Below are 49847 nucleotides of genomic sequence, written 5' to 3'. Positions count from 1 at the left end.
ATAATTATTTAAGCAATATGAAAGCTTCAAATGAATTCTTGAAGAATCAAATAAATTCATTAAAATCAGGAAAATAGAATAAAGTTAATAAAAGGTATTAGATACAACAAGATTTATAGTATCTAATACCTTATTTATAATAATAGAATATTTTTTTTATTAAACACAAATCATATATAGTGATAATTTTTAAAATTAATTATTTTGAATATTTATACGCATCAATTGTTTTAATGCAAAAAAAGAGTTAGAAAATTAAGTGTATTGAATAATTATTCATCATTTTTTGATTTTAATATTTATTAAATCTTTAAAATATGCAAATATTTAAATTGTACAGAAAAAATTAGAGTGAGGGTAAAATTTAAGGTAGTTGTATTGATACACTAAAAAATCCGACTTTGCAAGTCTTGATTTTTGTCTAACTTTATGGTGAAATATAAGCAGTCAAATATAATAGTTTCTTAGTTTCAGATGGTCTGAAGCAAAGATTCCTATTTATGTAAACGATGCGATTAAAAGAAAGGATGATAATAATGACAAAGGGAGTATTAAAAAATTTGCAACCAGTTGAAGTATTTAGATATTTTGAAGAACTTTCAGAAATTCCAAGAGGATCAGGAAATGAAAAAGAGGTTAGCGATTACTTAGTAGCTTTTGCTAAAGAGCATAATTTAGAGGTAATTCAAGATAAAGCTTTAAATGTTATCATAAAGAAAAAAGCAACACCAGGATATGAAAATAGTCCTGCTATTGTTATACAAGGACATATGGATATGGTATGTGAAAAAAATGTTGCTACAAAACATGACTTCACAAAAGATCCACTACAATTAAGAATTGTTGATGATATGGTTTATGCAACTGGAACAACACTTGGAGCAGATAATGGAATAGCTATTGCTATGGGATTAGCTGTTTTAGCTTCAAATGAAATAGCTCACCCTGCTGTAGAATTAGTTTGCACAACTGAAGAAGAAACTGGAATGGGCGGAGCAACTGAGTTAGATTCTAAAAATATAGACGCAAGAATACTTATCAATATAGACTCAGAAGAAGAAGGAACATTCCTTGTAAGTTGTGCTGGTGGACTTACAGCAAAAACAATTATACCTGTAACATTAGAAGATGCAGATAAAAATCTTAGTACATATACAGTAAGAATCAGAGGATTAAAAGGTGGTCACTCTGGAATGGAAATTGATAAAGGAAGAGCAAACTCAAATAAATTAATGGGACGTATCCTTATGGAACTTAGCTCATTAGTTGATTTTAGAGTGGCTTCAATAAATGGAGGATCAAAACATAATGCTATTCCACGTGAAATGGATACTATTATATTAATAAAAGCTGAGGATAAAGCTAAAGTACAAGAAAAACTTGTTGAATTAGAGGGAACATTTAAAAATGAATTTAGAACACCAGATCCAGATGTAAAAATAGAATTTGAAGAAATGACTCCAGGAGTTGCTAGAGTATTCTCAGCACAAAGTCAAAACAACGTAATAAACTACCTATACCTTGTTCAAGATGGAATTAATTCTATGAGCATGGACATTAAAGGATTAGTAGAAAGCTCATTAAATTTAGGTGTAGTAACAACTAGAGAAAATGAAGTAGAGTTTATTAGTGCTGTTAGAAGCTCTGTAAGAAGTTTGAAAATGGAAGTGTTTAACAGAATAGCTGCGTTAGCTAAGCTTGTAGGTGGAGAAGTTTCTACAGAGTCAAATTATCCTGAATGGGCTTATAATCCAGATTCAAAAATTAGAACAATCTTTGAGGATACTTATAGAAAAATAAATGGAAAAGATGCGAAAATAGATGCAATCCATGCAGGACTTGAGTGTGGACTATTTGGAGAAAAGTTCAATGGAGAAATGGATATGATATCCTTTGGACCAAACTTATATGATGTACACACTCCAGATGAACATATGAGTATTTCATCTGTTCAGAGATCATGGGAATTTTTACTTGAAGCGTTAAAAGCTATAAAGTAGTATAATAAAGACCTGTTGTCAGATTCGGTTTGACAACAGGTCTTCTTTTTAAGCAGACATACAAAATCTTAAGCAGATATCCAAAATCTTAAGTAGATATCCCAAATCTTAAGTAGATATCCCAAATCTAGGATTTGGTGATAGTCACTTACACAGAGTGCTGATTTGGTGATAGTCACTTACACAGAGTGCTGATTTGAAGTGAATCGCTTACTCAGCGAGTACTCATTCGACGATAGGAGAAGGAGTTTCATATTTATTATTAAGCAACTTATATTTATTAATTTTGTGTTAATTGTTTAGGCACATTTCATGGGATGTGTTAAAATAGAAATAGTATATAAAACCTGAAGGTCATTCGTAGTAATATATATAAAATAGAATGAGGAATGATAACTATGGAAACATCAACAAACAAAAGAACAAAAAAGAGAGTAAAGAAACCTAAGAAAAAGAAACCAATTTCTAAGGCTTTATTAATTTTAATGTCAATAATTTTACTTATAACAGTTTTTAGCTTTGGAAGAATAAAAGATGTATTTTCCTTATATAGGGATGCAAGTACTAAAGTTAAATCAATTTCAGAAGCTACTTTTAACAGTAGAGGTACTGTGTATATCTATGACAATAAGAAAGAAGTTATTGACAAGCTTTATGATTCAAAAGATGTAGAGTATGTAAACTATGCACAGATTCCGCAATCAGTAATGCAATCTTTTATAGCTATAGAGGATAAGGATTTCTATAACCATCATGGGGTTAGTCTTAAGGCTATTACAAGAGCAACATACTCTATGGTTAAAAACAAGGGAGAAATTACCCAAGGCGGAAGCACTATAACTCAACAGCTAGCTAAAAATGTCTTTTTGACTCAACAACAATCTATGAATAGAAAAATTGAAGAGATGTTTATAGCGCTAAAGTTAGAGAGAATGTATACTAAAGAACAAATACTTGAGTTTTATGTGAATAATATTTATTTTGCAAATGGAGCATACGGTATACAAGCTGCATCTAAAAAATATTTTAGCAAGGAAGTTAAAGAATTAGATTTATCTCAAATAGCTTTTCTTGCAGCGATACCAAATAATCCAGAATATTATGATCCCCTAAAGAATGAAGGTAATACAATACAAAGAAGAAATTTGATATTATCTAAAATGAAGGAATGTAATTTTATAACTCAAGGTCAATATGATGAGGCTGTAAATGAAAAAATAGCCCTGAATCCAGAAAAAGCATATACAAAACAGAGTTATATTAGCTCATATGCAGTAGACTGCGCAGCAAAAGCATTAATGGAACAAAAGGGCTTTGATTTTAGAAATAGTTTTAAGAACGATAGTGATAGGGAAACTTATAATAAGAGTTACTCAGATTTATATACAGAATGTGTAAATGAAATATACAGAAATGGATATAAAATCTACACATCAATAGATATGGAGAAACAAAAACTGCTTCAACAATCTGTTGATAGTAAACTATCTGATTTTACAGAAAAGCAGGATGGCATCTATTCACTGCAAGGATCAGCTGTAACTATTGATAATAAAACGGGTACAGTAGTTGCCATAGTTGGAGGTAGAACCTCAGATAAAAAGGATTATTTAAATAGAGCGTTCCAATCCTTTAGGCAGCCAGGATCAACTTTAAAACCACTTGTTGTATATACTCCCGCTTTACAAAAAGGCTTTACACCTTCAAGTGTAATAGAGGACAAATATACTGAGGGAGGACCGCATAATAGTGGAGATGCTTACTATGGTAATGTGACTTTAAGTTATGCTGTACAGCTATCTTTAAATACAGTTGCAAATCAAATTTTTAAACAAATAACTCCTGAGTATGGTATTTCATTTTTAAAGTCAATGAATTTTAGTAAAATAGTGAAAAAAGATTATACTTTATCCACGGCATTAGGAGGATTAACGAATGGGGCTAGTGTTGTTGAAATGGCATCTGGTTACTCTACCCTTGCAAGATCAGGGCAATACATTAATCCTACTTGTATACAAGAAATAATTGATTCTTCAGGTAATAAAATATACAAAAATAGTTATAAAACAAAGGAAGTTTATACAAAGCAAGCAAGTACGTGGATGACAGATATATTAAAAGGAAGTTTTGATAATCCATTGGGAACAGCACACAAATTACAACTATCTAATATGACAGCAGCAGGAAAGACTGGAACAACAGACAATTCAAAAGATGGATGGTTTTGTGGATATACACCATATTATACTACTGCAGTATGGGTAGGATATGATAAACCAAGAGAGTTAGATAGATTGTACGGTGGCACATATCCTGGGGGAATATGGAAAGACTATATGAATAAAATACATCAAGGTTTAGATAATATAGACTTTGAAAGACCAAATGGTGTTCAAGAATATAATGACGATGCTTTAAATAATGTGCCTGCTAATAATGAAACTCAAAAAAATGAACAAGGTTCTGCACAAGATGCAGTAAAGAAGTATGAAAGTTGTAAGCTGGATACATTAGAAGATATTAAGTTGGCGGAGCAATTTGAAAACGAAGCAACTACTAGTGTTCAACAGCTAAAAGACTTAAATCTTAGAGATCAGCTTTTAAGAAAAATATTAAACAGAAAAGCGGCAGTAACGCAAAGAAAAATTGAATTGCAGCAGGGTAATAAAAACACTGATGATAATATCAATAATGGTACAACTCCTCCATCTAATGTGGATAAGCCTAATGGAGATACAAATAATAATGATGGCAATGCTAATGGTGGACAAAAAACAAATACCAATAATAATTCTACGCAAAATTAAATAAATTTTTATTAATTAAAAATAAAGAGCATTTCCAAACAGAAAAATTCTGAGGAGGATGCTCTTTATTTATTGTAATTAATGTAAAAATTTGTGATTTATAATTTATAATCAAGATACATAAAATAAGGAAAATCGGAGGTGGTATATATGAAAAAGAAGATTATAAAGGTTTCTTTGCTATTTTTTTGTGTTATTAGTATATTCAATAGTATGACATTCACAGTACATGCATACGACAACAAAAGTATATGTTATTTAAATGCTGAAGAGAGTAAAGAGAAATTATATGAAGATTTATTATCAGCATTACTATTTCAACATATAGACTATGCAATAGAAAACTATTATGGGAAGCCAAAACAATTTACAAATCCTAAAATTTTAGAAATAAAAAGATTAGAAAAAGATTCATATTATTTTGAAGCAACAATTCAAGTGGAAACTTTTGATGGATTAAAAAAATCAAATCCTTCTACTGATGTAATTACAATAAGAAATGATGACGGAGATATAGAAGTTACTAAATTTGAGCATAAAGATACAGTTATTAAAAGTTAATAACAAAGTTATAGTCAATAATCCCCCGATTAGTTAGTTGGGGGATTATATTTGTAGTACTTTACATTATTTTATAGTACTTAGGTTGCCTTACTATATTTTGGCCTGTCTTTATAAAATAGCCCCCTGTAATCAGTGCTATTAAAATTATCAATCCATTAATTATATATTTTCTATCGTCGGAAATATATATGTTTTGATTTTTGTTAACACTAATAATTAATAAAATAGTAAATATAAACCCAACTAGAATGAACATTTTACCAACTACACGTTTCCAAACTTTTAAGTTGTTTTTAGCTAGACTAGTCATACCAATGAAACTTATGATCGATAAAATCATATTTTTTATGAATAGATTTGATTTATTTAAGGAAAATGTGGTTAGTAGCAAAAATAAAACACCAGCAACAAAGAAAAGACACATAAATATAACTGCTAGAATAACTTGTGAACGCCTCAATAATATCACTCCTTTTATTAGACTAACATATTATTTTATTCTCTATATATAAAATATATTACTACATTTACAACAATTTGTTAATATATGGAAATAAAAATCTGTCCATATATGGATATTTAAATTATTGTAACGAGTTTTTATAATGTGAAAATTGTAAAAATTGTTATAATAGTGTATTATGATTATGAGTGTTTTAATATTAACAAATATAAAATTTACATGCTTTGGGAGGCATTAATATGATTTTTATTAAAAATGAAAATACAAATCCGTACATGAATCATGCAATTGAAGAATATATATTAAAAAATTTTGATGAGGATTGCTTTATGCTTTGGAGAAATGATCCATGTATACTAATTGGAAAGCATCAAAACACTCTTTCAGAAATAAACATTGACTATGTAAATAATCATAAACTTCCTGTAGTAAGAAGAGTTACTGGGGGAGGAACTATTTTTAATGATCTAGGCAATCTGAATTTTACCTTTATATCTAATAACAGTAACAATCGTTTTGCAGATTTTAAAAAATTTACATATCCTATAGTACAAGCCTTAAAAAAGCTATCTATAAATGCAGAGTTATCTGGCAGAAATGACTTAACTATTGATGGAAAAAAGTTTTCAGGAAATGCTCAATATAGTTATAAAAATAAAATACTTCATCATGGGAGCATTTTATTTTCAGCAGATATGACTAATTTAGTACAAGCCTTAAAAGTAAAAGATATAAAATTTCAAGATAAAGCAGTAAAATCAGTTGGAAGCAGAGTTACCAATATAAAAGAACATCTTAAGGAAGACATGAGTGTCATAGAGTTTAAAAATTTTATAATAGAATCTGTTATGAGTGACCAGGAAAATGCAAAGCTTTATGAATTTGCAGAAGAAGAATGGAATGAAATCCAAAAGATATCAGATGAAAAATATGCTACCTGGCAATGGAATTACGGAAATTCACCCCAATTTAATTATTTTAGTGAAAAAAAATTCAAAGGTGGAATTGTTCAAGTAAATATAAATGTACATAAAGGATTAATAAAAGATATAAAAATATATGGAGATTTTTTCAGTGAAAAGGATATAGATGGACTTGAAGAGCTTTTAAAAAATGTGAAATATTTAAAAGATGAAGTGATCAATGCTTTGGATACGGTTGATATAGAAAAGTATATGATCAACGTCTCTAAGGAAAATTTAATAGAAATTATATTTAGTTAAAGATAACTAAAGGATTTGAGGTGTATAGTATGTATGAGAGAAAGCCTGAATGGTTAAGGGTTAGGATTAGAGGAGGAGAAATGTCTGGAGATGTACATGAGGTATTAAAAAAATATTCTCTTAATACTGTTTGTACAGAAGCAAATTGTCCAAATAGAATGGAATGTTATAATAAAAGGACTGCTACATTTATGATTTTAGGGAAAAATTGTACACGTAATTGTACTTTTTGTAATGTTACAAAAAAAGAGCCAGAGGCAGTTGATGTAAATGAACCAGTTCACGTAGCTAAAGCTGTAGAAAAGTTAAATTTAAAGCACGCGGTAATAACATCTGTTACTAGAGATGATCTTGAAGATGGTGGATCAGCTCATTTTGCAGAAGTGATAAAAGAGATAAGAAAACTAAATAAGGGTGTAACTATAGAAGTTTTAATACCAGATTTTAATGGTGATGGACAGGCCTTGAAAAATGTAGTAGTTGCAAAGCCAGACGTTATAAATCATAATGTAGAGACAGCGCCGTCTTTATATAAAAAGGTTAGACCTATGGCTATTTATAAAAGATCCTTAGAATTATTAGCTAATGTAAAAAACATAGATAATTCCATTTTAACTAAATCAGGATTTATGTTAGGGTTAGGTGAAACAGAGGAAGACGTAATAGGTATATTGAAGGATTTAAGAGATGTTAAGTGTGATATTGTAACAATTGGGCAGTACTTAGCACCTTCATCAAAGCATCATCCTATTATAGAATATGTTCATCCAGATATATTTAAAAAATATGAAACTATAGGCTTGGAAATGGGTTTTAAACATGTAGCTTCAGCACCATTAGTTAGAAGCTCATATCACGCTGAAGAGGTTTTTAAATAGTTTCATAATGAAATAAAAAGATGAATTTTCTCAAAATGATACCGATTTTGTATCGTTTTGAGAAAATTTTCATTCTAAAGCACTGAAAGGCTCATTGATGCACTTGGTATAAAACTTGCTTTATATAGATAATAAAGAAAATTAGAAGAGGGTTTTAGGGGGTTTTTATTATGCACATTCCGGATAATTATTTGAGTCCATCAACTTGCGCAGTTATAGGAACAGTAATGCTGCCAGTATGGGCTAGAGCAGTGAAGAAAGTAAAGGCAGAAGTAAGTAAGAGAAAAATGCCTATATTAGGTGTTTGTGCAGCAGTATCTTTTTTAGCTATGATGTTTAATATTCCGGTACCAGGAGGAACTACTGCCCACGCAGTTGGTGCAGTTTTGATAGCTATATTAGTAGGACCTTATGCAGCCTGTATATCTGTTACGATAGCACTGCTAATCCAAGCCTTATTCTTTGGCGATGGAGGTATACTAGCACTTGGTGCTAACTGTTTTAACATGGCTTTTGTTATGCCATTCTTAGGATATTATATATATAATTTTATAAAAACTAGGGTAAAAAGTGATAAGGGCGATTATATAGCAGCCTTTGTTGCAGGTTATGTTGGAATATTGGCAGCAGCGTTTTTTACAGCTCTTGAATTTGGTATACAACCACTTTTATTCAAGGATGCAGCAGGTGCAGCTATTTACTGTCCTTATGGACTAAATATATCTATACCGGCTATGGTGCTGCCTCATTTACTTGTTGGAGTTTTAGAAGGAGCAGTTACTGCAGGTGTTTACTCATACGTTAAGAAGATGTCACCAGGAGTTATATATGAAGGCAAAGCTACAAATAAAAAACCTCTATATGGATTACTTGCTGCAATGATAATTCTCTCTCCTATAGGTTTATTAGCTACAGGAACTGCTTGGGGAGAATGGGGCGCAGATGAGATAAAAGGGCTAGTAGGGTATGTACCAAAGGCATTTGAAAATGGATTTAGTTTTAATGCTATAGCACCAGATTATGCTATAGGTGGCATAAATGAAGTTATAGGTTATATTATATCTGCAGCCGCTGGTGTTGCGATTCTTCTAATAATATTTAAGATATTAAGCTCAACTAAGAAAGAGCAGATTGCTAGCAACAATAAAGCAGAAAATATTTCATAGATTAAAATAAAAAATAGTATGATGCTATATAGTTATAGCACCATACTATTTTTTAATATTTGCTTTAATTAAGCCTTAAAGCCAGAGACCTTATCGTATAGTTGCTGAGCGAGTTCCGATAATTGTGATACACTAGCCGCAACCTGTTGTACAGAGGCTGTTTGTTCCTCTACTGCTGCTGCCATGCTTTGAGTATCTTCTGAATTCTTACCAGCTATATTAGAAATACTTGAGGCTGTTGCCTTTATATTATTAAATTCGTCAGTGATTTCCTTATTTATTTTGGTTACATTTTGAACACCTGAATAAGTATCATTGGCTTTTTGAACAATAGAGCTCAAGGAATCACTACATTTTTTCATAAGCTCTACTTCTTTTTGAACCTCATCAACACTACTTTTCATGTCATTTTTAGTTGTATAGGTTTCACTTTGTATATTTTTAATAATAGGTATTATCTGCTTTGTAGCATTAGCAGTTTGGTCTGCTAGTTTCCTCACCTCATCAGCAACAACAGCAAATCCTTTTCCAAGTTCACCAGCTCTTGCAGCTTCAATTGATGCATTGAGAGCCAATAAGTTTGTTTGATCTGATATGTCTGTAATGAGCTCTATTATTCTGCCTATTTCCTTGGAGCTCTCTTCTAAAGCGCTTAACCTTTCGGAAACTTCATTTGAGGTACTTGATATTATATTTAGTTGAACAACAGAAGCTTCTAAATCCTTGTTTCCAGATAAAGCTTCCTTTTCTGTTTGCAGGGAATGTTTAAGAACATCATCAATTATTAAGGCAATATTATCTATTTTGTCTGAGAGAATATTTACTTTATCAAGTAAATTGTTAACTTGATTTGTTTGGTGCATACTACCTTCTGAGACCTCTTGTGCAGATACCGCTATAGTCTCAGTAGCCTGGCTGTTCTGGTAACTAATGTCGGATATTTGTTCTGATGTATCCTTAACACTTCTTGATGCATCACTGACAGATATTATGATTTGATGTATATTTTCTACGAATATATTAAACCATTTTGCTAATTGACCAATTTCATCCGCTGAATTTATACTTATTCTTTTAGTTAAATCGCCGTTGTCACCAGCTATGTCCTTCATTCCGTCTGTTAAATTCTGCAGTGGATTTATTATAGTTTTTCTTACAGTAAAAATAGAGGATATAATAATAATTAATGCTATTACGAGAAATGCACTGCTTAATTCCTTTGATAACATAACTTTTTTGTTAGAATTATTATCTAACATAAAAACAACTTCATTAATGCTATTTACAATACTATTTATATTTTCATTTATATAGTTTAAAGAGCTTTGCTGTGAAGATAGGTTAGGGGAGTCAATTATGTTTGTATATTCCTTTTTAAAATTTTGCCAGTCGCTATTAATTTTTTTTGTTTTTTCTAGAATAGCATTATCATTACAGGCTGTAAGTTTAAGATCATTGTCCCCTTTTTCAAGTCCTACTAATATTTTCTCGAATTGCGCAATTTCCTTCTGCATATCTGATTTTATCTTATCTTTTTTAGTGATATCCTTCTCGCTTATAAATTGATTAGCCATATAAGCTAGTTTATAGCTTCTCATCCTTTCACTTCCAGAAAGGTTTATAGCTGAAGCATCACCTTTCAAATTATTAAAGGTAACAAAATTAGTGGTAACAATGGAAATTATAAGCAATGAAAGAAAAAATAATATTAAATTTAATTTCGTGTTTATTTTCAAATAATATACCTCCTAATATATCTTATTACTGTATAATCATTATTATAAAATTACTCTTACAGTATATAAATATTATATTATTAATTATTAAATATAAAAAGCATTTTGTAATAATAAAATATAAAATAATATTTTTATTAGAAAATGCAATAATGGATTATTAAGGTTTATGTTATTATATTAATTGTATACTAATATTAAGTTTATATAATCGTGAAGCTAAAGGAGGAAAAGATATGAACAACTATAAATCAGTTCTACAAGCAATAACGGCGGCCTTACTATTTGGAGCCAGTGCACCCATATCAAAACTGCTTTTAGGATCAATAGATCCTGTGCCTTTAGCTGCATTTTTATATATTGGCAGTGGAATAGGATTAATAATTTTTAAAATTATAAAGAGATGTATAAATAAGAGTGAGGATAGAGAAGCACCACTTAGTAAAAAGGATATACCTTGGTTGATAACAGCAGTATTTTTGGGAGGCGTGGTTGCACCAATAATTCTCATGAACAGTCTTAAGGTAACACCAGCATCTACAGCGTCATTACTTTTAAATTTTGAAGGTGTTGCTACTACACTAATAGCAACTTGTTTTTTTAAGGAAAGTGTAGGAAAAAGGATTTGGATTGCAATTATAATGATTACATCATCTACTGTAATATTGTCATGGGATTTTAGCAATCAGTGGGGATTTTCCTTAGGAGCAACAGGAGTAGTAATTGCGTGCCTTTGTTGGGGAATAGATAATAATTTTACAGGAAAGATATCCTTAAAGGATCCTTTTTCAATTGTTATCATAAAAGGCATTGGAGCAGGTTCTTTTTCGTTAATCTTATCATTATTGTTGAAAAGTAATTTTCCAAGTATAAAAATAATAGCATTAGCTATGATTCTAGGGTGTTTTAGCTATGGCTTTAGCATTGTACTTTTTGTATTAGCTTTGAGAGGATTAGGAAGTGCTAGAACTAGTGCTTTATTTGGAACAGCACCATTCATTGGTGCGATATTATCATTTATATTATTTAATGAAAGGATAAGTATAACTTTTATTGTAGCTTTACCTCTAATGATTATCGGTGCAATTTTGCTTCTGAGAGAAAATCATGAGCATGAGCATTTGCATAGAGCTGTTATGCATGAGCACAGACACTGTCATGGTGATGGACATCATGAGCATCTACATAAAGAAGAAATTGCCGATGACTTTTATCATTCTCACATACATACCCACGAATCGATAATGCATAACCATTCTCATACCCCAGATATTCATCATAAACATGATCATGATAATTGTAATTAAAAATACTTAAAATTGTAAACAACTTGTTATATAATTTAATTATAGTAATAAATTTATAAAGAGAAAGTTAACTATGAATAAGATTCATAATATAAATTAAGTGTAATAAAATTATTTGAATAATATTAATACCCAAAACAGATAGAAATAAACTTTATCCGATGACTACCCGCTCTAATACTCCCATCGCACTTTGTGAAAGCGATTCGCACCAAATCAAAGATTTGGGCTCTCTGCTTTTCTCCAAGCGGGAGTAAAGAGCGGCTACGTCCCTGGATAACGATTTCTAAGCATCAGGTGGAGGTTAAATGCCTAAATGGCATTTAACGGGCNNTGCCAAGAACTCTGTTTATATTAATGCTTATATTGAGAAATGGGGATATTATTATGAGATTTATACTTGTGAGAAATTTAAAGGGGAATGAAATATTAGCTCAGACATTATTTGATGGTTACGGTAAGATACTGCTTCCAGCAGGGACCAAACTGAATGTACCTTATGTAAATAGGATAAGACAAAGTGGTTTTTATTATATCTACATAAAGGATGAAGCATTGGATGATATTAAATATGATAGGACTATAGTAAATTTAAAACAGAGAACTGTGGAAAGGCTTCCGTCGCTTTTTAAAAATATACTTAACAAGGATCAAAAGAATATAAAAGAATCCCTATACATGGTAAATGAGCTTGTTAGTTATATAATTAAAGAAGGCGATATTAATACTAATTTGTATGAAATAAATAAGTATGATAACTATACCTATGTGCATTGTGTTGATACTGGAATAATGTCAATATTTTTAGGCCGTTTTTTAGGGTTAGGTGTAGATGATTTGAGCAATTTAGGTACAGCTGCTATATTACATGATATAGGGAAAATACAAGTTCCTGAGAAAATTATAAATAAGATTGGAGTCTTAGAGAAAAGCGAGTTTGATGAAATAAAAAGGCATACTATATATGGATATAATGCTTTAAAGAACGCAGGAATAATAGAAATCAATACTTTAGCTGGTGTACTTGAGCATCATGAAAAAGTTAATGGAACAGGTTATCCTTTAGGGTTAACTGGCGATAAAATAAATATTTTTGCTAAAATTATAAGTGTATGTGATGTATTTACTGCATTAAGCGCTAATCGATCTTATAGAGAACGATTTAATCCAAATGAAGCCTATGAATTTATATTGTCAAATATAAATGTTGCTTTTGATAAGGATGTAGTAGATAAGTTTAAACAGAATTTCTCTATTTATCCATTAGGAGTTTGTGTAAAACTTTCTAATGGTATAGAAGGATTTGTTATAAAACAAAATAAGTTTTTCCCAGATAGACCTATAATACGGATAAGCTATGATCATATTACAAAAAAGAAAATATGTCCATATGAATTAGATTTGTTAACAGCTCTGGATATAACGATCAACTCTATTGTGGGGTAATTCAACGATTTTTTAATAAAGCATATTGTAGAAGTAGACTAAGATATTTCTATATTTATGCTATTTTTATTATAAAGAACTTCTCAGTGCAATATTTTATAGTAATATTATGGAAAATACATAGTGAATTATGGTATTCTATAATTATGATTATAAATAATTTACAAAGAAGTAAGTTGTTTAACCATTCGAAATGGATAGAGGAGAGGAATATGTTGTGGTTTCTAGAAAAATATGATCAGCTAAAAAAGGACTATGAAAGCTATCAAAAAATGGCAGAAGAAATAATACAGAAGCAAAACTTTAAAATCATAGAATTAGATAAAAAACTGGACATGTTATCCTTAATAGTAGAAATTAGCGAATATATTAATAAATGCTTAGGAAGCGATGACATAATTTTCATGATTAATGACATAATGATAGGCATTCTAGGAGTAACTTATTCAAGTATATATCTAGCTGAAAATAATATATTAAGATTAAAATCCACAAACTTAAAAAGTACAGATCACCATTATAAAATACATGATTTTAATAGTAATAATTGTAGATTAAGTACATCTTTAATAAATTCACAGACTAATATATCAAAAAATGAAGCTACTGAAATTCATTCCTCTATATATATGCCTATATATTTAAAAGATAACCTATTAGGAGTAATTATTGTGGAACATAACATTTATGAATACTTAAATGACAACCACATAAAACTTTTAACTGCTCTTAGCAATCAGTTAGCAATATGTATAGAAAATAATAGACTCTATAATAAGATAAAAGAAAGCTCTCAAATAGATGATCTTACAGGATTGTATAATAGGAATCATTTCTTTTCAATTGTTGAAAGAAACAGTAGAAATACTGAAAAGCCTTATGCAATAATTATGATAGATTTAGACAATTTTAAAAGGTGCAATGATACTTATGGACATCAATGTGGAGATATTGTACTTAAGAAAATTAGCGATATAATAAAATGTAATCTTAGAAAAGAGGATATTGTGGCTAGGTATGGAGGAGAAGAAATAATAGTATGTATGTATGATGTTGATAAGCCTAGTTACGTTTATTACAGAATGGAGCATATAAGAAGAATAATTGAAAAGACAATAATTTATTATAAAAATAGTCAGCCTAGTATAACAGTTTCAATGGGCATAAGTATCTTAAAGAATAATTCTGAGAATATGGAACAAGTTATAAGAAGAGCAGATATTAATCTATATAAAGCAAAGAATTCAGGGAAAAATAAAATTATTTGTTAATATTATTTTAAATCATCCATATCTAGTAGTTTGATAAACTAAAATACTAGATATGGATGATTTTTATGTATAGAATTATGATAAAATAAAAGTGGGTGATATTATGAGTACAAAGTGGACAAAAGAACAAAAGGATGCTATTTTTACAAGAAACTGCAACTTGTTAGTAGCAGCAGGTGCTGGCGCTGGTAAAACTGCAGTTCTGGTAGAAAGAATAATAAAAAGAATAACTGATGAAAAAGAAGATATAGATATTGATAGACTATTAGTTGTTACATTTACTAATGCTGCAGCAGCTGAAATGAGAGAGAGAATTGGAGATGCTATAGCAAAGGAACTGGAAACAAATCCAGATTCTAAAAAGTTGCAAAAACAGCTTACGTTGTTAAATCAATCAAATATAATGACTATACATTCATTTTGTTTAAAAGTTATAAAAAATAATTTTCATCTCATAGATTTAGATCCGAGCTTTAGAGTTTGTGATAATACAGAGTCTATACTTTTAAAACAAGAAAGCTTAGAGGAATTGTTTGAAGAAAACTATGAAGATAGTAATAATGAAATTTTCCTAGAACTAGTAGATGCATATGGTGGGAAAAGTGATTTTCAAGTTCAAAATATGGTGATCAGTCTATATGAATTTGTTAAAAGTTCGCCCTGGCCCGAAAAGTGGCTAATGGAAATGGCCGAAAGATTTAATCTAGAAGATGAATACAACTTCGGGGAGTCAGACTGGGCAAGCATATTACTAGACTATTTAAAAGTAGAGGCCTATGGATGTAAAAGTAAAATGGAAAAGGCTATAGAAATAGTGGAAAAGGCTGAAGGAATAGATTATTATTTAGAACCATTTAAAAATGACCTGAATAATATCAATGAAATATGTAATTGCAGTTCATGGGATGAATTTAAAGAAAAGTTCTTGCTTTTGAGTTTTGAAAAACTTCCTATAAAAAAGAATAAGGATGCAGATAAGATAGCAAAAGAAAGAACAAAAAAGATTAGAGATGAAGTTAAAAAGAAACTCAATGATATTAAAGAAGATATTTTTGATAGTAATGATAACATTGAAAGAAATTTGAAAGAATTATACCCGATGATGAAATGTTTGGTAAGTTTAGTAATAAGTTTCGATAAAAAGTATGGTAACAAAAAAAGAGAAAGAGGTATGGTAGATTTTAATGATATTGAACATTTTTGCTTAAATATTCTTACTACAGAAGACGATAATGGTAATATAGTACCTTCAGAAACAGCTTTAGAGTATAAGCAGCAATTTGAGGAAATACTTATTGATGAATATCAAGATAGTAATGAAGTTCAAGAGGTAATAATGAACATGATAGGAAACAGGAACGATATTCCTAATATGTTTATGGTAGGTGACGTTAAGCAAAGTATTTATAGATTTAGACAGGCTAAACCTGAGTTGTTTTTAAGTAAATACAATACTTATTCAGAGAAAGCTGAAGATAGAAACAGAAAAATAAAATTATTTAAAAATTTTAGAAGTAGATCAGAGATAATATCTGGCGTTAACTACTTATTTAAACAAATAATGTCTGTAAATGTTGGAGAATTAGATTATGATGAAGAGGAAGCTCTTAAAAGTGGAGCAACTTATCCAGAAACAGAGCAGATTTGCGGAGGAGATATAGAACTACATCTTATAGATAAGAACAGTGATAGTTTAAGTGAAGAATATGAATCTGAAGCTATAGATATTAATAATGGTTCGGAAGAAGTGTTAGACAACATACAAATAGAAGCTAGGCTAGTAGCAAGAAGAATTAATGAACTTGTTAACTCTTCTGATAAGCAGAAGCTTCATGTATATGACAAAAACATTAATGGATATAGACCTGTAAGGTACCAAGATATAGTGATACTTATGCGTGCTACGGCTAATTGGGCACCAACATTTGTAGAAGAACTTACCAATATAGGTATACCTGTTTTTGCAGATACAGCTACAGGGTATTTTGAAACCATTGAAATTAGAACAATAATGTCGTTGCTGCAAATAATAGATAATCCAATGCAAGATATACCATTAATTGCAGTTCTACGTTCACCTTTAGAATCTTTTACTTCAGAAGATTTAATGGATATTAGAATGATAGATAAAAATATATCATTTCATGAAGCATTAAAATGCATATGCAAGTGTGATGAAGAATTTGAAAGTAATAATGAAGAGCTTGTTAATTTGAGTCATATAACAGAGGAACTCAGAAGGAAAGTATGTAATTTTGTAGAAAAAGTTAATATATGGAGAGATAAAGTAATTCATATGCCTATCGATGAATTCATATGGTATCTTTATAAATCAACTGGATACTATGGGTTTGTGGGAGCTATGCCAGGAGGAAAGCAAAGGCAGGCGAATTTGAGAATCCTATTTGAAAGAGCAAGACAATATGAAAGAACAAGCTACAAAGGACTTTTTAATTTTATAAATTTTATAAATAAACTTAGAAATAGCAGCGGAGATATGGGAAGTGCAAAGATTCTCGGTGAAAATGAAGATGTAGTAAGAATAATGAGCATACATAAAAGTAAGGGGTTAGAGTTTCCGGTAGTAATACTTGCAGGATGCGGTAAGAATTTTAATTTAATGGATATGAATAGAAATGTATTGTTTCATGGAGAATTGGGGCTTGGACCAGATTATGTTAATCTTAGCAGAAGGATATCTTATCCAACAATTGTAAAACAGGTATTAAAGAAAAAATTAAAGCTAGAAACATTATCTGAGGAGATGAGGATTCTTTATGTTGCTTTTACAAGAGCTAAAGAAAAGCTTATATTAACAGGCATGGTAAATGGTTTTGAAAAGGTTGCTGATAAGTGGTGTAGTGCATTAGATTTTAATAATATTAAAATACCTGAATATGCTGTTATGAATGCTAAAAGCTATTTAGATTGGATAGGACCTTCAGTAGCAAAGCATGCAGATGGAAGACTAATTAGAGAGTGTGCAGGCAGCAACTATAATTTGCAAAATCAAATAGATGATGAATCAAAGTGGAGTGTTAAGGTTTGGAGTAAAGAAGATTTTAAGGGCAATTCTAGTGAAGACTTAGAAGAAATAGATATGATAAAGGAAATAGAAAGTATTAACTCAAATAATGAAATAAGTGAGTATAATTCAGAAATAAATAGAAGACTTAACTGGGAATATAAATATAAGGAAGCATGTAGTATACCAGCAAAGTATTCTGTATCAGAATTAAAAAGAAAATTTTCTATGATAGAAGAAGGAGACAGCAGAGAATTAATAACTTCATCTACTCTAAAAAAACCGTCTTTCCTTCAGAAAAATAAATTTATATCTTCGGCAGAAAAGGGAACTTTAATACACCTTATTATGCAACACATAAATTTAGACAAGACATCTTGTATTGAAGATATAAAAGAGCAAATATGTGACTTAGTAATAAAAGAATTTATTACAGAAGCAGAAGCGAAAGTTATACCTATAGAAAAAATATTATTATTTTTTAAGTCTAGTATAGGGGGAAGAATGAAAAAGGCTTTGAAGGTCTATAGGGAGGTTCCATTTTTTATAGAGCTATCTTGCACTGATATATACAATGAACTGCAGAAGGATATATATGAAGATGAAAAAATAATACTTCAAGGAATAATAGATTGTTATTTTGAAGAAGATGAAGAATTAGTAATTTTAGACTATAAAACAGATTATATAAAGGATATAAACGAAACCAAGGATAAGTATAAGCTGCAGATACATTATTATACAAGAGCTCTGGAGATGATGACAGGTAAACCTGTTAAAAACAAATATCTATATTTGTTTTCTACAAATGAAATATTAGAACTGTAGTGATTAGGGGGGGTATTATGAAAAGTAAAATAATGGCTTTAACTACAATACTGTTTTTAGGAGTATTTTTAATAGCTGGTATAGGGATATCGTACATAGGTAAGATAATCCTTCAAAATGTTCTTGTGGAAACGTTAAATAAGCAGGATGAAATAAACAATATAGTATCAAGGTTTAATCAGCAGAACATTAAAGTAATATTAATAGTAGTACTTATCTGTGGAATACTATCCTTTATTGCATTTGCTGTATATTTTAATAGAGTATTTAAAGGGTTAGAGGATTTTAAAGGTGACCTTATAAAGATATCAGAAGGTCAATTAGCCGTAAGAGTTAAAAGCAATGGCTTTTTAGATGAGTTGGCTAAAAGTGCAAATACAATAGTTAATAATACTAAGAAAATTTTAAGTGAAATAGCGGAAGTATCACAAAAAAATAGAGATTTAACATTAGTATTGCAAAAAAATACAAAGCAGACAGAAGCAGCTGCTGGTGAGATAGCTAACTCTGTTCTAGCAATAGCAGAATCTGTATCGAAGCAGTCGCAGGACGCATCTTCTACAGGTGAAAGTACTAAATTAATGGCTGAAAATGCAGGAGAAATAGCAGAGCACGCAAGTGATACGCAAAGTATTGCTGAAGAAATGATAAAAGTAATTAAAGAGAATGGGGAAGTTTTTAATAATATAATATTAAAAATGAAAAGTACAGGAGATATCAGTAATAATTTAGCTAATAGTGTTAAGGAACTTCAGAATGAAGCAGACCAAATAAATAATATAGCAAAAGTTGTAACAGAGATAAGTGATAGAACCAATTTGTTAGCATTGAATGCGGCTATTGAAGCTGCTCGTGCTGGAGAACATGGCAAAGGTTTTTCAGTAGTAGCTGAAGAGGTTAGAAAATTAGCAGAGCAGTCATCTAGTTCGGCTGGAGAAATAAGAAAACTTATTGAAGATATAACTGATAAAATCACAAAAATAACACAAGAAGCTGACATGCAGGTTAAAGGGATAAATGAAGACATACTATTTGCTGATAAATCTAAAGATTCTTTTACTAAAATAACAGAGTCTACTCAGTCAACTTATAAAGCAGTAAATGCTATACAGCAGCTAGCAAAAGATACATATACTATGTCAGACAACGTTAATGATTTGGTAAATGATATGATTTCTAGTACTCAAGAGTCCTTAGCATTTACACAAGAGGTTTCAGCTTCAGCAGAAGAACAAACAGTTTCTATGCAGGAGCTTACTGGGTTAATTGATAAGATAAATGAATCTGCTGACGGTATTGATCTAAAGCTTAAAGAGTTCATTAACAATATAAATATAGGGGAAAAAGAAGAAAAAATTATCAAAGGAGGATTTGATAAATTAAAAGATATTCTAAAGGAATTAGATAGCAGGTCCTTGGGATTTGATAACTCCTCAAAATTTTTAAAAGAATTATTGGATGCCAATAAAGAATTTGAATATATAGGTATAATTGATAGCAAGGGAATAATGAGATCTGCGAGTCATCAAATATCGAAAGATAATAATGATTTTTCATTTCGTCCATATTTTAGAGAATCAATGAATGGTAATGAATATAGTACTGAATCATATATATCTAATGTAAGCTTTAATTATTGTATAGCTATATCAGTGCCTATGAAGGATTCAAAGGGAAATATCAATGGGGTGATTATGGCAGATATTTGTATTGAACAATAAATAAAACATATATAAACCGGAATTCTACTTTAAAAAACTAGAATTCTGGTTTTAATAATAAATAGTATAACAATAATTATACTAACAAATACTAACTATAATTGTTCAGTCTTAAAATTGATAGTTTTATATAATTTCGCAATACATATTAAAAAAATAGTAATAATCACACTATTGAATTATAAAATTGGTATTAATTTATTGTGTTAAATGATTTTATTCAATATTCTTAATAAGGATAATATCAGATTCACATTTAAAGGTAAATTGCCATTTGACATGAATAGTGATATAATTTTTAGGCGAGGATTATAAAAAGAATGAGCATAGGAGGCATAAATATGTCAAAAGTTGTAGAGAAATTTTTAAATTATGTTAAATTTGATACTAGATCAGATGAAGAATCTACTACTGTCCCAAGTACTTCAAAACAACTAGTTTTAGCAGAAGAATTAGTAAAAGAGCTAAAAGAAATGGGATTGAAGGATGTATCCTTAGATAGCAATGGATATATAATGGCTACTTTACCAGGAAATATAGATAAAAGCGTTCCTGTAATCGGTTTTATAGCTCATATGGATACAAGTCCAGAGATGCCAGGTCATGGTATAAAGACTAAAATTGTTGAAAATTATGATGGTAATGATATCGTTTTAAATGAAGAGCAAAAATTAATTCTTCGTGTAGAGGAATCACCAGAAATAAAAGAATATATAGGAAATACTATAATCACTACAGATGGAACAACTTTACTTGGAGCTGATGATAAAGCTGGTATAGCTGAGATAATGGCAGCAATGGAATACTTAACTCAACATCCAGAAATTAAACACGGAGATATTCGTGTTGGGTTTACTCCAGATGAAGAAGTTGGACGTGGAGCTGACCACTTTGATGTTGAAAAATTTAATGCAGATTTTGCGTATACTATGGATGGTGGAGCAATTGGTGAATTAGAGTATGAAAACTTCAATGCAGCATCAGCTAAAATAGTTATATCCGGAAGAAATGTTCACCCTGGATATGCTAAAAATAAAATGATAAATTCTATGCTTATAGCTAAAGAAGTTATGAGTATGATGCCTGAAAATGAAACTCCAGGTACAACAGAAGGATATGAAGGATTCTATCATCTTGTTTCAATGAATGGTGGAGTAGAAGAAACACAATTAAGTTACATAATAAGAGATTTTGATGCAGAGAAATTTGAATCAAGAAAGACTTTTGTGCAAGATGTAGTTAACAAAGTTAACGAAAAATATGGTTCAGGCACTGTAGCTGTAGAGATAAAAGAGCAATATAGAAATATGAAAGAAAAAGTAGAGCCTGTAAAATATATAGTTGATATTGCATTCGAGGCTATGGAATCAGTAGGTGTAAAACCATTAGTTAGACCTATAAGAGGTGGTACAGATGGGGCAAGACTTTCTTTCATGGGACTTCCTACACCAAACATATTTACTGGTGGACACAATTTCCACGGTAGATTTGAATATATTCCAGTTCAATCAATGGAGAAAGCAGTTGAAGTTATATTAAAGATAGCTGAACTGTCTTCAAAAATGGAAAAATAATAAGATTAAAAAAGACCGGAGGTTAACTTTCGGTCTTTTAATTCTATGTTTTACCAATTGGCTGAGGAATTATTAGTATTAACATTATTAGAGATAAATTGCCACTTATTGCGAATAATGATATAATTTTTAGGCGGGGATTATAAAAAGAATAAATAATAGGGGGAATTATTATGTCAAAAGTTGTCGAAAAATTTTTGGAGTATGTTAAATTTGATACTCAATCAGAGGATGGCGTTGATAAGTGTCCAAGTACTGAAAAACAATTAGTTTTAGCTAAAGTACTAGTAGAAGAACTAAAAGAAATAGGAATGCAGGATGTGTCCTTAGATGATAATGGATATATAATGGCTACTTTGCCAGGAAATGTAGATAGAGATGTTCCTGTAATCGGTTTTATAGCGCATATGGATACAAGCCCAGAAATTTCAGGAGAAAATGTAAATCCTAAAATTATTAAGAACTATGATGGTTCCGACATTGTTTTAAATGAAGAGAAAAATATAGTGCTTCGTGTATCAGAATCACCAGAGCTAAAAGACTACGTAGGTAAAGATATAATAGCTACAGATGGAACAACTTTACTTGGAGCTGATGATAAAGCGGGTATAGCTGCAATAATGGCAGCAATAGAACATTTAATACAACATCCAGAAATTAAGCATGGAGATATTCGTGTTGGATTTACTCCAGATGAAGAAATAGGCTGTGGAGCTGACCATTTTGATGTTGCAAAATTCAATGCAGATTTAGCTTACACTGTTGATGGTGGAGCAATTGGCGAATTAGAGTATGAAAACTTTAATGCTGCAAGTGCTAAAGTAACTGTAAGGGGAGTAAATTATCACCCAGGATATTCTAAAAATAAGATGATAAATTCAGCTCTTGTAGCAAATGAATTTATTTCTATGCTTCCAGCAAATGAAACTCCAAGTACTACAGAAGGATATGAAGGATTCTATCATTTATTATCTTTTAATGGTGGAGTGGAAGAAACTATTTTTAGCTATATAATAAGAGATTTTGATGCTCAAAAGTTTGAGAAAAGAAAAACATTAATGCAGGATATAACTAATAAGTTAAATGAAAAATATGGTGACGGCTGCGTAGTTACTGAGATAAAAGAACAGTATAGAAACATGAGAGAACAAATAGAGCCTGTAAAATATGTTGTAGACATAGCATTCCAAGCTATGGAAGAGGTAGGAGTAAAACCTATAGTTAGACCTATAAGAGGTGGTACAGATGGAGCTAGACTTTCATTTATGGGACTACCTACACCAAACTTATTTACTGGTGCTCACAACTGGCATGGAAGGTTTGAATATATGCCAATTCAATCAATGGAAAAATCAGTTGAAGTTATAGTTAAAATAGCGGAGCTATATGGTAAAAGAGAAAAATAATACGACGTATTATTTTTTAGAGGACAGTTGACAGAGGACAATTGACAGTGAAGGTGAGTTTTCTTCCTTGCGTCAGAAAACTAATTTATTTTTTTAAGGTCGAAAAATCCTCCTTCATTGTCCTCTGTTAATTGTCAATTGTCCTCTAATAAAAATTTTGCATCGCAAGATTTTTATAATGTGCTACTTAGCTAAGGAATTATTAATATCGACATTATTACATCTATAGATCCTAACGTAATCTTCAAAATTCCAGCTCTCATGAAATTTAGCAGCGCTTTTATAACCGGATTTAAAAAGCTTTAGGCTTCTTCTCTTTGAAAGCTGAAAGTCTGTAGATTCAACTTCGCCAGTAGGGATGAGTATAGTTCTTGCTAGGTTTTCATTTTTTAACCATTCTCTATTTTTCTCAGCAGAAAGTGTATTTGCAATATCAAATAAAAAAGATATTGGATCTGTTTTTCCTTGCTTTGTATTGCTTATTTCAGGACTATCAAATTTAAAACCAATAGTTGGCCATCTAGGACTTCCTTTAACATCAAATATGTTAAGTGGAAAGTTGCAGCAAACGGCACCATCTACAATATAGCTTATACCATCTGCATGGACAAATTGTACAGGCTTAAAATAAAAAGGAATACTAATGCTCATTCTAACAGCCTCTGCTATTGAAAATCTCATTGGATTTATTCCGTATTTAGGCAAGTGGTCTGGAAGTATTAATATTCTTCGTCTTGTTATATCAGAAGCTATTATCTTTAATCTACACTCTCCATTGAAGGTTACATCTTTAAATTTACGGACACCTTTTGCTTTTAAAAGTTTACTCATCCAATCTTCAAAGTATTCTCCAGAATAAATGCCCTTTTCAACAAGAAAACCAAAAGCTTTTCCTACTAAAGGAAGTCTCTGTAATCCGCTTTTATCTAAAAAATCACTAAAGTCCATTTCCATCAATATCTGCTTCATTTCCTTGGCTGTATAACCTGCGGCAATAAGAGCAGCTATTACTGCACCTGCGGAAGTTCCTGCAACACGCTGCCATTCATAGCCCTGAGCTTCAAGATAAGTTAAGGCTCCAACTATACCTACCCCTCTCATACCACCGCCTTCAAAGACAGCATCAGCTTTCATAGTATAATACACCTCTTTAAATTTTTTAATTTAATAGCACTATTTTTATAAATTACGAATATATATATATATTATTAAAACATATAGTGAAAGGTTATCCAAATATTTGAAAATATTAAATAAATTTTTTGAAATTGTAGTTTAAAAATAATAAAAATGTGATATTATATAGTTATATTTTTACATATATGTATTTATATTTAAAATATAACTATATATAAATATTAAATTTTAGACAAAATAAAGGAGGAAAGACTTGTGAAGGATAGTAATATTTTTAAAATACCAATGGATGTAATTGAGGAGTGCTTAAAGGAGTGTTTAGATGATCCTAATAATAAGGAAAATAAAAAAGAAAAAACAAGCTTTGTCAGCAATAAGTAACAAGAACTTGTTTTTCTAATAAGTTTAAAGATTGATTATTAATAATAAGAATATTTCTTTTCAAGTGTTCTAAACGTTATAACCAAAACTGAAGTGATTAATAAGTATATGGCAGCAGCTATCATAAATGGTGTTATGGTGAAGTCTCTGGTTACAATCTCTTTTGCAGCCCTTAGAAGGTCACCTATACCAATAGCTGCAACCAATGCCGTATCCTTAATAAGGTTTATACTTTCACTACAAATAGGAGGAATAACGTTTTTGATTGCCTGTGGAATTATAATATATACCATAGTTTGTCTATAATTCATACCTAGAGCTTTTGATGCTTCAAACTGACCTTTATCTACGGATTCAATACCGGCTCTGAATATTTCAGCTAAATATGCTCCATAGTTTATACTAAAAGCAATACTAGCAGCAGTTAATGGTTCTAATCTTATACCTATTACAGGAAGACCGAAGTAAGTAAAAAACAGTTGTAATAGCAAAGGAGTTCCTCTAAAGGCCCATGTATATAAACTTAATATAGTTTTTAAGGGTTTTATCTTTGAGATTTTTCCTATAGCAACTAGGATTCCTAAAGGCACTGAGAATATAGACACTATTATAAAAAGTTTTAAAGTTATTAAGCTTCCCTTTAGAATAAACCCTGTAATATCCGTAAGATTAGCCATTTAAATCACATCCTATCTTTCTATTTTGCAATAATATTTTTGCCAAACCACTTTTGAGATATTTTATCAGCAGTTCCATCAGCTTTCATAGAGTCTAAAGCTTTATCTAACTCTTCTTTAAAGCTTGAATCTGTCTTTCTGATACCTACACCATAATCCTCTTTTCCAAAATCGTCATTAAGAGTTTTGTATATTCCAGGCTTTTTAGATAAATAATATCTGCCAACAACTTCATCTACAACTACTGCATCTAAGCGTCCTTGTTTCAAGTCCATCAATGCTTCAGTATTATCTGAGTACTTTTTAACTTCTTTTAGAGATTTTGAAGTGTTTGTATCTGCGGATAAAGCAGCTTCACTACTACTTCCAAGTTGTAATCCAACTACCTTACCTGATAAGTCTTTTTTTGAACTTATTGGTGAATCATTTCTTACTACAATAATTTGCTTGTTTTGAAGATACACTTTTGAAAATGCTATCTGTTCTTTTCTTTTATCTGTAATAGTTAGTCCATTCCAAATTACATCTATGTCTTTATTATTTAGGCTAAGTATAATTCCATCCCATTGAACTGGTTTAAATACTACTTTAACGCCCATTCTTTTTGCTGCTTCTTTAGCTAAATCAATGTCAAAGCCAACAATTTCTCCTTTGTCATCTTTAAAGCCCATAGGAGGAAAGCTGTCGTCTAATCCAACCACGAATTCTCCTTTTTGTTTAATATCATTCCAAGAATTATCAACAGATTGTTTGGCTTGTCCACAACCTGATAAGAATATTCCTAATGTAAATATAACTATAGTCAGTAATACTAATCTTTTTTTCATTTTTATTAACCCCCAAACAATTTTAGATTTATTACAGTACTTATTATACTTTAACGTACTAAATTTGTAAAGTAATAAAATAAAAATAATATTAATATGTATATAAAAATATATACAAAAGCATAAAATTATTGTATGATTCAGAAAATAAACATTTTAGGGGGAATTAAAATGAGTAAGCTAGGCAAAAAATTTGGATTTATAGGTGGAGGCCAGATGGGTGAGGCCATAATTAAAGGGATAATTAATGCTGGGTTATGCAGTACTGAAGATATCTATGTAATGGATATCTTAAATTCAAGATTGGAATATCTAAAAGAAAATCTTTGTATAGTCAATTCCAGCAGTGATAGAAGCGCAGGATATGATTACTTAATAAATAATTGTGATATTATAATGTTAGCTGTAAAGCCTCAATCCCTAAAGGAAGTTTTAGAGAATATAAAGAATTGTAAATGGAATGAAAGACATATGATAATATCAATAGTAGGAGGCGCTAAGACTTCTACTATTGAAAAATACTTAGAACAGGTTCCAGTAGTGAGAGTTATTCCTAACACTCCGATGCTGGTTAATATAGGTGCATCAGGATTGGCTTTAGGAAAAAATGCAGTTCAGCAGCATGGAGAGATAGCCTTATACATATTTAAGGCATTAGGTGTTGCATACTTAGTTCCAGAAGCTTTAATTGATCCTATAACCTCCGTAAGTGGATGTGGACCTGCGTACATCTATATGCTAATTGAAGCTATGGCTGATGGTGGCGTAGAAATGGGACTTACACGTGATATGGCTCAAACTTTGGCAGCACAAACTGTTATGGGGGCTGCTAAAATGGTACTTGAAACTGGTGATCATCCAGGAAAATTGAAAGATAAGGTTTGTTCACCTGGAGGTTCTACCATTGCAGGAGTAAGAGCATTAGAGCAAGGAGGATTTAGAGGAATTGTAATGAATGCAATCGAGGCAGGTAAAGTACGTATGGAAGAAGTGGGAAAGAAAGCAGATTAACTAAATAGAAAAGACAAAGAATACTTTAAGTTATATGTATATGAAATTTTTAATTCTACACAATTTAAGGTAAACATACCTGATAAAATAGTTCAAGGGGGAGTTAAAATGAGCAAAATAAGAAGTACTGATGAGCCAGTGGGAAGAATGGCTAAACTCATGGCAGAACTTTATTATTTCATGGCTAAAGAGATGATTGATAGGTTAGGTGAGGAGAGGGGAAAAGAAGCTGTAAGGGCGTCGATAAGTAAATTTGCAGAAGCAAGGATAAATTCAATGTATGAAGAGGCTAGAGAAAAAGGATTGGGAATAAATCTTGAAACATATGTAAAAGTAAGAGACATGCCAGGCATTTCCTGGGAAAGAGATCCAAATAATCCTGAAGATATAACATATTGTCCAATGCATGATATGTGGAAAGAGCTAGGTGTGGAAGATATAGGAGCTATATATTGTGAAATAGACGATATATTGTATAAAGCTTTTAATGCAGAGTTTGAAAGACCTTTATGCAAAACCAGCGGAGACAACTGCTGCAGATTTATTGTTAAACCAAAAGATAAGTAATATAAGTTATAAATATTCAATAAGGATATTGACTTATTAGCGGTATTCATAGGGCTACCTCAGACTATGGAGCCGCAAACAAGAAAATTGACTTACACAAAGGGATATGTTTCCAAAGCTGAAGGCAGATTTTAACGTGATGAAGCTTGGAAACATATCCCGGGGTGTAAGACAATTTTCGGCCTTGCAACCCTATAGCTTTAATGCTTTAGCGGCAGCTTTAATATCCTTTTTATCAAGAATTGCTGATATTACAGAGATCCCATCAACACCTGTTGATAATACTTCTCTAAAGTTTGATTCGTTTATGCCACCTATAGCTACAGCAGGTATATTTATTTTACCGTAAATTTCTCTTAAGCCTTCAATTCCTATAGGAACGTCTATATCTTTTTTAGTTCCTGTAAAGAATATAGCACCTATGCCTAAGTAATCTGCTCCATTTTGTTGTGCTTCTAGAGCCTCTTCTAAATTACCTGCAGATATGCCAATGATTTTGTTTTTGCCAAGTATTTTTCTAGCAATAGATAAATGCATGTCATCTTGTCCTAAGTGAACACCATCTGCATCAATTGCTTGTGCAATATCTATTCTGTCATTAATTATTAGAGGAACTTTATAATAGTTAGTTATTTCTTTTGCTTCTAATGCTACTCTATAAAACTCTCTTGTAGATATATTTTTTTCTCTTACTTGAACAATAGAAGATCCTCCTAGAATTGCTTCTTCTACAACGGTTTTAAGGCTTCTTCCTTTTAAAAAATTTCTATCAGTAATAAGATATAAGCTATAGTCTATTGCCATATTATCCTACCTTCTTTCTTAATCTTTTCCTCAGATAAAGTATAGATACAGTCAATTAATTTAACTCTGAAGCTTCCAGGAAGTCTGCACATTTCATATGCTTCCTCACCAGCTAAATTCATTGAAAGAATTGCACATACAGTAGATATAAGCTTGTCTTCATACACTCCAGCTGTTGCAGCGCAAAGGGCACCAACCATGCAGCCAGCACCAGTTATTTTTGTAAGCATCTCTGTACCGTTCTGAATAATAGCACTGCGATTTCCATCTGTTATAAAATCATCTTTTCCTGTAGCTGCAACAACACAGTTATATTTTTGCGCTAATGCTATACAAGATTCTAGAGCTCCTTCACCACTATCAAGAGAATCTACTCCACGAACCTCACAGGCATCTCCTGCTAAGAATTTTATTTCTCCGATATTTCCTTTGATAACATCTACTCTGCCAAGTTCTAAAATTCTCTTAATTATTGAATTTTTTCTTGGAATAGCAGCACAAGCTACGGGGTCTAGTACTACAGGAGTATTGTTAACTTTAGCAGATATAGCTGCAAGTACAGCAGCTTCTTCTTGTTCTTTAGTAAGTGTTCCGACATTTATGTAAAGGGCTGATGAAATTTTTGTAAAATCAAAGACCTCATCATAGGCTTCACACATAGCAGGTGAAGCACCATAGGACAAAAGTATATTGGCACAATCATTTATAGTTACATAATTAGTTATACACTGTACTAGAGGAACCTTTTTTCTTAAATCATTTAAAACCTCGCAGACATTATTGCTATAACTTGAATTATCTGAATTAGTAATCATATTTAACTCCTCCTAAATATAAAAATATTTAATTCTATTTATAAGAAATATCAGCTTTTTTATAAACTTCTACAAAGTGCCCAACAGGTCCAACACCATGGCCAATAGAGAAAGAATTTTCTATTGCCTTTGTTATATAGTCTTTTGATAATTCAATAGACCTTTTTATATCATTGTTTTTTGCCAAATGAGATGCTATTGCAGAGGATAAGGTGCAGCCAGTTCCATGGGTATTTTGCGTATTTATTCTATGACCTTTTAAGGTTAAAAAATCAGACTCGCATAGTAGTATATCATTGGCATCATTACACCTATGTCCGCCTTTCATAAGTACATTTTTGGCACCTAATCTTTTAATTATTAATGCCGCTTCCTTCATAGCATCAGAATCTTCTATTTTCATGCCTGTTAAGACTTCAGCTTCAGGAATATTTGGAGTCACAACATCTGCTATAGATATTAAGTCTTTTATGGCTTCCTGTGCTTCAGGTTTAAGTAAAAAATATCCACTTTTTGAAACCATCACAGGATCTACAACTACATTTTTTGCATTATATTCTATTAGCAAATCCTTTATTGTTTTTATAATTTCTATATTGGAGACCATTCCTATTTTCACAGCATCTACTTCTATGTCATCAAATATTGATCTTATTTGGGCTTCTATAAGTTCTTTAGACACCTCCATCACATTTTGGACGCCTATGGTATTTTGAGCTGTTATTGCTGTAATTACACTCATTCCATAAACACCAAGGGCACTCATAGTTTTTAAATCTGCCTGTATACCTGCACCACCGCAGCTATCAGAACCTGCAATTGTTAATACCTTTTTCATATAAACACCTCTGTTCAAAAATAGTACTTAAGTACAATATAATTTTATTATGGGTAAAATAAGACTTTTAAAGCGTAGTTTTGTAATATAAAATTGTGATCTAAATCCATGTAATAATTTATTAGATTAATAAATTAAAAAAAGTGTATTGCAGAAAAGCAATACACCAGGTTTGTCTAATTATATTATTATAGCTGCTTCCCTACGCCAGTTTTAGCTGGATCAGGTTCAAAGGGTTAGAGTAAAACTCCTCTCAGCCTATTTTTAGGCACCCCCACAAAAATATTTAGTTGTATACTAAATATTTTACTACAATAAATAAAATTATCAATAGGAAACTCCATATGTAGAAAACCACTTACATCATAAAAAATATAATGAGTGGTACTTTCATTATTTCCTCAAATGTATAGAATATAATTAAGAAGAGCAAAAATAATTGATGGAGGAATAAGAAATGAAGATAGGAGTTATTATGGGAGGCATATCTTCTGAGAGAGAAGTGTCTTTGAATTCAGGAAGGGAAATAGTAAACTATTTTGATAAGAATAAATATGAGGTTGTTCCTATTGTTATAGATAAAAAAGATGACATAATAGATAAAGCTAAAGATATAGATGTTGCATTTATTGCCCTTCATGGTAAGTTTGGAGAAGATGGTATAATTCAAGCTGTACTTGAAACAATGGATGTTCCATACACAGGTTGTGGACCTTTGACCAGTGGCGTATGTATGAATAAGGATATAACTAAAAAGGTATTAAGATCAACAGGAATTAATACTGCAGATTGGTTATGCGTTAGAAGAGTAGAAGAAATAGACTATGATTATATAGAAAAAATTGGATATCCTGTGTTTGTTAAGCCAAACAGTGGTGGTTCTAGCGTAGCTACAAACTTAATTAAGAAAAAAGAAGATGTAGAAAACGCAGTAAGACTAGCGTTAGACTATGATAACGAAGTTATGATAGAAAAGTATATAAAAGGTGATGAAATAACTTGCTGTATACTAGATGGAAAAATGATGCCTATAATTGCTATAAAGCCAAAGGCAGAGTTCTTTGATTACACAGCAAAGTATGCTGATGGTGGTTCAGATGAAATTATAGTTCAGTTTGAAGAAGGACTTCAAAAGAAAATAGAAGAGATGGCATTAGATTGCTGGAAGGTTTTAAAGTGTAGTGTATATGTAAGAGTTGATATGATAATAAAAGATGGAGTACCTTATATTCTTGAACTTAATACACTTCCAGGAATGACTAAAAATAGTCTTTTCCCTAAGAGTGCTAAGGCTGTAAACATGTCATTTACTGAATTATTAGATCAAATAACAGAAATTTCATTAAAAGAAGTAAGATAATTAAAACTTAACCTAAATAGATAGTGATGATTACAATATAAAAGACTCTCCTCAGAATATGGGGAGATTTTTTTATATTAAAATGTTTAGCACTCTTAGGGCTTAATAGTAAATATTTAAGGAATATTTAATAATTAATTTAGGTAAAGTTTATATTTTATCTTTATAATAGAACTATAGCATTTAGATTAAAAACAGCAGTTAATCATAGGAGAGGTAAAGGTTGTCATTGATAACTATATAACGAAAAAAATTGGTTTTTTATATATTTAATGTATTAATTTAGTAAAGATTCATTTTTATATTACGATAAGTAAAAGTGGTATTATAAATAATTATAATAATTATAATTATTATATATAGAAGGGGATAATTCTATGAACAAAATTTTAAAAAAATTCAAAATATCTACAATAATAATGTCAATGTCGATTTTAGCTATTGTTTTTTCTTTAACGATAGGTTGTTTAGGTTATTTTGATATAAAAGAAGTCAACGATAACTCAAGTGATATGTATCACAATATGACTATGCCAATATCCCATATAGGGTCACTAAGAGCAGACTTTTTTGCTGTTAGAGTTAGTGTTAATAAATTAGGCACTAACTACAGTAATGATTATGACTTAAAGATTAATGAATATGATGCAAAGATTCAAACCACATTAAAAAGCTATTTAGCCACTGAATTAGATACTACTGATAAGGAAGGTCTTGATAAATTTCAAAAAGAATATTCTGATTATATGAATTTGTGGAAAAAGGTTGAGCCTTCATTAGCTAAAGGTGAAAAACTTTCAGCTGAGGATACTAAAAAACTTGAGAGCATAGGTGAATCAATTGAAACTACTCTTAAAGGATTAAGAGATTATAATGTTGATTTGGCAGCAAAAACTGATACAAATAATGATAAAGTTTATGATAGGAGTGTAAGAAGTTTTATTATTATGAACATAGTTGTCATAATAACATTTGTACTAATTTCAATTTTAGTAATTTCATTTATCAAAGTTTACTCAAAAGAAATAATTGATTATATGGCACGAGTTTCCACTGGAGACTTTACTGAGAAGATAGAAGGGGACTCAAAAAGCGAATTTGGAATTATGAAGGCTTCTTTATCTAAAACAATTGAAAGTATTTCATTACTAATAAAAAGTATTCATGAAAAATCTCAAATTATCGAAGAGAGATCTATTTCGTTATCGACAGTATCGGAAGAAATGGCCAGTTCATCAGAAAATGTTTCTGCTGCGATACAACAGACTTCTGTTGGAGTAGCATCTCAAGCTAATGATTTATTAGAGATTACAAGTGTATTGAATAAATTTAGTTCAGAGCTTGAAACAATGGTTAAATCTATAGAAGATATACATTCCAATTCTAATGATATAAATTCTATGGCTAATGAAAATCATAAAGATTTACAAAGCCTCGTAGAATCTGTAACTAGAATAAATAATTCTTTTAAGGATTTTGCCGTAAAAATCTCACACATGGGTAAAAATATCATCCAAATAAATCAAATAACAAATGTTATAAATGGTATTGCAGAGCAAACTAACCTACTTGCTTTAAATGCTGCTATTGAGGCTGCAAGGGCTGGAGAGTCAGGAAGAGGCTTCTCTGTAGTTGCTGAAGAGATTAGAAAGCTTGCAGAAGAATCTCAAGTTTCATCTAAAAATATAACTAACCTTATAGCTAACATTTCACAAGAATCAAGTGATATGTTAAGAAGTACGGATATTATGAGCGGTGAATTAAACAATCAAGTTACCGTTATAAATACATCTATAGAATCCTTTAAAAAGATTATAGATGCAGTAGAAGGGGTTATTCCTAAAATACAGGTTATTAACTCATCTGCATCAAATATAAATAATGATAAAGATGTCCTTTTGGAGAAAATGTACAGTTCATCCTCTGTAGCAGAGGAAGTATCTGCTTCAACAGAAGAAATTGCTGCTTCAACAGAAGAAATGAATGCTGCTTCACAGCAGGTAGCTGATTCAGCATGCTCACTTAATGCTTTAACTAAAGAAATGATGGAGGATGTTAATAACTTTAAGCTATAATTATACAAGTCTAAACAAAGCTGTATGGCTGATGTCACACAGCTTTTATTATGGAATTTAGTATGTTGATCGACCGTAAGCATCAGATAAAAAAGTATTGACATGCAGCTTTTATGTTATTATAATGTAAATTAATAAATTGAATAACAATTCTTACTTATCAAGAGAGGCGGAGGGACTGGCCCTATGAAGCCCGGCAACCAGTATTATTTTATATAATACATTGGTGCCAATTCCAGCAGCGAAGGCTGAGAGATGAGGATAGCGATGAGTTTCAAGCTCGAGGTTTTCCTCGGGCTTTTAATTTTGCACTTTATAAGAATATGGCCGGCCGAAAAAATAGTTATATTCTTATAATTGCTAGTAAGCCCAGCTTAGCCCCGTTAAATATATCTGTGTCTGCCTTTGAGGTAGAGATTTTGCAAAATCATATAAACTAAAATTTGATTTATTAAGACTAAAATATTAGGAGGTAATTTAATTATGAAAAAGGTTATATCAATTGTTATATCATTAATTTTTGTTTTTGCACTAGTAGGATGTGGAGAGAAAAAAGAGGAATCGTCCAATAAGGACACTAAAAAAGTGATAAAAATAGGTGCAACGCCTGTACCACATAAAGAGATACTTGAGCAAGTAAAACCAATACTTCAAAAAGAAGGATATGATCTTCAAATCGTTGAATTTACTGATTATGTAACACCAAATACAGCTTTAAATGATGGAGAACTTGATGCAAACTTCTTTCAGCATATACCTTATTTAACTAAATTTAATGAAGAAAAACATACTGAATTAGACTATACAGTTAAAGTTCATATAGAGCCAATGGGAGTATATTCAAAGAAGGCTAAAAAATTAGAAGAACTTAAAGATGGCGCTGAAATAGCTATACCAAACGATCCAACTAATGGAGCAAGAGCATTAAAAGTATTACAAAGTTCTGGACTTATAAAGTTAAAGGATGGAGAGCTAATATCTAAATTAGATATAACTGAGAACAAAAAGAATATTAAAATTAAAGAACTTGATGCACCACAACTTCCAAGAGTTTTAGATGATGTAGATGCTGCAGTTATCAATACGAACTATGCAATTCAAGCAAACCTAAATCCTACTAAAGATGCTATTGCAATAGAATCAAAGGATTCACCATATGCTAATGTAATTGCAGTTAGAAAGAAAGATAAAGACGAACCATACATTCAAGCATTATCTAAGGCGCTAAACTCACCAGATGTTAAAAAGTTTATAGAAGATAAATACAAAGGAAGTATAATACCAGCATTTTAATATAGGTTTTTATTTAGAAATCTTTATTTATCACCTCATTTATGTGAAAATATAATTGAGGTGAAAATTTATGTTTATTGATATAAAATTAGATAAAAACACACCTGTGTATATACAACTAAAAGACCATATATGTGAGTTGATACTTAGAGGAATGTTAAGAAGCGGAGAAAAACTTCCATCAACAAGGGAGCTAGCTTCAATTCTAAATGTCAGCAGAAATACTGTTATTAATGCTTATGAGTTTCTCCAAGAGGAAGGTTTTATATATATGGAAAAAGGAAAGGGAGCTTTTGTATCAGATGTAAAGGTAAACTTTCAGGAGAAATGGACTGTTGATTGGAGTAGCCATATAAATAACTATGCAAAAGCTTCAGAAGAACTGGATATAATAAAACATGAAACAAAGTGGAAAAAAGGCATGATATCCTTTAAAAGTATAGCGCCTGATGAAAGTCTTTTTGATGTGGAGGAGTTCAAAAAATCTTTCCTAAATAGAATTTCAATAGAAGGCGAAAAGATATTAAACTATGGATATGCTCAGGGATATAAGCCTTTAATCGAATACTTATTTAAATATATGAGTAATAAAGGTGCAAATATCGAAGATAAAGATATACTTATTACAAATGGTTTTACTGAGGGGTTTGATTTAATATTATCAAGTCTAACTGAAAAAGGAGATAAAATATTATGCGAAAATCCTACTCATAATACTGCTATAAAAATTATGAAACTTCATGGTTTAGAAGTCGTAGGGGTAGATATGGAAGACGATGGTGTGAGTATAGATAAATTAAAAGAAAAGCTTTCAAAAAACAAAATTAAATTATCTTATTTTATACCATCATATCATAACCCTACCGGTGTAGTAATGTCGGTAGAAAAAAGAGTGGAGGTATATAAGGCGCTGAAAGTTTATAATATACCTATAATTGAGGATGGATTTAATGAAGAACTTAGATATTCAGGAGCACATGTTTCACCAATTGCATCATTAAGTGGTGAGGGAAATAGTGTAATATACATAGGAAGCTTTTCAAAAATACTTTTCCCAGGAATAAGAGTGGGGTGGATTTTAGCTGATAAAAAGCTTATAAACTATTTAGAAAGCGTAAAAAGAAGCAGGAATATTCATACATCCTCTCTAGATCAGGCTATTTTTTATGATTATCTTAGTGGAGGAAACTTTGAAAAGTATATTAAAAAAGCTAGAAAAGTTTATAAGGAGAAATATGAATTTGCAGTAGAATGTGCTAAAAAATATATTCCATTTAATAAGCTCTTTGGAGAAGGTGGTCTTCATATTTTTATAGAATTAAATGATATTAAATCTAGAGAAGTTTTAGAGAAATGCTATGAGAAGGGGATTATTTTTACACCGGGGGACATCTTTTATACAGATAATAGAGGATACAATACTCTAAGATTAGGGTTTTCACGAGTAAGCAAAGAAGACATAGAGAAAGGCTTTAAAATAATTGGTGAAGTTATCAAAAATAAGATTTAACAAATATCTATATTTCGATAAACATCAATACAGAAAGTGAAAATTTAAAATTTATATAAAATCATTAGCCCTATATTTGACATAGGGTTTTTTCTTTGGATAATAGTACATGTATTTCTAAATTAAGTATTGACATAATAAAATACAATCAATATAATTATATATAACATATATGATTAGTAGGAAAAATTAAATTATTTAAAAACTTAATACATTATATTCTTATCAAGAGAGGTGGAGGGACTGGCCCTTTGAAACCTCGGCAGCGGGTTCTTTTTAGAATACTGTGCCAAATCCAACAAGATTATTTTTGAGAGATAAGAAGAGTAGCTTGCATAGGCCATTAAGCCTCTTCTTTTGTAGAAGAGGTTTTTTATTTTATGTTTTATTTTGAAAAATTCATGCACAGGGGGTTTTTGTTGTGGACGCTAAAAAAATTATATTATTAACTAATATTATTTGGATAATAACTACAATAATATTAGTTATGACGATAATGAAAATAGTTTTAAAATCTTTAGGAATGATTAATATATCAGTATATAAGATGGCAGAGGGAGATTTGACTAAAAAGATAACCATAAGTGAGAAGAGTATTTTTAAAAAATTATGTTTGAACATAAATTTATTAGTATTAAAAATAAGGGGCTTCATAAACGAAACAACTATAATGACAGATAAGGTTATAAATTATTGTGAGGATTTAGAGAAAAGTGCACATCAGGTAGAAATATCTGCAAATGAAACATCCTCAGCAATAAATGAGATATCTAATGACATGACAGCACAATTGAATAATATGATTGAAGTGGATAAATATATTGGTGAAATTGTGTATGATTACAAGGTAATTAGTGAAGATGGTGAGTTAATAGAGAACATTGCATTTTCTATGATGCAGCATGTAGAGGATAGTAATAAAATCTACAAACAACTAACAGAAAGAATGAAGAATTCTGCATCTTCAAATTTAGAATTGGCACTTCAGATAAAGAATTTGAATGAAAAAGCTTATAAGATACAGAGCATTGCAGATGCTGTAAATGGAATAAGTAGAAATACAAATTTACTTTCATTGAATGCATCAATAGAAGCTGCTAAAGCAGGTGAAAGCGGATCAGGATTTGCTGTAGTAGCAAATGAAATACGAAAATTAGCAGGAATTTCATCTGTTCAAGCCAAGGAAATTGAAAATATAATAAATGATGTTAAAGTTATGATAACTGATATAAGCAACAAAATGAATAGAGAGACGGAAGTTATAGAACAAAATATAAACTTCTCAAATTTAACTAAAGAAAATTTAGATAAAATATTTATAGAAAGTGAAGATACTTTAAAGTCCATAAAAAACATAAATAAAACTATCTATATTCAAAAAGAAAAGGTGTTGTCTATAAAAAGTGTAATTGGGGAAACTACTAAACTGTCGGAAAATATTACTGCAGCAACACAGGAAGTAGCTGCAGCTTCAGATGAGCAATTAACATCTATGAAAAATTTATTTGGTTCAGTGTCTAGTCTAACAGGCATGAATAAAAATTTAAAGGATCGTATAGATTCTTTTGCTAAAAGTTATAAAATAGATGAGGAAACTAGAAAACATATTGAAAAAGGTATGGAAATACTAAGAGAAGTAGCAAAGGCTGAGGGCTTAGCAACTATGGATTATAATATATGCACTAAAATACTTAAAGAAAATATAGATAAATGTCAGTATTTTGAACTTTTTGGATTGTGTCAAAAGGATGGGTTAAGAAAAGCAATAACTTTAGACTATACAGAAGAAGAAGTTTATACAAGCTTTTCGCATAGACCATTCTTTAAGGAAGCCATAAAAGGAAATGAATACAAATCTGAACCATATATATCTGTAGACACTAATAATTATTGTATAGCAATGTCAGTACCGGTAAAGGATAAAAAGGGAGAAATTGTAGGTATGCTAGTAGGAGATTTATTATTAGGATAGGCTTTATTAATTAAATATTAGAGTAAAATCTCTATATATTTAATTTTTAGGTATATTTAAAATATTAATAAAAAATTGCAATGGGGCTTTGAAAGATAAAAAGGAGGATATTAAAGTGAGCGTAGAAAATGTAAGAAATTTTTTTAAGGAAAGAAATCTGGAAGATCCAGTATTTGAATTAGAAGACAGTGGTGCTACAGTGGAGCTGGCTGCTCAAGTTATAGGAGTAGAAGCTAAGCTTATTGCTAAAACTCTGGCATTTAAATTAAAGGAGAAGGACATATTAGTTGTAACTCGTGGTGACGCTAGAATAGACAATAAAAAGTTTAGAACTTTTTTTAAAACAAAAGCTAAGATGCTTGATTTAAATGAAGTAGAAGAGATAACTGGCCATCCAGTAGGTGGAGTATGTCCATTTGGTTTAAAAAATTCTTTGGAAGTTTATGTAGATGTATCCATAAAAAATTTTGATTTTGTATATCCAGCTGCGGGTTCACGAACAACTGCATTGAAGATATCCCCAGAAAATATTCAAGAGCTTACTAATGCTGAATGGATAGATGTATGTCAGAAAGAATTAGCTTAAATAAATACTACTTTTTCTATTGACATATTAATTAATAGTGCATATAATAATATTATCAAATAAAACATATAGGAATAGTATGAAAAGCAAAGATGAGAAGAAGTAAGTGAATGGAAACTGACAGAGAGAAATCTCCATTGGGTGCAAGAGATTTTGAGTGGAAGTTAACTGAAATGCGTCTCGGAGCTCTGAATCGAAATTTAGTAGACTTCAGTGGGCACGCCCTTTAAAGCGTTGAGGTATTATTGTACCAATATTTATGAGTTGTTATGTATTTTATTTCTAATACATAATAAACAGAGTGGAACCGTGGAAGTTAACTTCTGCCTCTGTAATGGAGGCAGGAGTTTTTTGTTTTTTAAACTAAAAGAATGATGAGAGAGGTAATAAATATATGATTGTAAATTGGAAATTTGTTGTAAAAAATTTATACTTATATGAAAAGGCAGCATTGCTTACATTAAAACTTGCATTTTGGGGAATATTGTTTTCTATAATACTTGGTCTTATATGTAGCGTAGTACAGTATTATAAAATAAAAGTACTGAGAACTATTGTCCAAGCTTATATAGAACTTTCACGTAATACTCCATTGCTCATACAATTATTCTTTTTATATTATGGATTTACCAAATTTGGTTTAAAAATGAGTGAAAATACTTGTGCAATAGTAGGACTTACATTTTTAGGGGGAAGCTATATGGCTGAAGCTTTCAGGAGTGGAATTGAAGCTGTTGGTAAGACACAAATTGAATCAGGTCTTAGTATTGGACTATCTAACACTCAACTTGCTAGATATGTAATATTACCTCAGGCGTTTTCTGTAAGCATACCAGCTTTAAGTGCAAATTGTATCTTTTTATTAAAGGAAACTTCTATTTTAGGTGCAATATCAATTTTAGATCTAATGAATGTAACAAAAGATTTAATAGGAATGTATTATCAAACCTTTGAATCATTATTTATGTTGGTAGTTGCATATCTAATCATACTGTTACCTTTATCAATCCTTCTTACATTGTTAGAAAGGAAGGTGCGCTATGCAGAATTTGGCAATTAGAGTGATTTTTGAGGGATCAAACCTTCAAAGGTTATTTGGAGGTTTATTAGTAACTGGTGGGATTGCTTTTATTTCAATCATTTTAGGTTCTTTACTTGGTATAATCTTTGGAATTATTAGGACTTCAAAATCAAAAGTCGTAAGTTTTGTTGGACGTTTATATCTAGAATTATTTAGAATAATACCAATTCTTGTTTGGCTTTTTATTGTGTATTTTGGAGTTACAACTGCATTAGACATACAATTGAGTGGTGAAGTGGTTTCTGTTATTGTTTTTAGCCTTTGGGGTGCAGCAGAAATGGGTGATATCGTAAGAGGCGCATTAGAATCTTTGCCAAAACACCAAATTGAATCTGGGAAAGCTCTTGGACTTAACTTTTGGGGACTTTACAGGTATATCCTTATACCACAAGCTATAAGAAGAATGCTTCCAGGTGCAATAAATTTAGCCACAAGAATGGTTAAGACTACTTCTCTTGTAGTATTAATAGGTGTTATAGATGTTATAAAGATAGGGCAGCAGATCATAGAACTTTCTCGTTTTAAAGTTCCTACAGCATCTTTTTGGGTTTATGGTTTTGTATTTATACTATACTTTATAATCTGTTATCCTCTATCAAGAATATCAAAAAAACTGGAAGCTAAATGGCAGAACTAGGGAGATACTGTAACTGACATGAAAAATAATGAGGTATTAATTAAAATAAATGACTTACATAAGGAATATTCACAGAAAAAAATATTGAATGGCATTAACCTAGATATACATAAGGGAGAGGTTGTCGTTATATTAGGACCATCGGGATGCGGAAAGAGTACTTTACTTAGATGTCTTAATGGTCTTGAGAATATTCAAGGAGGTAATATAAAGTTCGCAGATAAAAGTCTCACAGATAAAAGTGTTAATTGGCAAGAAGTTCGTCAAAAAATAGGAATGGTATTTCAAAGCTATGATCTTTTTCCACATATGACGGTTATTGAAAACATACTTTTAGGACCAACAAAAGTTCAAAAAAGATCTAAAGATGAGGTAATGAAACAAGCAGAACAATTGCTAGATAAAGTTGGCTTACTTGATCGTAAGAATTCTTATCCGCGTGAGCTTTCCGGAGGGCAAAAACAAAGAATAGCTATAGTACGAGCTTTATGTATGAATCCAGAAATAATGCTTTTTGATGAAGTAACAGCATCACTAGATCCTGAAATGGTAAGAGAAGTTTTAGAGGTTATATTAGGTCTTGCCAAACAAGGTATGACCATGGTAATTGTAACTCATGAAATGAACTTTGCTCAGTCCGTTGCTGACAAAATAGTCTTTATTGATGAAGGTAAAATATGTGAACTTGCTAAACCAGATGAATTTTTTTTAAATCCAAAAACTGAAAGAGCGAAACAATTTTTAAATATATTTCAATATTAAATTTAACAAATGAAAGGAAGATGTAAAATGAAAAATGTTAAAAGAATTTTAACAAGCTTAATTGCTGCAACATTGATAGTAGGGGGACTAGTGGGCTGCAGTGCTTCAAAAACAACTTCAACAGATAACAAAAAAGATACTTCTCAATCAAATAGTAGTTCTATTAGTGAAATAAAAAAACGTGGTACTATTAAAATTGGTGTTTTCAGTGACAAGGCACCTTTTGGTTATGTAGATTCAAATGGTAAAAATCAAGGATTTGATGTGTATATTGCTAGAAGATTTGCAAAGGATCTTTTAGGGGATGAATCTAAAGTTGAATTTGTATTAGTTGATGCTGCAAGTAGAGTTGCCTATTTGGAATCAAAAAAGGTTGATATAATAATGGCAAATTTTACAGTTACAGATGAAAGAAAGCAAAAAGTTGATTTTGCCAATCCTTATATGAAGGTTTCTCTTGGAATAGTATCTCCAGATAATGCTAAAATTACGTCAGTTGATCAATTGAAGGGTAAAAAAATTATTGTTGCAAAAGGTACAACTGCTGAAACTTATTTAACAAAAAGCCTTCCAGATGTACAATTAGTAAAATATGATCAATACTCAGAAATATTTGAGGCTTTAAAAGATAAACGTGGTGATGCTATAGCTAATGATAATACAGAAGTACTTGCATGGGCAAAGAAAAATCCAGGATTTACTGTTGGTGTACCAAGCTTTGGTGGTCAAGATACAATAGCACCTGCTGTTGCAAAAGGCAATAAAGAGCTTCTTGACTGGATTAATAATGAACTTGAGACTCTTGAAAAAGAAAATTTTGTACATAAAGCATATGATGAAACATTAAAATCCACTTATGGAGATGAGTATAAAGAAAATCTTGTAATTGAAGGTGGAAAGGTAAAATAAATAAAATTTAAAGTTCCTTTTATCTTACCTTTAGAGTATTTTTGAATATGTTTTGTTAATATTAAATTTAAAATTGATTTTTGAAAGCTCTATTTATATAATAGTATTGGTATATAATAATGCTATTATATAAATAGGCTTAATAAGAAAGGTGATTATGTGAAAATTTCAACTAAAGGTAGATATGGGTTAAAAGCACTTATTGATATAGCTATGTATTCTAACTCTGAAGTAGTAACATTAAAAAGCATTTCAGAAAGACAAAATATTTCAGAAGGATATTTAGAGCAAATTTTTTCAGCATTAAGAAAAAGTGGCTTAGTTATAGGAAGAAAAGGAGCTCAAGGTGGTTATACTTTATCAAAGTCTACTAATACAATAACTATTGGGGAAATATTAAGAACTCTAGAAGGAGATTTAGATTTAGTAGATGTTAATAATACAAATGCTGCGGATGATTTAGAAAGATGCATAAATGAAAACTTATGGAATGTAATAAATAAAAATATTAATGATTATTTTGACAGTATTACATTAGAGGATTTAGTTAATAAATATAAAAATGAAATAAATAACTTTATGTACTTTATTTAAATGAATAACAGTTTACAAGAATTTATTTTACAATGCGTACTAAGTGCGACATTTTTTGTCGTTTATAGTGATAATAAAACGAGTTTTTCAATTTTTTACTTATGCATTAAAAATATAAATTTTTCATGTTAAAGGCTATTTCTCTGGATTTAGAAATGAGCCTTTTTTTATTTAGTATATTTATTTAAAAAATCCTTAAAATAAATATACTAATATCCTAAAATGGTGGTGAAATAAATGAATAAAGGGCTAAAAGTACTCTTGATTATTTTAGGTATACTTTTGGTTATATTTTTACCTTTAATAGGTAGTTATAACTCTTTAGTAGGACTTGAGCAAAGAGTGAATGCAGCACAATCTAATATAGATACACAACTTCAAAGAAGATCTGATTTAATTCCTAATTTGGTGCAAACTGTTAAAGGATATGCTTCACAGGAACAAAAAATATTTACTGATGTTGCTGATGCAAGGTCTAGACTAGCAGGAGCACAAAATATTTCTGACAAAGCAAATGCAGATGCTCAGCTATCGACAGCCCTTTCAAGATTGCTAGTTGTAGTCGAAAGGTATCCAGATTTAAAGTCTAGTCAAAATTTTAAAGATTTATCTGTAGCCTTGGAAGGAACCGAGAATAGAATAGCTATTGCTAGACAGGATTATAACACTACTGTAAATAACTATAATACATCAATAAAAAGATTTCCCAATTCTATAATATCAGGTATGTATGGTTTTGCTCCAAGACCATACTATAAGGCGAGTGAAGGGGCACAGGAAGTCCCAAAGGTGGACTTTACAAAATAGCTTGATTTTATAGCTTAGAATCAAAGAGAGATTTAAGCTGTAATCTTGCTAGTGTAAGGTACATAAAAGGTAAACATATATGAAAAAAATAAAAAATAATTTTAAAATAACTAAATTGTTTTTTATCTTTATATTAATTTTTAATTTATCTTCGCCTAATATTATAAAGGGAGCTTCAAATATACCTAATCCAACGAATTTAAAATATATAAATGATTATGTTGGAATTGTTGATGATAATACTAAAAACTATATTGTATCACTTGGCAGTGAATTAGAAAGTAAAACTGGTGCGCAGATGACTATAGCTATAATAAACTCATTAGAGGGAAGAGATATAGAATCTTATTCCAATGAACTTTTTAGAACTTGGGGTATAGGACAAAAAGGTAAGGATAATGGTCTTTTAATATTATTATCAGTAAATGATAGAAAGTGGAGAGTAGAAGTAGGGAGAGAACTAGAGGGGACAATAACTGACATATATTCTGCTAGAGTTATGAATAATACAGCAGTACCACTTTTCAAGGAAAACAAATATAGTGAGGGATTAAGCAATGCTTATTCAATTTTTGCAAAAGATATAGCTAAGGAATACAATATTACCTTACAAGGCAATAGAGAAGTTAATAACGTTACTCAGCAGCAAAAGGTGAAAGTTATAAACCCTATTGTTATATATATTATCTTAGGAGTCTTTGCTTTTGATATCATATTAAATAGAGCTAGAATAACTAGATTTCTGCTTTATGCAATGTTTTGGAATTCTTTTTGGGGCGGTGGCCCAAGGGGAAGAGGCGGGGGAGGTCCCGGTGGGGGAGGCTATGGTGGATTTGGCGGTGGGAGCTCTGGCGGTGGAGGTTCTTCAGGAAATTGGTAAAATACTGCTCCGAAAAAATTAATTTTCGGAACAGTATTTTTTTATTGCATCAGTCCACACTTTGATTTCTTTTTCGTTAGCCCACTGAGCCATAATCATGGTTTCGTTTTTACCTAGTTCTAGCTCCAGAGCTGGGTTACCAAAAGTACCATTAGAATATGGATATATAGTTAGCTTATAAGATGTAAATATTCCAACCATATCTTTGTTCGGCGATGAAATTACATCTTCTGTATCAGGCAATGTTTTTACGATAGACTTGTAGCTTGTATATAATTCATTATTTGAAGATACACTTTCTGGTAAATAGAGCTCTGTGTTGTATAAAATATAATCATTATATGTAGCGCATTTAAAGGTTTTTGCTATTTGAGGCAACCACCTACCGTCCTTTCTTCCGATCTTCCAGAATTCGCCGGATGTAGTATTTATAGCATTTTTTTCGGAACATTCCCCTAAGTTAATTTTTTGATTCCTATATTTGTTTATAATAGGTATAGATTTTTCACTAAATACATCTCTCATAGTGACCCTGTTTTTTGTACTTTTATAGTTTGTCAGATTTTCTAAATCTACTATAGCACAGGTGTTATCACGGTAAAATTTATTACCATCATGTGAAATTATATATGTAGAAACTCCAACGTAATTCTTATCAACAAAAGTTAGTTTGTTTCTATAGGTGCTGAATTTGTACTGGAAGGTTTCAGGAGTGTATCCATCTCCAAAATCATGGGCTACAAGATATTCAATATAGTCCTTTGTATTTGTGAAGTTATATCTAACAGGCTCAATTTTCCAAAGGCTATTCTTATGAGGAACGACAACAAAATTTATTTCATTTATAATTTTTAAATTATTACTACTATCAGGTGTAATCCATAAAGTTCTATAAGTGCTTATATCCTTATCTAAGTCATTTCTAAAACTAATCAGTAGGCCTGAGTTAAACTCTGAAGATAGATTAGGATTAAAATTGAATGATTTATTATTAATAAGTTTATGGAAATATATTTTAACGCTAAAAATGAATAAGACAACTATAAAAAAAACTGACAAGCATAAGGAAAAATTTTTTTCTCTTTGTGAAAAATTCATAGCCTACCTCCCTTATAGGAAACCTATTTCTGCTAGCATAAAGCAACCTGATTAATCTTAATAATTATCTCTACATAATTAAACATATGATTATAAAATTACTTTTAATATAAAAATAGATTTAAGTTTATTTTGAGAATTTTGAAGGGGTATTTTTATAAAATTTCATTTGTGTAAATTTTTTTACTGGAAACTATTGAACTATAGTTGCATTTGTGGTTAATTGTAATAAATGGGGTAATTTCTCATAAGCATATAATGTGTATTTAGGAAAACAAAAAATAAATACATGTTGTATAGGTTTGTTAAAAACAAAAAATAGAGAGGGGAATTTTACATGGGGGTAAAAGCAAAGAAAGGTGATTGGGTCCAAATCCACAGCATAGTATTAAAGGCTGAAGAAAGAACGGGGAAGATTCCAGAAGACACGAAGAAGGTTCCACTTGAAATGTGGGTAAAGGGATTTTTAAATGATGACTCTAATTTTGGAGATATAGTTTCTTTAACAACTTTAACTGGAAGACAAGTGAAAGGAGAACTTGTTGAAGTTAATCCAAAATATATTCATAGCTTTGGAGATGAATATGTTCCAGAACTTTTAAGGGTTGGCATACAAGTTAGAAGTATTTTGAAGGAAGGTGAAGACTAATGGTTAAAGATAATAGTTATTCAGCTGTTATTGGAAGAAATACAGAAATAATAAAAAATGCAACAGGTGTTGATTATTCAAAATACGAATCTGGCGGAATTGCTTTCGATTATGAAAAAATGATGAATGACATTGGATATACGTTAGAAGATATAATAAAAATACAGAGAGAGGTAGGTGTTGGGAATACACCTCTTTTGGAGTTGAAAAACCTAACTACTTTAGCGAGAAAGACTGCTGAAAAAGGTAAAGGAGCAAGAATATTTGTAAAAGATGAGCAATGTAATCCATCGGGAAGTTTCAAAGATAGAAGAGCATCAATTTCGGCATATCAAGCTAAAAAGCTAGGATATAAAGGAATTGCTGCTTCAACCAGTGGAAACTACGGTGCAGCTGTTGCGTCACAAGCAGCAATGAGAAACTTAAAATGTATAATTGTACAGGAGTGTTATGATTCAAAGAAAGTTGGACAACCAGAGATATTGGAAAAGCAGAGAAAGTGCGAATCCTTAGGAGCAGAGGTAATCCAGCTATCTGTGGGACCAGAACTTTTTTACACTTATCTAAGAGTGTTAGAAGAAACAGGATATTTTAATGCATCTCTTTATTCTAACTATGGAATAGCAGGTGTTGAGTCTCTTGGTTATGAAATAGCAATGCAGTGTAGGGAAATGCTAGGAAGAGATCCAGACTACGTTATTGCAACTCAAGCAGGTGGCGGAAACTTAACCGGAACTGCTAGAGGACTTATAAAAGCAGGAGCAGTGAATACAAGAGTTTATGGAGCAAGTGTTGATTTATCAGGGCTACATATGGCTTCTGATAAAGATTTTAATAAGAAATCCTTTACAACTGGTCATACCGGGTTTGGCGTTCCTTATGCAACTAATCCAGATCATTCTGATGTTCCAAGAAGTGCAGCAAGAACATTAAGATATATGGAAGAATTTTTAAATGTTAAACAAGGAGAAGTGTTCTATATGACAGAGGTTTTAGCTAATTTAGAGGGAATGGAAAGAGGACCAGCAGGAAACACATCCTTAACAGCGGCTTTTGCTTTAGCTAGAGAATTAGATGAAGACAAAGTTATAGTAGTTCAGGAAACCGAATATACTGGAGCAGGAAAACATCCATTACCACAATTATCATTTGCCAAAGCTAATGGAATAGAAATTAAATTTGGTAATAGTGATGAGGAAAAAGCAGGGATAAATATAATTCTTCCAGAGCATCCAGCACATATAAAAACTAGGTTCGCAGATATGAATAAATTAAGAAAATCATATATTAAAAATGCTGCAAAACATGTAGGGGCAACAAGTGCAAATGAAGAAGATATACAGTTCTTAATGGAGGACACAAGATCAAGTAGAGAATTTGTCATTGAAACTTTAAAAGAATTGAGGATAGAAATTAAGTAGTATGTATAGGATTCCAACGTATTAGCGGTGGAATCCTATAAAATATATTAATGAAAAGGGGGAATTGTTTATGGAGGGAAAAGAAAATACGCCGATTCTAAAAAGAGAGATTAATCTCATGCAGGCTACACTGCTTGTAGTTGGTATAGTTATCGGAAGTGGTGTTTTCTTTAAGCCATCATCTGTATTCAAAAATTCTGGAGCACCAGGGCTTGGAATTCTTGCTTGGGTAGTTGGATGTATAATAACGGTAGCTGGGGCGCTTACTATTGCTGAAATAGGTTCCGCTATTCCTAAAGCAGGTGGATTATTTGTTTACTTAAGAGAATTATATGGGGAAAAATATGCATTTTTACTTGGTTGGGTACAAACACTTGTATACTATCCAGGGATGTCAGCAGCCTTAGCAGTAGTTTTTGCGACGCAATGTACAAGCTTTATAGATTTATCTCCAGCAGGCCAAAAGGCAGTAGCTATAGGACTCATTATATTTCTTACTATTGTAAATCTTATTTCTACTAAGTTTGGAGCAAAATTTGCGGCAGTATTTACTATTGGAAAGCTTATACCTATAGCTGTAATTATTGTATGTGGTTTTGCTATGGGAAAAGTTCATGAATTTACTCCAATGACAACTTCAGCCAGTACTGGAGCAGGTTTTGGGGCTGCGCTCTTAGGAGTTCTGTTTGCTTATGAAGGATGGGTTGCAGTAGCTAATATGGCTGAAGAAATGAAAAATCCTGCTAAAGATTTACCAAAAGCTATAGTCATAGGCTTGACTATTATTACTATAGCATACTTAGGTGTTAATTTAGCAATAATTAATACAATGTCAGTAGCTGATGTTGCTGCGTCTAAAAAAGCGGCTTCCGATGCAGCTGTTATACTATTTGGGCCAGTAGGAGAAAAGCTTATTGCAGCAGGTATTTTAATTTCTATAACTGGATGCTTAAGCGCATTTATAATGACTGGTGCAAGAATACCTTATGCAATGGCTATAGATAATATATTTGTATTTAAAAGCTTCTTTAGAAAGTTAACTGAAAGGCAAGCTATTCCTGCTAATGCACTTATATTTGAAAGCATACTAGCTTGTATATATGCTTTATCTGGATCTTTTGATACTTTAACTGACTTAGCAGTATTTGTTATATGGTTATTTTTTATACTTGGCATAGCGGGTGTATTTAAATTAAGAAAGAATTTCAAACACCTTATACCACAAGATTCATATAAGGTTCCATTATATCCCGTGGTTCCTATAATAGGCATAGTTGGAGCGCTATATGTTGTTATAAGTACTCTTTTAACTGGAACTGCTAATGCATTATTTGGGCTTGGAGTTACTTTAGTTGGGTTCCCAGTTTATATGTACATTAAAAGATCTGAAAGTAATAAAGGAATTTCAATGTAAACAGAAATAAAGCTATAGAATCCTGTTTAGTTTCTTTATAGAAGCTAAGCAGGTTTTTTATTTGTTTACAAAATGTTAATAAGTTTGACACTAAGATGTCAAGCAATAGATATATATTTAAGAGTATGTTTAAAAAATTTTAAAAAAATGTTTACTTAATATTTAAATATAAAATGCTTATAAGGGAAGGGATGAATTTATGCAAGCTACCAAAATAAAAAAAATCTTAATAGCTCTACTTGTAGTAACTGTAGTTGGATCAGCATCATATTACGGTTATAAAAAGTATACAAGCAGTAAAACAACTACTACAGCTAAATTTGCAAC

42 protein-coding genes and 3 riboswitches (1 of these 45 cut by a window edge) are annotated in these 49847 nt (G+C 30.9%); of the genes, 33 read left to right on the top strand and 9 right to left on the bottom strand.

Annotation, left to right across the window (positions count from 1 at the left end; translation table 11 throughout):
* Positions 1–536: 536 nt before the first annotated feature.
* The 3 genes from I6U51_RS00705 (at position 537) to I6U51_RS00695 (ending at position 5368) form a co-directional block, all read left to right on the top strand.
* Entirely contained in the window at positions 537–2000 is a 1464-nt protein-coding gene (locus I6U51_RS00705) for an aminoacyl-histidine dipeptidase (RefSeq protein ID WP_211140681.1), read from the top strand.
* Between the two features lie 398 nt (positions 2001–2398).
* On the top strand, positions 2399–4807 hold the full coding sequence (locus I6U51_RS00700) for a transglycosylase domain-containing protein (RefSeq protein WP_211140680.1): 2409 nt from the start codon (positions 2399–2401) through the stop codon (positions 4805–4807).
* Positions 4808–4957: 150 nt separating this feature from the next.
* Positions 4958–5368, top strand: coding sequence for a DUF3888 domain-containing protein (locus I6U51_RS00695; protein WP_211140679.1), 411 nt, complete (start codon positions 4958–4960; stop codon positions 5366–5368).
* A 61-nt stretch (positions 5369–5429) separates the two neighbouring features.
* On the opposite strand, the gene I6U51_RS00690 is transcribed toward I6U51_RS00695, so the two are convergent.
* A complete protein-coding gene (locus I6U51_RS00690; protein ID WP_211140678.1) occupies positions 5430–5831 on the bottom strand; it encodes a hypothetical protein in 402 nt (133 codons plus the stop codon).
* A 242-nt stretch (positions 5832–6073) separates the two neighbouring features.
* On the opposite strand from I6U51_RS00690, the gene lplA reads away from it, so the two are divergent.
* The 3 genes from lplA to cbiM all read left to right on the top strand — a co-directional run bounded on the left by lplA (position 6074) and on the right by cbiM (position 9101).
* Positions 6074–7057: a lipoate--protein ligase gene (lplA, locus tag I6U51_RS00685; protein ID WP_211140677.1), complete on the top strand. Its 984-nt coding sequence runs from the start codon at positions 6074–6076 to the stop codon at positions 7055–7057.
* A gap of 29 nt (positions 7058–7086) precedes the next feature.
* On the top strand, positions 7087–7935 hold the full coding sequence (lipA, locus tag I6U51_RS00680; protein WP_211140676.1) for a lipoyl synthase: 849 nt from the start codon (positions 7087–7089) through the stop codon (positions 7933–7935).
* Between the two features lie 170 nt (positions 7936–8105).
* A complete protein-coding gene (gene cbiM, locus I6U51_RS00675; protein ID WP_211140675.1) occupies positions 8106–9101 on the top strand; it encodes a cobalt transporter CbiM in 996 nt (331 codons plus the stop codon).
* A 68-nt stretch (positions 9102–9169) separates the two neighbouring features.
* On the opposite strand, the gene I6U51_RS00670 is transcribed toward cbiM, so the two are convergent.
* Positions 9170–10837, bottom strand: coding sequence for a methyl-accepting chemotaxis protein (locus tag I6U51_RS00670; RefSeq protein ID WP_211140674.1), 1668 nt, complete (start codon positions 10835–10837; stop codon positions 9170–9172).
* A gap of 236 nt (positions 10838–11073) precedes the next feature.
* Here I6U51_RS00670 and I6U51_RS00665 point away from each other — a divergent pair, with 236 nt between their 5' ends.
* The 7 genes from I6U51_RS00665 (at position 11074) to pepT (I6U51_RS00635) (ending at position 23415) form a co-directional block, all read left to right on the top strand.
* On the top strand, positions 11074–12144 hold the full coding sequence (locus I6U51_RS00665) for a DMT family transporter (RefSeq protein WP_211140673.1): 1071 nt from the start codon (positions 11074–11076) through the stop codon (positions 12142–12144).
* Between the two features lie 387 nt (positions 12145–12531).
* Positions 12532–13590 carry an HD-GYP domain-containing protein gene (locus I6U51_RS00660; RefSeq protein ID WP_211140672.1) on the top strand — a complete coding sequence of 353 codons (1059 nt, stop codon included), beginning with the start codon at positions 12532–12534 and terminating at the stop codon, positions 13588–13590.
* Between the two features lie 212 nt (positions 13591–13802).
* Positions 13803–14861, top strand: coding sequence for a sensor domain-containing diguanylate cyclase (locus I6U51_RS00655; protein ID WP_211140671.1), 1059 nt, complete (start codon positions 13803–13805; stop codon positions 14859–14861).
* 100 nt (positions 14862–14961) lie between these two features.
* Positions 14962–18714, top strand: coding sequence for a helicase-exonuclease AddAB subunit AddA (gene addA / locus I6U51_RS00650; protein WP_211140691.1), 3753 nt, complete (start codon positions 14962–14964; stop codon positions 18712–18714).
* A 17-nt stretch (positions 18715–18731) separates the two neighbouring features.
* A complete protein-coding gene (locus tag I6U51_RS00645; RefSeq protein ID WP_211140670.1) occupies positions 18732–20435 on the top strand; it encodes a methyl-accepting chemotaxis protein in 1704 nt (567 codons plus the stop codon).
* Between the two features lie 341 nt (positions 20436–20776).
* Positions 20777–22009: a peptidase T gene (gene pepT / locus I6U51_RS00640; protein WP_211140669.1), complete on the top strand. Its 1233-nt coding sequence runs from the start codon at positions 20777–20779 to the stop codon at positions 22007–22009.
* 173 nt (positions 22010–22182) lie between these two features.
* Positions 22183–23415 carry a peptidase T gene (pepT, locus tag I6U51_RS00635; protein WP_211140668.1) on the top strand — a complete coding sequence of 411 codons (1233 nt, stop codon included), beginning with the start codon at positions 22183–22185 and terminating at the stop codon, positions 23413–23415.
* Positions 23416–23598: 183 nt separating this feature from the next.
* On the opposite strand, the gene I6U51_RS00630 is transcribed toward pepT (I6U51_RS00635), so the two are convergent.
* Positions 23599–24549 carry a patatin-like phospholipase family protein gene (locus tag I6U51_RS00630; protein ID WP_211140667.1) on the bottom strand — a complete coding sequence of 317 codons (951 nt, stop codon included), beginning with the start codon at positions 24547–24549 and terminating at the stop codon, positions 23599–23601.
* 258 nt (positions 24550–24807) lie between these two features.
* Between I6U51_RS00630 and I6U51_RS24980 the strand changes: the two genes are divergently transcribed.
* Complete coding sequence (locus tag I6U51_RS24980; protein WP_281395899.1) at positions 24808–24933, top strand: hypothetical protein; 126 nt, start codon at positions 24808–24810, stop codon at positions 24931–24933.
* Positions 24934–24971: 38 nt separating this feature from the next.
* On the opposite strand, the gene I6U51_RS00625 is transcribed toward I6U51_RS24980, so the two are convergent.
* Positions 24972–25610 carry an amino acid ABC transporter permease gene (locus tag I6U51_RS00625; RefSeq protein WP_211140666.1) on the bottom strand — a complete coding sequence of 213 codons (639 nt, stop codon included), beginning with the start codon at positions 25608–25610 and terminating at the stop codon, positions 24972–24974.
* A 20-nt stretch (positions 25611–25630) separates the two neighbouring features.
* Positions 25631–26437, bottom strand: coding sequence for an amino acid ABC transporter substrate-binding protein (locus I6U51_RS00620; protein ID WP_211140665.1), 807 nt, complete (start codon positions 26435–26437; stop codon positions 25631–25633).
* 171 nt (positions 26438–26608) lie between these two features.
* Between I6U51_RS00620 and proC the strand changes: the two genes are divergently transcribed.
* Both proC and I6U51_RS00610 read left to right on the top strand, forming a co-directional pair.
* Positions 26609–27448 carry a pyrroline-5-carboxylate reductase gene (proC, locus tag I6U51_RS00615; protein WP_211140664.1) on the top strand — a complete coding sequence of 280 codons (840 nt, stop codon included), beginning with the start codon at positions 26609–26611 and terminating at the stop codon, positions 27446–27448.
* Between the two features lie 108 nt (positions 27449–27556).
* Entirely contained in the window at positions 27557–28015 is a 459-nt protein-coding gene (locus tag I6U51_RS00610; protein WP_211140663.1) for an L-2-amino-thiazoline-4-carboxylic acid hydrolase, read from the top strand.
* A 192-nt stretch (positions 28016–28207) separates the two neighbouring features.
* Here the strand turns inward: I6U51_RS00610 and thiE are convergent, their stop codons facing one another.
* The 3 genes from thiE to thiD are packed head-to-tail and all read right to left on the bottom strand — an operon-like array spanning position 28208 to position 30472.
* A complete protein-coding gene (thiE, locus tag I6U51_RS00605) occupies positions 28208–28819 on the bottom strand; it encodes a thiamine phosphate synthase (protein WP_211140662.1) in 612 nt (203 codons plus the stop codon).
* Positions 28810–29634 carry a hydroxyethylthiazole kinase gene (gene thiM, locus I6U51_RS00600; protein WP_211140661.1) on the bottom strand — a complete coding sequence of 275 codons (825 nt, stop codon included), beginning with the start codon at positions 29632–29634 and terminating at the stop codon, positions 28810–28812. The genes thiE and thiM overlap by 10 nt, the downstream gene beginning before the upstream one ends.
* 34 nt (positions 29635–29668) lie before the next feature.
* On the bottom strand, positions 29669–30472 hold the full coding sequence (gene thiD / locus I6U51_RS00595) for a bifunctional hydroxymethylpyrimidine kinase/phosphomethylpyrimidine kinase (RefSeq protein ID WP_211140660.1): 804 nt from the start codon (positions 30470–30472) through the stop codon (positions 29669–29671).
* Positions 30473–30654: 182 nt separating this feature from the next.
* Positions 30655–30758, bottom strand: a riboswitch (TPP riboswitch).
* A gap of 171 nt (positions 30759–30929) precedes the next feature.
* Between thiD and I6U51_RS00590 the strand changes: the two genes are divergently transcribed.
* From I6U51_RS00590 to I6U51_RS00530, 13 genes are all read left to right on the top strand, one after another.
* Entirely contained in the window at positions 30930–31832 is a 903-nt protein-coding gene (locus tag I6U51_RS00590; protein ID WP_211140659.1) for a D-alanine--D-alanine ligase, read from the top strand.
* 377 nt (positions 31833–32209) lie between these two features.
* Positions 32210–33907, top strand: a complete 1698-nt coding sequence (locus tag I6U51_RS00585) for a methyl-accepting chemotaxis protein (RefSeq protein WP_211140658.1) — start codon at positions 32210–32212, stop codon at positions 33905–33907.
* Between the two features lie 154 nt (positions 33908–34061).
* Positions 34062–34169, top strand: a riboswitch (SAM riboswitch).
* A gap of 218 nt (positions 34170–34387) precedes the next feature.
* Positions 34388–35200 (top strand): MetQ/NlpA family ABC transporter substrate-binding protein, encoded by an 813-nt coding sequence (locus I6U51_RS00580; RefSeq protein ID WP_343069422.1) that lies wholly within the window; start codon positions 34388–34390, stop codon positions 35198–35200.
* Positions 35201–35270: 70 nt separating this feature from the next.
* A complete protein-coding gene (gene pdxR / locus I6U51_RS00575; protein ID WP_211140656.1) occupies positions 35271–36710 on the top strand; it encodes a MocR-like pyridoxine biosynthesis transcription factor PdxR in 1440 nt (479 codons plus the stop codon).
* Positions 36711–36929: 219 nt separating this feature from the next.
* A riboswitch (SAM riboswitch) is annotated at positions 36930–37034 on the top strand.
* Positions 37035–37131: 97 nt separating this feature from the next.
* On the top strand, positions 37132–38682 hold the full coding sequence (locus I6U51_RS00570; protein WP_343069414.1) for a methyl-accepting chemotaxis protein: 1551 nt from the start codon (positions 37132–37134) through the stop codon (positions 38680–38682).
* A 115-nt stretch (positions 38683–38797) separates the two neighbouring features.
* A complete protein-coding gene (locus I6U51_RS00565) occupies positions 38798–39268 on the top strand; it encodes a YbaK/EbsC family protein (protein ID WP_211140655.1) in 471 nt (156 codons plus the stop codon).
* Between the two features lie 394 nt (positions 39269–39662).
* Positions 39663–40328 (top strand): amino acid ABC transporter permease, encoded by a 666-nt coding sequence (locus I6U51_RS00560; RefSeq protein WP_211140654.1) that lies wholly within the window; start codon positions 39663–39665, stop codon positions 40326–40328.
* Positions 40309–40986 carry an amino acid ABC transporter permease gene (locus I6U51_RS00555; RefSeq protein ID WP_211140653.1) on the top strand — a complete coding sequence of 226 codons (678 nt, stop codon included), beginning with the start codon at positions 40309–40311 and terminating at the stop codon, positions 40984–40986. Before I6U51_RS00560 ends, I6U51_RS00555 begins: the two co-directional genes overlap by 20 nt.
* 18 nt (positions 40987–41004) lie before the next feature.
* Positions 41005–41748 (top strand): amino acid ABC transporter ATP-binding protein, encoded by a 744-nt coding sequence (locus I6U51_RS00550; RefSeq protein WP_211140652.1) that lies wholly within the window; start codon positions 41005–41007, stop codon positions 41746–41748.
* Positions 41749–41775: 27 nt separating this feature from the next.
* Entirely contained in the window at positions 41776–42657 is an 882-nt protein-coding gene (locus I6U51_RS00545; RefSeq protein WP_211140651.1) for a cysteine ABC transporter substrate-binding protein, read from the top strand.
* A 159-nt stretch (positions 42658–42816) separates the two neighbouring features.
* Positions 42817–43251, top strand: coding sequence for an Rrf2 family transcriptional regulator (locus I6U51_RS00540; RefSeq protein ID WP_211140650.1), 435 nt, complete (start codon positions 42817–42819; stop codon positions 43249–43251).
* A 237-nt stretch (positions 43252–43488) separates the two neighbouring features.
* Complete coding sequence (locus I6U51_RS00535; protein ID WP_211140649.1) at positions 43489–44058, top strand: LemA family protein; 570 nt, start codon at positions 43489–43491, stop codon at positions 44056–44058.
* A 79-nt stretch (positions 44059–44137) separates the two neighbouring features.
* A complete protein-coding gene (locus I6U51_RS00530) occupies positions 44138–44938 on the top strand; it encodes a TPM domain-containing protein (protein WP_211140648.1) in 801 nt (266 codons plus the stop codon).
* Between the two features lie 18 nt (positions 44939–44956).
* On the opposite strand, the gene I6U51_RS00525 is transcribed toward I6U51_RS00530, so the two are convergent.
* Positions 44957–46036 carry a hypothetical protein gene (locus I6U51_RS00525; protein WP_211140647.1) on the bottom strand — a complete coding sequence of 360 codons (1080 nt, stop codon included), beginning with the start codon at positions 46034–46036 and terminating at the stop codon, positions 44957–44959.
* A gap of 337 nt (positions 46037–46373) precedes the next feature.
* On the opposite strand from I6U51_RS00525, the gene ortA reads away from it, so the two are divergent.
* The 4 genes from ortA to I6U51_RS00505 form a co-directional block, all read left to right on the top strand.
* Positions 46374–46685, top strand: coding sequence for a 2-amino-4-oxopentanoate thiolase subunit OrtA (gene ortA / locus I6U51_RS00520; protein ID WP_211140646.1), 312 nt, complete (start codon positions 46374–46376; stop codon positions 46683–46685).
* A complete protein-coding gene (ortB, locus tag I6U51_RS00515; RefSeq protein WP_211140645.1) occupies positions 46685–48106 on the top strand; it encodes a 2-amino-4-oxopentanoate thiolase subunit OrtB in 1422 nt (473 codons plus the stop codon). The genes ortA and ortB overlap by 1 nt, the downstream gene beginning before the upstream one ends.
* 70 nt (positions 48107–48176) lie before the next feature.
* On the top strand, positions 48177–49520 hold the full coding sequence (locus I6U51_RS00510) for an APC family permease (protein ID WP_211140644.1): 1344 nt from the start codon (positions 48177–48179) through the stop codon (positions 49518–49520).
* A 199-nt stretch (positions 49521–49719) separates the two neighbouring features.
* Positions 49720–49847, top strand: the 5' portion of a protein-coding gene (locus I6U51_RS00505; RefSeq protein WP_211140643.1) for an efflux RND transporter periplasmic adaptor subunit. 1402 nt of this gene lie beyond the right edge of the window; the window shows 128 of its 1530 coding nt (coding positions 1–128); it begins with the start codon at positions 49720–49722; its stop codon lies beyond the right edge, outside the window.

This window comes from Clostridium aciditolerans, from assembly GCF_016316925.1.
Lineage (GTDB): Bacteria > Bacillota > Clostridia > Clostridiales > Clostridiaceae > Clostridium_AM > Clostridium_AM aciditolerans.
This window is presented reverse-complemented; position numbering and strand designations above follow the sequence as displayed.

Bases quoted from the DNA above. Each gene is read 5' to 3' on its own strand.
- I6U51_RS00705 (WP_211140681.1), top strand. From the start codon at position 537: ATGACAAAGGGAGTATTAAAAAATTTGCAACCAGTTGAAGTATTTAGA.
- I6U51_RS00700 (WP_211140680.1), top strand. From the start codon at position 2,399: ATGGAAACATCAACAAACAAAAGAACAAAAAAGAGAGTAAAGAAACCT.
- I6U51_RS00695 (WP_211140679.1), top strand. From the start codon at position 4,958: ATGAAAAAGAAGATTATAAAGGTTTCTTTGCTATTTTTTTGTGTTATT.
- lplA (WP_211140677.1), top strand. From the start codon at position 6,074: ATGATTTTTATTAAAAATGAAAATACAAATCCGTACATGAATCATGCA.
- lipA (WP_211140676.1), top strand. From the start codon at position 7,087: ATGTATGAGAGAAAGCCTGAATGGTTAAGGGTTAGGATTAGAGGAGGA.
- cbiM (WP_211140675.1), top strand. From the start codon at position 8,106: ATGCACATTCCGGATAATTATTTGAGTCCATCAACTTGCGCAGTTATA.
- I6U51_RS00665 (WP_211140673.1), top strand. From the start codon at position 11,074: ATGAACAACTATAAATCAGTTCTACAAGCAATAACGGCGGCCTTACTA.
- I6U51_RS00660 (WP_211140672.1), top strand. From the start codon at position 12,532: ATGAGATTTATACTTGTGAGAAATTTAAAGGGGAATGAAATATTAGCT.
- I6U51_RS00655 (WP_211140671.1), top strand. From the start codon at position 13,803: ATGTTGTGGTTTCTAGAAAAATATGATCAGCTAAAAAAGGACTATGAA.
- I6U51_RS00645 (WP_211140670.1), top strand. From the start codon at position 18,732: ATGAAAAGTAAAATAATGGCTTTAACTACAATACTGTTTTTAGGAGTA.
- pepT (WP_211140669.1), top strand. From the start codon at position 20,777: ATGTCAAAAGTTGTAGAGAAATTTTTAAATTATGTTAAATTTGATACT.
- pepT (WP_211140668.1), top strand. From the start codon at position 22,183: ATGTCAAAAGTTGTCGAAAAATTTTTGGAGTATGTTAAATTTGATACT.
- I6U51_RS00630 (WP_211140667.1), bottom strand. From the start codon at position 24,549: ATGAAAGCTGATGCTGTCTTTGAAGGCGGTGGTATGAGAGGGGTAGGT.
- I6U51_RS00625 (WP_211140666.1), bottom strand. From the start codon at position 25,610: ATGGCTAATCTTACGGATATTACAGGGTTTATTCTAAAGGGAAGCTTA.
- I6U51_RS00620 (WP_211140665.1), bottom strand. From the start codon at position 26,437: ATGAAAAAAAGATTAGTATTACTGACTATAGTTATATTTACATTAGGA.
- proC (WP_211140664.1), top strand. From the start codon at position 26,609: ATGAGTAAGCTAGGCAAAAAATTTGGATTTATAGGTGGAGGCCAGATG.
- I6U51_RS00610 (WP_211140663.1), top strand. From the start codon at position 27,557: ATGAGCAAAATAAGAAGTACTGATGAGCCAGTGGGAAGAATGGCTAAA.
- thiE (WP_211140662.1), bottom strand. From the start codon at position 28,819: ATGGCAATAGACTATAGCTTATATCTTATTACTGATAGAAATTTTTTA.
- thiM (WP_211140661.1), bottom strand. From the start codon at position 29,634: ATGATTACTAATTCAGATAATTCAAGTTATAGCAATAATGTCTGCGAG.
- thiD (WP_211140660.1), bottom strand. From the start codon at position 30,472: ATGAAAAAGGTATTAACAATTGCAGGTTCTGATAGCTGCGGTGGTGCA.
- I6U51_RS00590 (WP_211140659.1), top strand. From the start codon at position 30,930: ATGAAGATAGGAGTTATTATGGGAGGCATATCTTCTGAGAGAGAAGTG.
- I6U51_RS00585 (WP_211140658.1), top strand. From the start codon at position 32,210: ATGAACAAAATTTTAAAAAAATTCAAAATATCTACAATAATAATGTCA.
- pdxR (WP_211140656.1), top strand. From the start codon at position 35,271: ATGTTTATTGATATAAAATTAGATAAAAACACACCTGTGTATATACAA.
- I6U51_RS00560 (WP_211140654.1), top strand. From the start codon at position 39,663: ATGATTGTAAATTGGAAATTTGTTGTAAAAAATTTATACTTATATGAA.
- I6U51_RS00555 (WP_211140653.1), top strand. From the start codon at position 40,309: ATGCAGAATTTGGCAATTAGAGTGATTTTTGAGGGATCAAACCTTCAA.
- I6U51_RS00550 (WP_211140652.1), top strand. From the start codon at position 41,005: ATGAAAAATAATGAGGTATTAATTAAAATAAATGACTTACATAAGGAA.
- I6U51_RS00545 (WP_211140651.1), top strand. From the start codon at position 41,776: ATGAAAAATGTTAAAAGAATTTTAACAAGCTTAATTGCTGCAACATTG.
- I6U51_RS00535 (WP_211140649.1), top strand. From the start codon at position 43,489: ATGAATAAAGGGCTAAAAGTACTCTTGATTATTTTAGGTATACTTTTG.
- I6U51_RS00530 (WP_211140648.1), top strand. From the start codon at position 44,138: ATGAAAAAAATAAAAAATAATTTTAAAATAACTAAATTGTTTTTTATC.
- I6U51_RS00525 (WP_211140647.1), bottom strand. From the start codon at position 46,036: ATGAATTTTTCACAAAGAGAAAAAAATTTTTCCTTATGCTTGTCAGTT.
- ortA (WP_211140646.1), top strand. From the start codon at position 46,374: ATGGGGGTAAAAGCAAAGAAAGGTGATTGGGTCCAAATCCACAGCATA.
- ortB (WP_211140645.1), top strand. From the start codon at position 46,685: ATGGTTAAAGATAATAGTTATTCAGCTGTTATTGGAAGAAATACAGAA.
- I6U51_RS00510 (WP_211140644.1), top strand. From the start codon at position 48,177: ATGGAGGGAAAAGAAAATACGCCGATTCTAAAAAGAGAGATTAATCTC.